This is a genomic window from Myxococcales bacterium, from assembly GCA_016717005.1.
In the GTDB taxonomy this organism is placed as follows: Bacteria; Myxococcota_A; Polyangia; order Haliangiales; family Haliangiaceae; genus UBA2376.
This window is the reverse complement of sequence record JADJUF010000020.1, coordinates 54,783-111,135: the sequence shown is the minus strand read 5'-3', so window position 1 is coordinate 111,135 and position 56,353 is coordinate 54,783. Positions and strand designations below refer to the sequence as shown.

Below are 56,353 nucleotides of genomic sequence, written 5' to 3'. Positions count from 1 at the left end.
CGCCGCGGGACCGGGGCGCGGTGGGGCCCGCGCGGTACTGGGCCGTGGCGGCCGCCCCCACCCACCAGGTGGGCATCATCTCGGCCATGACCGAGCACTTCTGCGACGACTGCAACCGGGTCCGGCTGACCGCCGACGGTGCGCTCCACGCGTGCCTGGGGCACGACGACGCGATCAGCCTCCGCGATCTGGTCCGCGGCGGCGGCAGCGACGACGACGTCCGCCGGGCCATCGCCTACGCCCTGGACGGCAAACGGGCGGGTCATGACTTCCAGCGCACAGGGGCTGGCGCCCCCGGGAAGCATATGATGGCCATCGGCGGTTAGAGCGATCGATGAGCGATTCCGCCCGCGTAAGTGTCCGAAATCTGCGCACGGACGCGGGTCCGCCGCGCGGCAACCCGCCACAGAGTCTCCGACGAGCCGCTGGCCCGTGGCATGCTACGAACCGCAGGGCAGATGCGCACCTCCGCGCGTCGTTCTCCAGGAGTGCACCATGAACAACACCACCGTGGCGAAGATCGTCCTGACCGCGGCCATCGGCCTCGGCGTCGTGGGCTTCTTCTTCCACTCGTCGTCCAGCCACACCAGCGCGTACAAGATGGCGGACGAGGTGGCGGCGGCCGCGGACCAGTGGGTCGGGCAGCAGATGAAGGTCCACGGCTGGGTCCAGGCCGGCACGATCGACGAGCAGGTGGTGGGCCAGGAGATGCACCGCACCTTCGTGCTCGAGCACAAGGGCCGCTCGGTGATCATCAAGCACACCGGCCCCAAGCCCGACACCTTCCGCGACAAGGCCGAGGTCGTCGCCGAGGGCAAGCTCATGGTCGAGGACGGCCACGCCGTGCTCTACGCGACCAACCTCATGGCCAAGTGCCCCTCGAAGTACGACGGTGCGCAGCGCGACAAGATGTTCCAGTGACGTCGGCGGGGCCGGCGCGCACTGCGCCGCCGCCTCGTCGGTGCGCGCGACCTCCCTCCGACGCGCTGCCGCGGATCCCGCGTGGTCCGAACCGGTGGCCTTGAAAGCGGTGCATGTGTGAACGCTGAACTCCCATCGTCGCCGATCGCCACGGTCGGCGCGGTCGCGCTCTACCTCTCATATGTGCTGGCCGCCGCGACCGCGGTGACCGGCATCGTCGGGAACGCCCGCAAGAACCCGCGCCTGGTCGCGGCCTCGGTCTGGGGGCTCTACGGCTTCTTCGCCACGATCGCCGTCACCTCGGCGCTGCTCGTCTACGCGTTCCTCACCCACGACTACACGCTCAAGTACGTCGCGGCCACCAGCGACACGTCGATGTCGACGGCCTACAAGATCACGGCGTTCTGGGGCGCCCTCGACGGGTCGCTCTTGTTCTGGGTGTTCGTGCTGGGTGCGTTCTCGACCATCGCGGTCGCGATGAACGCGCGCCGCCACCGCGACATGATCGGGTTCGTCGTCGGGACGATCATGGTGGTGCAGGTGTTCTTCATCACCCTGCTCATCTTCGACAAGGACCCGTTCACGACCTTCCTCACCGACGCGCCGAGCAACGGCCAGGGCCTCAACCCGCTGCTCCAGAACTACTGGATGGTGATCCACCCGCCGTCCCTCTACATCGGCTTCGTCGCCGCCACGATCCCGTTCGCGTTCGCGATCGCGGCGCTGGCCTCGGGCCGGCTCGATGACATGTGGCTGTCCTCGGTCCGCGTCTGGGCGCTCATCTGCTTCTTCTTCCTGTCGTTCGGCCTCATCCTCGGCGGGCGCTGGGCCTACGAGGAGCTGGGTTGGGGTGGGTACTGGGCCTGGGACCCGGTCGAGAACGCTGGCCTCATCCCGTGGTTCACGATGACCGCGTTCCTGCACACCGCGGTCATCCAGGAACAGCGCGGGATGATGAAGGCGTGGAACCTGGTGCTGGTCATCCTGACCTTCTTCTTCACGATCTTCGGCACGTTCATGACCCGCTCGGGCGTCGTCCAGTCGGTCCACGCCTTCGGCAAGGACAACGACCTGGCGCTGCAGTTCGTCATCTTCATGGTGTTCTTCCTGATCGTCGGCGTCGGGCTGGTGCTCTACCGCCTGCCGCGGCTGCGCTCGAGCGGCTCGTTCGAGTCGTTCGTGTCGCGCGAGATGGCGTTCCTCTTCAACAACTGGATCCTGCTGGCGTGCGCGGTGTTCGTGCTGTTCGCGACGATGCTCCCGACGATCACCGAGCACCTGTTCGGCGAGCGCAAGACCATCGCCTCGGCGTTCTTCAACCTGTGGATGACGCCGCTGGGCCTGCTGCTGTTGATCCTGGCCGGGGCCGCGCCGCTGCTGGCGTGGCGCAAGACCACCGGCGAGCGGATGCTGTGGCAGTTCCTGTGGCCGACCCTGGCCGCGGCGGTGACGATGGTGCTGCTCGGCGTGCTGGTGCCGGCGACCCGCGCGCTGACGCCGATGTTCGACGACGACCTGCGCCTGCCGGTGCCGCTGTTCACGTTCGGCCTGGTGGCGTTCACGTTCGGCAGCATCATCCAGGAGTACGTGCGCGGCATCATCGCCCGCACCCGCCAGACCGGCTCCGACCCGTTCACGTCGCTGGTCGGCCTGATCCTGGTCAAGCGCCGCAAGTACGGCGGCTACGTCATCCACCTGGCGATCGCGGTGCTGTTCGTCGGGTTCACCGGCAAGACCTGGGACACGATGGTCGACCGCACGATCGCCAAGCCGGCGGTCGAGCTCGCCACCGAGGGCCAGCCGGCGACCGCGGCCCAGTTCATGGTGCGCGGCTACACGTTCCAGTACGAGGCGCTCGAGCAGGTCGCCGACGACAACAAGATCGCGACCTTCGCCCACGTCACGCTGTCGCGCGGGGGCAAGAAGCTCGAGCTCATGCACCCGGCGCGCAACAGCTACCGCAAGGGCACCGAGCCGACGTCCGAGGTCGCGATCCACGAGCGCCTCAGCGAGGACGTCTACGTCGTGCTGACCGGCTTCGACACCGACTCCAAGCTCGCCAACTTCCGCATCTACATCAACCCGCTGGTCAACTGGGTCTGGATCGGGTTCGTGTTCCTGGCCTTCGGCACCTTCATCTGCCTCATCCCGCAGGGCCTCGTCGATCTGGTGGCGCGCCGACCGCGCTCGGCCGCCGGCCGGGCCGCCGACGTCGCCGGCGTGCTGGTGCTGCTGGCGGCGCTGATCGGCCCGACGATCGCGGTGGCCAGCGCGGACACCAGCCGTCCACGCGTCGCCCAGGCCGGCGCGCCCGCCGAGCACACCGACGCCGAGGTCAAGGCCCGCGGCCACGCCGACGACTCCGGCTGGGCCCACCGCTACCGCCCTGACACCCCCACCGCCAGCAAGCTGATGAAGCAGCTGGTGTGCATGTGCGGCGGCTGCCAGCGCGAGACGTTGTTCGATTGCAAGTGCGGGTTCGCGGCCACCGAGCGCAAGAAGGTGCTCGAGATGCTGGCGGCGTTCGATCTGACCAACGACGCCGGCCGCGCCAGCGCCGAGCGCGCGGTGCGCGACGCCTTCATCCAGGAGTACGGCGGCGAGGACGTGCTGGGGACGCCGCGCGGCAGCTCGACCTGGGCGGTGCCGTACGTCGTGATCGCCGGCGGCCTCGTGGTGCTGGGCCTGATCGGCGCCAACCTGGTGCGCCGCGGGCGGGCCGCGGCGGTGGCGCCCAGCGAGCCGAAGTTGGCCGACGAGGAGTACGCCGACAAGCTCGACGACGAGCTGCGAGATCACGATGCGTGAGGACCAGCGGCCCCCAGCCCCCAGCAGCCTGCCACGCGCGCGCGTGCGCGGCGGGCGCGACGGCGTGGCCTGGATGATCGCGGCGGCGATGGTGCCCCCGGGCTGGGCGCTGATCGGGCACGCCCACCGCTGGCACCTGACGCCGTCGGTGATCGTGCTGGGCCTGGCCTGGCTGGCGGTGGTCGGGGCCGGCCTCGCGCTGGTGCGCGCCGGCAACGCGGTGGTCGATACGATCGACGACGACTGGTTCGTCGCCGGCGGCTCGCGCGATGACCTCGAGCGGGAGAAAAAGAGTCTGGTGCGTGCCATCAAGGACATCGAGTTCGACCGTGACACCGGCAAGCTGACCGCGGCCGACGCGCAGGCGTTGATCGGCGGCTACCGCGCGCGCGCGATCGAGGTGATCAAGATGCTCGAGCTCGGCGGCGGCCTCGGCCCCCGCGAGCGCATCCTGGCCGAGCTGCAGGCGCGCGCGGTGATCGACCGCAAGACCGCCAAGGCGGCCAAGATCAAGGCCAAGGCCAAGGGTGGCAAGGCCGACAAGGTCGCGAAGGCTGAGCAGGCCGAGCACGCCGAGCACGCCGAGCAGGCCGCGAAGGCCAAGCCGGCCCCGGTCGAGGCCGCGCCCATCGAGGCCGAGCCCGCCGACGATCCCGACGATCCCGACGAGGCGCCCGACGCGCCTGCCGACGCGACCGATGAGGTCGCGGCCCGCGAGGCCCAGGTGCAGGCGCCGCGCGCGTCGAGCGGCGCGGCCGAGGAGGTGGCGTCGTGATGGCCCGGTGGTGCGCGCTCGCCCTCGCGGCGGTGGCCGCGCTGGCGGTGACGCCGGCGGCGCATGCGCAGCCGGCCGCGGCGATCGGCAAGCCGCTGCCCGACACCAGCCTGCGCGATGGCACCGTGGTCGTCCGCGTCATCGACGGCAACCGCGCGGCGGTCACCGGCGTCGAGGTCACGCTGATCCTGTCCGCGGCCAACGGCCAGGGCGAAGCGATCGAGCAGCGCGCCCGCACCGACGCCGAGGGCCGCGCCAGCTTCACCGACGTCGGCATGGGCGTGCTGGTCAAGGCCACCGCCCCCGGGCTCGACGGCGCGACCGTGTCGTCGAGCCAGTTCCCGATGCCGCAGACCAACGGCGTGCGGGTCATGCTGTCGACCGTGCCGCTCGCGGGCGGCGACGCGCCGATGATGGGCGGCGGCGCCGCCGGTGGTCCGCCGATGAGCCCGCGGGCCATGAGCGGCCAGCCGCGGCCGGAGCAGGCCGACACCCGCGACGGCATCACCGTGCGCGTCAGCTACGACGACTTCGGCGACGTGGCCGGCCTGGCCGGGATCCCGGTGATCGTGGTCGGCTATCGCCACGATCAGGTGATCAGCGGCAAGGTCGTCGCCACCGACGCGTCCGGGCGGGCCGAGATCAAGGGCCTCGACACCCGCGGGGCGACCAGCTACTTCGCGATGACGCAGCTGCCGCGCAACGGCGGCTTCGATCGCCTGGTCTCGATCCCGATCTTGCTCGACGGCGAGGCCGGGGTCCGGGTGATCCTGTCGGGCGAGAAGCGCGCGGCCACGACCCCGGCGGTCGACGATCTGGGGCGGCTCGACGAGCAGCCCAAGGTCGCCGTGGTCCCGGCCGGCGTGGTCCGGGTCCAGTTCGCGGGCGTGCCTGAGGCCAACGGCCAGGTCGAGCTGATCGACGCGGTGACCGGCGAGGTGATCACGACCGCGCCACAGCTCGCGCCGATGATCGCGCTCGACTCGGTCAAGGCGACCGCGGCCGTGCCGACCGCCGACGCCGCGCTGCCGGCCGGCAGCCTGGCCGTGACCGTCACCCACGAGGGCGCGCCGCAGGCCGGCCGCACCGTCACGGTCCGCACGGCGGCCGGCGCGGTGGTCTCGACCAACGCCACCGACCCGTTCGGCACCGCGGTGCTGACCAACGTGCCCGCGGGCGCGGTCGAGGTCGCGATCGCGCTCGACGACGACGCCGTGGCCCGGGCGACCGTGACGATGCCGGCCACGGCCAAGCCGGCGACCGGCGTGCGCACGACCGTGGACGTGGCCTGGGCCACGCGCGGCGAGGGCGGGGCCCGGTTCGCCGGGGTCGCCAGCGGCGCCGACCGCGCGTTCGCGGTGCGCACGCTGATGCGCAACCAGCCGTACGTGTCGGCGCCGTTCCAGCTGACGCCCGATCGCGGCGCCTCGATCACCGTGCTGGTGATGCCGCGCGTGATGTTCCAGTGGAGCCTGACCAGCTGGCTCGACGACGTGTACCTGGGCGTGCGCGGCACGTTCGGCATCCGCAACGCGTCGTGGGCGCCGTACCTGGCGGGCACCGACGCCGCGCCCGACGACCTCGTGCTGCCGTTGCCCGACGGGTTCACCGGCGCGGTCGTGCGCGACGACTACCAGGCGATGGTCGGCATCGATCCGGCCAAGGGCTTCGTGATCCGCCGGCCGATCCCGCCCGGCGGGTTCCAGTTCGTCGCCGGGTTCTCGCTCAAGGTCAACAAGGGCAACGTGCGCTGGTCGATGCCGCTGCCGCTCGGCACGTTCGAGAGCGGCATCGAGCTCAAGAAGGCCGGCAACGCCCGGGTGGTCCTGCCCAAGGGCGTGACCGGCATCCAGGTCGAGAACGTCGACGACCAGCGCGGGCAGTTCGCGGTGCTGTCGCCGATCACGATCCTGCCGGGCAAGACCATGCAGTTCGAGATCCGCGACCTGCCGCGCGAGGCGACCTGGCGCACCTACGGCCGGCGCGCGGTCGGGCTGGCGGTGCTGGCGCTCCTGGCGCTGGGCACGACCCTGGCGCTGTGGCGGCCGCGATCCGGGGCCGTCCCGACGGCGCGCTTCGACGCGCTGCTCGACGAGCTGGCCGCGCTCCAGGCCAGCGGCAAGGACCCGGCCCGCCAGGCCAAGCTCATGGCCGAGCTCGAGACCCTGTACCGCAAGCAGCCGCCGCGGTAGCGATGCTGTCGTCGATCGTCGTCGACAAGGTCGGCAAGCGGTTCGGGGATCACCGCGCCCTCGCCGGGGTCGAGCTGGAGCTGCGGGCCGGCTCGGTGTGCGCGTTGCTCGGGGCCAACGGCGCCGGCAAGACCACGCTGCTCGGCATCCTGTCGACGCTGGTCCGGGCCAGCGCCGGCACCGTCGCGTACCTCGACGGCGCCACGCCGCGCGCGGTCGACGACGCGCTCCGGGCCGACATCGGCCTCCTGGCCCACGCGTCGCTGTGCTACGGCGAGCTGACGGCGATCGAGAACCTCCGGTTCTTCGCGGCGCTGTACGGCGTCGTCGACGCCGACCGCCGGGCCGAGGTGCTGCTCGACGAGGTCGGCCTCGAGGCGTCGGCCCGGACCCGGGCGGTGCGGACCTACTCGCGCGGCATGGTCCAGCGCCTGGCCCTGGCGCGGGCGCTCCTGGCGCGGCCGTCGCTGCTCTTGCTCGACGAGCCGTTCACCGGCCTCGACCGCGACGGCGCGATGGCGCTGGGCACGCGGCTGGGCCAGGCCAAGGCCGAGGGCGCGATCGTCGTGTGCGTGACCCACGACCTCGAGGCCATCGCCGGGGTCACCGACCACGTCGCGATCCTGCGCCGCGGCAAGCTCGCCTTCGACGAGCGTGACCCGGACGGCTACTCGTACGCCGCGCTCCGGGACCACTACCACGGCCATGCCAGCTGACGAGCAGGCCCCCGCCGCGGGTTGCTCGGTCGACGCCGGGCGACGTACAACCACGTCCGTGAGCTTCTTCCGCCTGGTCGCCGCGGTCGCCGGCAAGGATCTGCGGGTCGAGCTGCGCAGCCGCGAGATCCTCTACACGATGGCGTTCTTCGCCGTGACCGTCGTGGTGGTGTTCTCGTTCGCGTTCGTGCGCGACCGCAAGGTCATCGCCGAGGCCGTGCCCGGGATCGTCTGGGGCGCGCTGGCGTTCGCGGCCACCCTCGGCCTGGGCCGCGCGTTCGATCGCGAGCGCGAGGGCGACACGATGCGGGCGCTGCTGCTGTCGCCGGCGCCGCGCCTGGCGATCTTCCTGGGCAAGGCGATCGCGATGGTCGTCGTGATCGGCCTGGTCGCGGTCGTGATCGCGCCGGTGTCGGTCGTGCTCTACGACCTCGACGTCAGCACCAGCGGCGGGTCGCTGGCGCTCTTGCTGGCGCTGGGCGTGATCGGCATGGCGGTCGTGGGCACGGTGTTCTCGGCCATGCTGCTGCGGGTCCGCTCGCGCGACGTGCTCCTGCCGGTGATCCTGTACCCGCTGCTCCTGCCGCTGTTCCTCGCGGCCACCCGCGGCACCGCCGCCCTGATCGCGCCGGAGCCGGTCCCCGGCGAGGCGTGGTTCTGGATCCAGTTCCTGGTCATCTACGACGCGCTGTTCATCGTGACGTCGCTGTGGACCTTCGAAGCCCTGGTGATCGAATGAAGCGAGCCATCGTCCCCGTCCTGGCCGTCGTGGTCGCCGCGCTCTTGGCGCTGGCGGTCCGCCAGGTGTTCTTCGTGGCGCCGATCGAGGCCACGCAGCTGTACTGGAACCAGAAGATCTTCTACTTCCACGTGCCGTGCGCGTTCATGCTGTTCGCGGCGGTGTACGTGTGCGGCGTGCCGGCGGCGATCTACCTGAAGACCCGCGACCCGCGTTACGACGACGTGGCCGCGGCCGCGGCCGAGCTGGCGGTGGTGTTCGGCGCGATCGTCCTGGGCACCGGGATGATCTGGGGCAAGGCGGCCTGGGGCGTGTGGTGGCAGTGGGAGATGCGCCTGACCACGTCGCTGCTCCTGTGGCTGATCATGGTCGGCTACGTGCTGGTGCGCCGGTTCGGCGGCGCCGGCGCCGAGCGCCTGTCGGCGGGGCTGGCGGTGTTCGCGATGGTCGACGTGCCGCTCGTGTACTTCTCGGTGAAGTTCTGGAACTTCCTCCACCCGCCGGCCAAGGTGGTCAGCACCCTCGACGGCTCGATGAAGCTGGCGTTCCGGCTGTCGGCGCTGTCGTTCATCGGCCTGTTCATCCTGGTGCTGGTGACCCGCGTGGCCCAGCTCCGCGCCACCCGCGCGCTCCGCGACGCCCGCGAGCGCGGCCTCGACGCCGGGATCCTCGAACCATGAGACCTGCCATGCTCCTCGCCCGTGTCCTCGTCGTGCTCGCCGCGTGCGGGCTGGCCCCGATGATCGCGTCCGCCCAGGACGTCCCGGACGCCGGCGCCGCCGCGCCGACCGCCGCGCCCCCAGCCGCCGGCGAGCCGGCGGCCCAGCCAGCGCCGCCGCCGGATCCGGCCGCGCCGCAGGTGCCGCCGACCGCGGACCAGCCGCCAGTGCCGCCGGTGGCCGCCGCGCCGATGTGTACGATCCCGCCGAAGGACAACCGCGAGGCCCGCGCCAAGTTCCGGCTGGCGTGCGCCACGGCGATCGAGGAGGACGCCGACTGGCAGGCCGACATCACCAACCGCTTCGAGCGCCGCGGCCACGAGCAGGCGGCCAAGAAGATCGTCACCAACGAGCGCCACGTGTTCCTGGCCTACGGCCTGATCTGGGTGCTGGTCGCGGGGCTGGTCGGCGTCATGTGGATGCGGCAGCAGAACCTGTCGGCGGAGATCGCGCGCCTGACCGCGCAGCTCAAGCGGATCGAGGCCGAGGACGCCGCCAAGGCCGCGGGCAAGGGTGGCAAGGGCGGCAAGGGGCCCGACGGCGGAGCGGCGTCGTGACCTTCGGCCACATCTTCTTCATCCCGATGGTCGCGCTGACCGGGATGCTGATCGGCTTCATCCTCGGCGCCCGGGCCGCGCGCAACGCCGCCGACGGTCAGGCCAAGCGCGACGCCGAGCGCGACGCCGCCCGGGCCGCGCGGGCCGCCCGTCGCGCCGAGTAGGGATCGCCCGAGGCGCGCGCGCCGACGCGGGTCACAGCGCCGCGGCCAGGCCCCGGGCCCAGCCGTCGAGATCGCTCAGCGTCGTGGTCGCGGTGGCGGGCGCGTCGGCGAGGTCGCGCACCGCCTGCTCGAGCGCGGCGCGGCCGCGGGCCAGCCGGCTGCGCACGGTGTGGGGCGACACGCCCGTGGCGACCGCGATGTCCTCGCCCGACAGGCCCTCCCAGTAGAACAGCTCGAGGGTGATCTGGAAGTCGAGCGGGATGGCGCGGAGCGCGCGCAGCAGCAGCACGTGCTCCTGGCGCTGGGCCAACGCGCTGGCCGGTGACGCGCCGCCGGCGACGGCCGACTGCGTGGTCGGATCGAACGGCGCGCGCGCGCGGCGGGCGATGTGATCGAGGAGCTTGTGGCGCGCGACGCCGAACAGGAAGCCGCGGAACGACTCGATCGGGCGGCCGTCGACGCTGCGCACGCACGCCAGGAACGTGTCCTGGACCAGATCGTCGATGTCGGTGTCGGTCTTGCTGCGGAAGAACCGCGTGATCGCCGCGACGTGGCGCTCGAACAGGGCGCTGCCGGCCCGGCGGTCGCCGGCCTGCCAGGCACGGAGCAGCGCGGCGTCACCGTCTTGCACGCGCCCAGCCTACCTCCAAGGGCGACCGGGTTGAATCGCGATCCGCACGGCCGCGGCGGGCGCGATCGCGGGGCCGCGGAGGCGAGCGCGCGCGCCTGGCGCGTCGCGCCCGGTGGTACGATGGCGCCAGTGTCCGAGGTCGACGTGCCGATCCACGACGCCGCGACCGAGCCCGGCTCCGACGGCGGTGGGCCGCCGGCCCTGGCCGCGGCGCGCCCGCCCGATGATCTCGAGGCGCGGCGGGTCCGGGCCGCGGCGCGGGCGGCGCTGTTCGGCGACGGCGAGCCGGTGCGGGTCGGGCGGTTCACGCTGCTCGAGCGGCTCGGGGCAGGCGCGATGGGCGTGGTCTACGCGGCCTGGGATCCGCAGCTCGATCGTAAGGTCGCGCTCAAGCTGGTGCACCCGCACGGCGGCGCTGGCGTCGACGGCCACGTCCGGCTCCTGGCCGAGGCCCGGGCCGCCGCCAAGCTCGCGCATCCGGCGGTGGTCGCGATCTACGACGCCGGGGCGCACGCCGACGACGTCTGGATCGCGATGGAGTTCGTGGCCGGGCGCAGCCTGCGGGCCTGGGCCGCGACCGAGCCGCGCTGGCAGGACGTCGTCGCGGTCGCGCGCCAGGTGGCGAGCGGGCTGGCCGCGGCGCACGCGGCCGGGCTCCTGCACCGCGACGTCAAGCCCGACAACATCCTGGTCGACGCGCGCGGCCCGGCCGTGCGCGCGTGGATCGCCGACTTCGGCCTGGCGATCTCGCAGGACGGTCCGACGACCGCCTCGGGCTCAGGCACGCCGGCGTACATGGCGCCGGAGCAGCACCGCGGCGAGCCGGCGACCGCGGCGACCGATCAGTTCGGTTTCGGCGTCGCGTTCCTCGAGGTGCTCGACGGCGACCACCCGTTCGCGGCCGAGCCGATCGCGGTCGCGGCGGCGGTCCAGCTGGGTGAGGTGCGGGCGCCGCGGCGGCGCGCCGCGCCGGCGTGGGTGCGCGACGTGCTCGTGCGCGCGGTGGCGCCGACGGCGGGCGCGCGCTGGCCGTCGCTCGAGGCGCTGGCGGCGGCGCTGGCCCGCGATCCGCGCGTCGCGCGCCGTCGGCTGGCCGCGGCCGCCGCGCTGGTCGTGGTCGGCGGCGTCGGCGGCGCGCTGGCGTTCGCGGCCCGGGCCGACGGGCCGCGCGACCCGTGCGCGGGCGCCGCGGCGGCGATCGAGCCGGTGTGGCCGCGCCAGCGCGCGACGGTCGCGACCGCGCTGGCCGCGATCGATCGGCCGTGGGCCGCCGGCACCAGCGCGGCCGCGGTCGCCGAGCTCGACGCGTTCGCCGGCGCGTGGCGGGGCCAGCGGCTCGACGTGTGCCGCGCGACCCGCGTCCGCCACCAGCAGTCCGACGAGCTGATGGATCTCCGGGCCGCGTGCCTCGAGCGGGTCCGGCAGCGCGGCGCGGCGCTGGTGGCGGCGCTGGCGACCGCTGACGTCGACGCGGCCGAGCGGGCGGTCCAGGCGATCGCGGCGCTGCCGGCGCCGACGACCTGCGCCGACGAGCTGGCGTTGCGTCGGGTGGTGCCGCTGCCCGAGGTGCCGGCCGCGGCCGCGGCTAGCGCCGCGTTGACCGGCCAGCTCGCCGACGCCCGCGCGGCGGTCGCGCTGGGGCGGCCGGTCCCGGCGCTGCCGGCGCTAGCCCAGGCGGTCGCGGCGTTCGGCTGGGCGCCGCTCATGGCCGAGGCGGCCCACGTCCTGGGCCAGGCCGCCGAGGCCCGCGGCGAGCACGCCGCGGCCGCCACGTACTACCAGCGCGCGCTCTACACCGCGATCGGCGCGCGCGCCGATCGCGCCGCCGCCGACGCGGCGCTGCGGCTGGTGTGGGTCGAGGGCTTCTGGCGCCGGTCGGCCGACGCCGCCGATCGCTGGGACGCGATCGCGACCGCGCTGGTCGAGGCCGCGGGCGACGCGACCCTGGCGGCGGTGCAGCTCGACCACCGCGGCGTGCGCATGGACCTGGCGCGCGACCTGGACGCGGCCGAGCGGCTGCACCGCGCGGCGCTGGCGCGGCTGCTCGCGGCGCTCGGCCCCGAGCACCCGTCGACGCTGAACCCGCGCATCAACCTGGCGGCGACGCTGATCGGCCTGGGCCGGCTCGACGAGGCCGCGGCCGAGCTGGCGCGGGCGCGCGCCGACGCGACCCGGATCCTCGGCGAGGACCACCCGCTGCTCGGCCCGATCGTCACCAACCAGGCCAACGTCGCGTGGCGGCAGCACCGCTACCCCGACGCGCGGGCCGACTTCGAGCGTGCGCTGGCGATCAAGGAGGCGACGCTGGGCCGCGACCACGTCGGCGTCGCGTCGACGCTCACCGGTCTGGCCGGGGTGATGGGCGACCAGGGCGACCTGGCGCCGGCGGTGCCGCTGCTCCGGCGCGCGATCGCGCTCTACGATCGCAGCCCGCGCGGCGACGGGGCCGATCCGCGCGTGGTCAACACGCTGATCAACCTGGCGATCACCGAGCTCGAGCTGGGCGTCGACGCCCGGCCTGACACCGCGCGCCTGCTCGCGGTCGCGACCGCGGTCGCGGGCCCGACCGGGGTCGAGGACCCGAGCGTGTTCTTACCGCGGGTGCTGGCGGGCTGGGCCGAGCTGGCGGCCGGTGACGCGCCGACCGCGGTCCGGCTGCTGACGCCGCTGCTCACCACCGCCGGGTTCGCCGAGGCGTCGCCCAGCGAGCGGCTCGATCTGCTGCACACGCTGGCCCGGGCCATCCACGCCAGCGGCGGCGCGCCGGCGCGGCTCCGCGCGATCCTGGCCCAGGCCGCGCCGCTGGTGACCGACGACGACATCGCGCCGCGCCGGCGCGCGCAGATCGAGCGCGAGCGGGCGGCGCTGGCGGCGCCGCGCTGATCACGGGTCGGCGTAGTCGGCGTTCGTCGGCGGTCGCCGATCGCACTCGCACAGGGCCGGGCGCGCGGTCGAGGTGCCCGGGCTGACGTCGCGCAGGAGGCCAGTGGCGCGCATCAGCGTGACGACCTGCTGATCGCCGGACTGGTTGTCGGGCTGGTCGCCCTCCCACGGCAGGTAGCTGGCCGGGCCGCCGGTGACCTGGCGCCACACCCACGGCATCGGCGGGTCGCGCATGATGCCGACCCAGATGTCGGTGCCCGCCAGGCTGGTGATCAGCGTGTTGATCGCGATCCGCTCGGCGTCGTTGTCGAGCACGACCAGGTGGGTCAGGCCGTCGGAGTCGTCCTCGCAGTCGGCCTCGGCCACGCGCCACGTCTGCTGGGTGCCGACGTAGCGGTAGCCGTTGATGTAGGTGGCGGGGCAGGGCGGCGGGGCGTCGATGGCCACCGCGTCGACGGCCACCGCGTCGACGGCCACCGCGTCGACGGCCGCGGCGTCGACGGCGACGGTGCCGTCCTCGGGGGCCGCGTCGTCCCCGCTCGTGCCGTCGCCCGCGTCGGGCCCGCCGGCCGCCGTGAACGAGCACGCGGCGACCAGCGTCAGCAGTCCAGTCAGGCGAAGCACGGGCCCACGATACCAGGCCCCCGCGGGGTTGGGGCGCGTCAAGGGGCCAGCGCGGCGCCCAGCTCGGCCGCGGTCGGGCGCGCCGCCGGATCCTTGGCCAGCGCGGCCGCCACCACCGCCGCCAGCGCGGTGTCATCGAGGGCCGGCGCGGCGGTCTCCACCACCGCGGCCATCGACAGGTAGCTGGCGCCGCGGTGGAACAGCCGCGCCCCGGTGGCGAGCTCCCAGGCGATCACGCCGAGCGCGAACACGTCGACGGCGGTGGTCCACGCCTGCCCGCGCACCTGCTCGGGCGCCATGTACGCCGCGGTGCCGCGCACCGGCCCGGCGACGCCGATCGCCCGGGCCACGCCGAGGTCGCACAGCACCGGGCCGTCGGGGCCGACGATCAGGTTGGCCGGCACGACGTCGCCGTGGACCCAGCCCTGGGCGTGGACGAACGCCACCGCGGCGGCGGCGCCCGCGACGATCGCGGCGACCTGCGCCGGCGCGTGCGCGATCCCGAGCTGGGCCCGCAGATCGATCCCGTCGACGCGCTCGAGCACGAGGTGCGGGCGGTCGCCGTCGAGGTCGTGGCCGCGGCCGCGGACCACGCGGGGGTGCGGCGGAAGGGCGCAGGTGAGCGTCGCCTCGGCCCGAAACAGCGCCTGCACCGCCGGGTCCCGGGCGGCGTGGGCGTGCAACCGCTTGATCGCAGCCTCGGCGGCACCGGCCCGACCGACCCGGACCTCGGCCAGCTCGCCGGCGGCGATGACCTCGCCGAGGATCCAGGGGCCAGCGCGCTCGTCCATCCCGACGTCGATGCTAGCATCGCGGCGTGCCGTACGACCTGTCGTTCACCGAAGAGCAAGAAGCCCTCATCTCGACCGCGCGTGACTTCACCAAGAAGGAGATCACACCGGTCGCGGCCCACTACGACGAGCACGACGAGTTCCCGCGGGCGATCCTGCGGAAGGCGTTCGAGACCGGGCTCATGAACATCGAGGTGCCCGAGGCCTACGGTGGGCTGGGCGGGTCGTGCCTCGATCATTGCTTGATCCAGGAGGAGGTCGCGTACGGCTGCCTCGGGTTCAACACCTCGCTCGCGGCCAACATGCTCGGCGCGATGCCGGTGCTGGTGGCCGGCACCGACGAGCAGCAGCGCGAGTGGCTGCCGCGCCTCACCGAGGGCGGCGAGTTCGCGGCCTACTGCTGCTCGGAGCCGGACGCCGGCTCCGACGTGGCCGGGCTGTCGACCCGGGTCAAGAAGGACGGCGGCGACTACGTGATCACCGGCCAGAAGCGCTGGATCACCAACGCCGGGGTCGCCGGCTGGTACACGGTGCTCGCGACGTTCGATCGCGGGCTCAAGCACAAGGGCATCGCGGCGTTCGTCGTCGACGCCAAGAGCCCGGGCGTGAAGGTCGGCCGCAAGGAGAACAAGATGGGCCAGCGGGCCTCGGACACGTGCGACGTCCTGTTCGAGGACGTGCGCGTGCCGGCCCGCGCGCTGCTCGGGACCGAGGACGGCGGCTTCAAGGTCGCGATGAAGACCTTCGATCGGTCGCGGCCGTGGATCGCCGCCGGCGCCGCCGGCGTCATCCGGCGCGCGCTCGACGAGAGCCGGGCCTACGCGCTCGAGCGCAAGACCTTCGGCGTGCCGATCGCCCAGCACCAGGCCATCCAGTTCATCCTGGCCGAGATGGCGATCGCCTACGAGACCACCAAGCTGCTCACCCACAAGGCGGCGTGGCTGGTCGATCAGGGCGACCTGTCGTCGATCGTCTCGAGCTACGCCAAGGCCTACGGCGCCGACGCCGCGATGCGGGTCACGACCGACGCGGTCCAGGTGTTCGGCGGCTACGGCTACACCAAGGAGTACCCGGTCGAGAAGCTGATGCGCGACGCCAAGCTGCTGCAGATCTACGAGGGCACGTCCCAGATCCAGCGGATGGTGATCGCGAAGAACCTGCTGGGGCGGGGATGATCGAGGCGCCGTCGGCGATCGGCTCGATCGAGCGTGACGGCGTCGGCTGGGTGCGGGGCACGCTGATCGGCGACGCGCCGATCGCCGCGCCGCTGTCGGGGCGGCCGTGCTGGTACTACAAGATCGTCGTCGAGATGCCCGAGGACGGGGTCGGCTGGACCCGGCTGGCCTACGAGGCCCGCGGCCAGTCGTTCGAGATCGACGACGGCACCGGCATCGCGCTGATCGATCCCGAGGGCGCGCAGGTCGAGGTCGACTACGACCGGCGGTTCGAGGTGGCGCCGGGCGCGCGCGTGGTCCAGGCCGTGGCCGAGCTGGTGCGCCGGTTCCGGCTCCCCGAGGGCCTCGTGGTCCTGCGCGAGGGCGTGCTGGCGGTCGGCGAGGTGGTCGCGGTCCACGGCCGGCTGGTGCCAGAGCGCGATCCCGATCCCACCCGCGGCGGCACGCGCGTGCGCGTGACCGGGGCCGGCCGCGAGCGCGTGTTCGTCAGCGAGCTGCCGATCCACGGCTGGGCTACCTCCGCGTGACGGTGGCCGGCCGCGCGCGCGTGCTCGTCAGCGAGCTGCCGATCCACGGCTGGGCTACCTCCGCGTGACGGTGACGGTCCCGGCCGGGCGCGGCGCGTCGAGGTAGGCGCGGGCGCCGGCGTCGTCGGCGAGGTAGGCGCGGAAGAACGCGGTGGCGTAGGCGGCGGTGATGGCGCGGCCGGTAGCGGCGTCGAGGTACGTGAACGGCTGGCCGTCGGTCTGGCGGGTGCCGGCCTGGCAGCCCGGCGCGAAGCCGGGGATGACGCCGACCAGATCCGAGACCGACCAGTGCCCGGCGTCGGCGATCTCGGCGCGCCACGCGCCGGCGGTGGCCTGGTCGTAGTTGCTCCGGATGAGGTTGTTGCCGAGCTCGGTGATCGAGTTGTCCTCGACCGCGAGCACGAATCCCAGCGGCCGGCCCAGGTCGGCGACGTGGACGCCGGGCAGGAGCGGGTTCTCCATCGGCGCCGCCAGCGCCAGCGCCGCGTCGATGCGCGGCTCGGCCTGGGTCACCATGCCGGCGGTGACCGCGCCGAAGCTGTGGCCCATCACGCCGATCGTCTCGGGATCGATGACCGCGGTGAGCGCGGCCGGGAACGGCGGCGTGCCGGCGAGCGCGGCGTCGATCGCGAGCCGGACGTCGGCGACGCGGGTCGCGAGCGTGGTGGTGTCGAGCGGCAGCCCGTCGCCGGCCTGCTGGTTCCAGAGCGTGTTGCCGACGTGATCGACCGCGACGACGACGAAGCCGTGGCTGGCCAGGCGCTCGGCCACGGTCGCGGTCGAGAACCGCGTGCACTCGTGGCAGTGCGAGATCGCGATCAGCGGGAAGCGGCCGGGCGCGGGCGCGGCGCCGCGCGCGGCGTGGGCGGTGCGGCTCGGGCACGCGGGATCGGCCGCGGCCAGGAGGTCGGCGTAGGTCGTGCGGTTGGGCTCGAGCTCGAGCTCGGCGATCGGGAAGCCGGTCGCCGCGGCGGCGGCGGCGCCGGCCTCGGCCGGGAACCACACCTGGGTCGGCAGGTCGCGGGCGCGGGCGCCGTCGGTGAGCGTGACGTCGACGGTGCCGACCGGGTACGGCCCCGCGGCCTCGACCGACAGATCGGGCGCCGGCGGGGTCGCGCCGTCGTCGCCGCAGGCGGCGAGCACGAGCACGAGCGACGCGGCGAGGCACAGGCGAGCGCGCATCCGCGGGGCGGCGAACCGCGGCCTCGACCGCGCCGGGCGCCGGGGCCGCGGCCAGCCGGCCACAATAGTCCGCGGACGCCGGGCGAGCGGCGGCGAGCGCGTGCGATGATGTCTAGATGTCCGAGGTGCCGAAGCCGGGCGACCTGATCGGTCGGCGCTACCGGCTGATCGAGGTGGCCGGGCGCGGCGGCATGGCCGACGTGTGGCGGGCGGAGCTCGAGGGCGCGCTGGGCTTTCGCCGCGTGGTCGCGGTCAAGCACATGCACCCGGCGCTGGCGCAGCAGCCGGCCTACGTGCAGATGTTCGTCGAGGAGGCGCGCCTGGGCGCGGCGCTCGAGTCGCCCAACCTGGCCGAGGTCCGCGACTTCCTCACCGAGCGCGGCCACTACTTCATGGTGCTCGAGTGGGTCGAGGGCGTCGACCTCGGCACCTGGACCCGCTGGCACTTCGAGCGCGGCGAGGGTCCGCGCTGGGAGCTGGTCGCGGCGGTCGGCGTCGGCATCCTGCGCGGGCTCGCGGCCGGGCACGAGCGGCTCGAGAACGGCGTCGTGACGCCGGTCGTGCACCGCGACGTCAGCCCGCACAACATCCTGCTGACGACCCGCGGCATGGTGAAGGTGATCGACTTCGGCCTGGCGCTCGCGGCCGATCGCCGGCTCGAGGCCACCGAGCCCGGCGTGGTCAAGGGCAAGATGTCGTACCTGTCGCCGGAGATCGTCAGCGGCGGTCGCCCGATCCCGCCGTCGGACCAGTTCGCGGCCGGCTCGGTGATGTGGGAGGCGCTGGTCGGGCGCAAGCTGTTCGACGGCGCCAACGACTACGAGACCTACACCCGCCTGCGCGAGTGCCAGGTCCAGCCGCTCAAGCCGCTGCGGCCCGACGTGCCGAGTGACTTCGCGGCGCTGATCACCCGCGCCCTGTCGGCGCGGCCCGAGCAGCGCTACCCGAGCACGCGCGAGTTCGCGCGCCAGATCGGCACCTCGCTCAAGAAGGTGCAGCTGCGCCGCGACCTGCACTCGATGCTGGCCAAGACCGTGGTCGAGGCCCGGGCGTCGATGGGGCTCGGCACGCGCACCGGCGACCTGTCGGCGCTGACGCCGATCGCCGAGCTGCGGCCCGAGGATCAGCCCGCGGCGTTCGGCGACCGCCTCCGCGGCCTGCGCCACAAGCTGCCCGGGCTGTTCGGGCGCAAGAAGTAGCGGCCCGCGCGCGCGCGACCCTGCCCGCAGGTCAGCGCTACTCCGCCGCCCAGGTGTCGACGGTCCCGTCGGCCTTGAACACGAAGGAGATCTTGGTGGCGTGGTCCTCGGGATCGGTGGCGACGCAGGTGATCTTGAGGTCGGCCGGGATCTTGTGGATGCCGGGCGGGCCGCAGTCGACCGACTTGGGCTTGACGCCGACCTGCTGGGTCAGCGCGTCGTCGAGGTAGGCCGCGGCCTTCTCGGCGAAGTAGGTCGGCTCGACGACCTTGATCGAGTACTCGAAGTTCTTGCCCGACTTGCTCGTGACCGTGCCCTGCACGGTCAGCTCCTCGCCGGTGCTGACCTGGGTCTTGCACTCGAACGTGGTGTCGACCTCGACCTTGATCGACTTCGGGCAGGTGGCCTTGGTGACCTCGACGCCCATCGACTTGGCCCACTCGACGATCTTCTTCTCGACCTGGCCGCCGGAGGCCTTGCCGGTGCAGCCCAGCGCGCCCAGCGCGGTCATCGACAGGAGGGAGATCGCGGCGAGGTAGGGCGTGCGCTTCATGGGCCGAGTATATCCCGCGCCCGCGCCCGCGCCCGCGCCCGCGGTCACGCACCGTCGAGGCGCAGCTCGAGCAGGTCCGAGGCCCGCTCGGGGTCGTCGGCGTCGACCGAGGCCAGCCAGCGGTCGTCGACGCGGACCAGCCCCTCGAGCTTGGCGCGCAGCGGCTGGCCGTCGAGGTCGAGCACCGGCGCCCACCAGGCCGCGGTCGCGCCGACGCTCCCGATCACGCTGCCGGCGACGGCGCCGTCGTCGTAGGCCGTGGTGGTGGCCTCGGCGGTGGCCGCGAACGCCAGCGCGTCGTCCCAGGCCTCGAGCTCGGTCAGCCGCAGGGGCACGCCGTCGATGGCGCCGAGCTCGAGCGCGGTCCACGCGATCGCCGGCACCGCCGCCGCGTCCGGCGCGGTCAGGAGCGCGCGCACGTCCGCGAGCGCCAGCCACGCGATCGCGTCGCGGGTCGCCGCGCCGCCGGTGGTGTCGCCGCCGCGGTTGCCGAGCGCGAGCCGGCCGCCGTGGCAGGTGGCGCCCTCGAGGTTGAGCACGCCGGGCCCGAGCGCCGGCTGGTGCAGGGCCGCGTACAGGCGTGGCAGCGGCACCAGGCGCGGGCCGCGGTCGTCGACCACCGCGGCCTGGCGCCGGACCGCCAGGCCGCTGTCGGAGCCGAGCGCGATCAGCGCGCCGTCGAGCTCGAAGCACGCCTCGAGGTCGAGCTTGTCGGCCTTGTTGCCGCGGCCGCGATCGAACTGCCGGCGGCCGTCGGCCGCGGCCGGCAGCGCGATCGGATCGCACAGGCCGGTCGCGAGGTCGATGGTGGCCACGAAGCTGGCGTCGTCGGACACCACCGCCACCGCGCCGCGCCAGCGGGTGAGGGCGCTGGCGGCTCGGACGTGGGCCGGGCGGTCGTGGGTCAGATCACGTCCGCCGCGGTAGCGCAGCTCGAGCCGGCGCACCACGCGCCACGACCGTCCCGGGGCAGGCGCGGCGTGCAGCATCACGCGAACTATAGGCGACGGAGCTGCTACCTTCGAGCGATGGCGGACGCAACGCGCAGCCTCGTCGGCCTCGTCGGTCTCGGCCTGGGGTTGACCTTCTCTGCCTCGGCCGCTGCGGCCCAGCCCCTCGACTACGTCGTGGTCGATCCGCCGCGGACCCGGGCCAGCGGCGGCGCCAAGGTGATCTACCTGAACCCGTGCGCGGCCGGGTGCACGGTCACCGCCGGCGACGACAGCGCCGCGGGCGACCGGTCGTCGATCCTCGGGCGCAACGGCGCGCCGTCGACCGTGACCCTCGAGCCGTTCGCGTGGGATCAGGCGACCTGGGACGGGATGGTCGCGTGCGTGCGCGCCCGCTACGAGCCGTGGGCGGTCACGGTCGTGACCGACGAGCCGAGCAGCGGGCGCTACCTCGAGGTCATGGCGGCCGGGCTGCCCAGCGCGCTCGCGCTCGGGCCCAACACGCTGGGCGTGGCGCCGCTGACCAACGATTGCTCGCCGCTGCCGTCGGCGATCGCGTTCGCGTTCGCCAACGCCCACGCGGCGCGACCCGAGCAGGTCGAGGAGCTGTGCACGACCGTCATCCACGAGGCCGGCCACCTGTACGGCCTCGACCACGAGTTCGCGTGCAAGGACCCGATGACCTACCTCGGCGGCTGCGGCGCCAAGGTGTTCGTCAACCGCTCGCTGGCCTGCGGCGAGCTGACCGGCGAGCGGCCGTGCCAGTGCGGCGCGACCCAGAACTCGTTCATCCACCTGACCGACGCGATCGGTCCGGGGCAGGCGCCGGCCGCGCCCGAGGTCCGCATCGACTATCCGCCCGAGGGCGCGGTCGTCGACGCGCGGTTCTCGGTGTTCGTGGCGCCGGTGAGCCCGCGGCCGCTGACCGAGGTGGCGCTGTGGATCAACGGCCGCGCCTGGGTGCGCGCGCCGGGCTCGGCGACCGAGGACCTGTACCAGCTCGCGACCCCGGCCGAGGTGCCCGACGGCACCCTCGAGCTCGAGGTCCGCACCCGCGACGACCTCGGCAACGTCGGCGTGGCCGCGCGCACGGTCACCAAGGGCGCGGCGTGCGTCGACGCCTCGACCTGCTTGCCGGGCCAGACCTGCGCGGGCGGCGGCTGTCGGTCGCCCGCGGGCACGGTCGCGATCGGCGGCGCGTGCACGATCGACGAGGACTGCGTCGGCAAGCTGTGCGCCGTCGCCGACGGCGTCGGCGCCTGCACCGAGCCGTGCTACCCCCTCGACGGGGCCTGCGGCGCCGGCCTGAGCTGCCGGATCGTCGACGACGAGAGCTTCGGGTGCCTGCCGACCGTCGACGAGGGTGGCTGCTGCTCGACCGGCGGCCGGCCTGACGGCGCGGGCCTGATCGTGCTGGGCGCGCTGGCCCTGCGCTGGCGGCGGCGGCGTCCGGGCTGAGGTCAGGCGCGCGGTGCGGCCAGCGCGGGCGCCGGGCCCGCCGTCGAGGCCGCGCCCAGCGCCCGCGCGCCCATGAGGTCCCCGCTCGAGGTCAGCGCGCGTCGCTCACGCGGTCACGGGACGCCGTCGATGCAGCACCCGTTCGAGCAGAACTGACCCGATGCGCACGCCATCGTGGGGCTGCACGTGGCCTGGCCGGCCGGGCACATGTTCGAGCCCATGCAGCTGGTTGGCAGATCGCTCGGGTCCTGCCCCGGGCACAGGATGCACATCTCGGGATCGCACGGCGTGCCGCAGTCGGTGCGCTGGACGCAGCTCGGGCACGCGACCGGATCGTCGAGGTGCTGGGCGTCGCAGTTGGGCGCGACCGCCGGGTTGGTGAGGATGTCGCGGCACACGTCGGTCGTGGGATCGCAGATCGTGCAGCAGCCGAAGCAGTCGCAGCCGGGCGGCGCCAGCGGGGCGCACAGCCCGATGCAGGCCTGGGTCTGGGGCGTGGTGCACTCGGCCGGGTCGTACTGGTTGGCGCCGAACGGGCAGCTGGCGCGATCGGGCGCGCCCAGCAGGCAGCACACGTGGATGTCGCAGCCGTCGTTGCCCGAGCCGCTGTTGCCGTCGAAGAAGCAGTCCTGGTGGACGGTGTCGATGTTGTCGCCGGGGATGCCGGTCGCGAAGCTGCGCTCGTCGTCGTCGAGCGCGCCGGTGCACTCGATGTCCTGACCGTCGATGCGGCCGTCGCCGTCGTCGTCGATGCAGTTGTTGCACTCGGGCCCGCCGACGATACAGCCAGCGGGTCCACCGCCGTCGCCGGTGGTGCCGCCGTCACCGTTGGTGCCGCCGTCGCCGTCCGCGCCGCCGTCGCCCGTGCCGATGGGCGCGTCGATGTCACCGTTGGTGTTGCCGCCCTTGTCGCTGCAGGCCGCGACGGCGACCACGAGCGCGAGCGCGAGGATCCGGATCGAGGGCATGGTCACTCCGTGCTTGGGGTGGCGAGGCGCTCGAGGAGCGCGCGGGCGTCGAGCGCGTTGCGCCCGCCGGGGAAGCTGCGCAGGTAGCGCGCGGACAGCGTCCGCGCGCGCGCGGCGTCGCCGCGATCGAACGCGAGGCGGGCGGCGGCGTAGAGCGCCGGGGCGGCCCACGACGACGCCCCGTCGGCGAGGTCGAGGTACGCCGCGAGGGCGCGGGCGGGGGCGCTGGCCTCGAGCGCCGCGGCGGCCGCGAACGCGGCCTTGGGATCGGTCGCGGTCGGCCCGGTCGGCGCGTGGCGCGGCGATGCCGTCACGCCGGGCGGGCGCGGCGCGATGACGGGCGGGGCGTCGTGCGTCGGCGCGGTCGTCGGCGCGTCGGTCGCGGGCGCGTCGGCCGCCGCGGGGGCGGGCGCGACGGGGGCGGGCGCCGTCGCCACCATCGTCGGGACATCGGATCGCACCGCCAGCTCGCCGGTCCGCACCAGGCCGTGATCCCAGAGCTGGCCGGCGACGAGTCGATCGCGGTGGCCGGCGGCGACCACCTCGACCACGCCGTGGGTGACCTCGACCTGGGCCGAGTCGCCGTCGCGCACCACGGTGAAGCCGGTGCCGACGACGGTGATGCGCACGGCGCCGGCGCGGACGATGAATGGCGGGCGGCCGTCGCGGTGGGCGACCTCGAACCGGGCGCGGCCGCGCTCGAGCAGCAGGTCGACCCCGCGGCGATCGTCGCCGCCCAGGAACAACGTCGACTGGGGCGCGAGCTCGATGTCGGCGTCGCCGAACGACAGCTCGGTCGCGGCGCCCGCGGTCGCGATCCGCGACGGCGTCGCGATCGCGGACCCCTCGCGCGCGCCGGCGGTGAGCGGCGCGTGGCTGCCGCGCGGCCACACCAGCGCGATGGCCGCGGCCGCGGCGATCGCGCCGGCGGCGATCATCGGCCAGCGCCAGCGCGCGAGGCGCGGCGGTGCGTCGGCCACGGTCCGCGGCGGCGGCGCGTCGAGCGCCTGCCACAGCTGGCGCTCGAGGCGCGCCCACGTCAGGTCGGGCAGCGGCTCGACCGGGGGCACCAGGGTGTCGCGCTCGTCGCTCATCCCGCCTCCTCGGCCGCGCCGTCGACCAGCTCGGTCATGTATTCGCGCAGCAACGGGTCGGCCGCGGCGCGCTTGTCGAGGGCCTTGCGGGCCCGCCACACCTGGGTCTTCACCGCGGTCACCGAGGCGCCGGTCAGCTCGGCGACCTCGGCCAGCGGGCGCCCGTCGATCACCGCGAGGGCGAACGCGATGCGCTGGACCGGATCGACGCGATCGAGCACGCGGTACAGGCGCGCCAGGGCCAGCCGGGCGCGCATCACGCGATCGGCCGACGGCGCGTCGCTCTCGAGCTCGAGGTCGGCGGTCGGGATGGCCTTGCGGCGGCGCAGGTGGCTCAGCGCCACGTGGCTGGCGACCGAGCAGCACCAGGTGAGCAGGCTCGAGCGGCCGGCGTAGTTGCCGACCGAGCGGAACATCGCCAGGAACGCGTCCTGGAGCAGATCTTCCACGTCCTGGTTGGAGCCGAGCACGCGGAACAGCGTCCGATGGACCGCGGTCCGGGTCCGCAGGAACAGCTCGCGCTGCGCGCCACGATCCCCCGCCGCGCACCTGGCGGCCAGGTCGGCGTCGGACTCGCGGCTAACGGCGGCCATCACGAACCGTTAGTGGGGCCATCCACCGTCAGGGTCGCACGGATCGTCAAGGAATCTGCGCGCTGACGCCCAGCCCCAGCCAGGGCTCGAGGTGGGCGGGCACGTCCAGCCGGAGCTGACCGCGCAGCGCCTGGTCGTACGGCACCCAGGTGACCCCGACCGCGACCGTCGCTGACCAGCGCCCACGCGCGACGCCGGCCTCGAGGACGCCGTCGAGCCCGAGGCCGTAGCCGACCTTCTCGACCGCGCGGCCGCTGGCGATCTGGACAGCGCTCGCGCGGGTCCGGAGGCCCCCGACGCCGAGCTGGGGGCGGAGCCAGGCCTGACGCGGCAACGCGAAGCGGTGACCGCCCCGGAGCGACAGTAGGCTCTGTGACCACATCGCGCCCGAGGCGCCCGTGTCGACCTCGCCGCCGAGGTCCGCCACGAGCAGGGCGTCGATCGCCGCGCCCGTCACGCCGGCGCCGACCACGACCCGCGCGCCGAGGCCAAAGCTGCCGAGGTTGCCGCGCACGCCGAGGCCGGCCACGGCGAGCGCGCGCCAGCGTCGCGGCGGCCCCGGGACCGGTCGCGGTGGGCCGGGCGGTGGGCCGGGCGGCGTCGCATCCGGCGGCGGGGTCGGCGTCGTCGGGTCGATCGTCGGCGCCGGGCCGAGGCGCATCCAGGTCTTGATCGTCAGCGCGATCGACGCGGCCTCGACGTCGTCGATCGGCGCCGCGATCGCGCGCGCCTGGGTCGCCCCGTCGCGATCGTAGAGCTCGAGCGTGCCGCCGCGGATGGTCGCGACGAAGCCAGCGCCGTGGCTGCGGGCCAGGTCCGCGGCCGACCCCGATGGCGTCGGGACCACGACGACGCGCACCTGCCACGGGTCGAGGCCCGTGGTCACGGCGTCGATCAAGGTCGCGGGCGGCGCGACCAGCACCAGCGTCGGCGGCGGCTGGGCGCGGGCCGGCCCGCTGGCGCCCAGCGCCAGCAGCGCCACCGCGACCGCGACCATCACTCGGGGCACGGGTCCACCACCAGCAGGCTGTCGCGCGAGTACGACACCGACCGGACGACGTCGACGTGCTCGAGCACCGCGCGGTCGATCGCGCTGGTGCGGGCGCCGAAGGGGTACGCGAACGCGCGCACCGGAAACCCGTCCGCGCGCAGCGCCTCGATCGACGGCACGACCTCGTCGGCGAGGTAGGCCGCGAGGCCGCGGTCGTCGACGACCGCGGGGCCGCGCAGGTGGTCGACGCCGTGGGCCTCGATGTCGTGGCCGCGCCGCGCCAGCTCGGCCAGGCCGGCGCGCTCGGCGGCGGTCATCAGGTGGTAGCGCGTGACGAAGAACGTGACGCGCAGGCCGTGGCGGTCGAGCACGTCGGCCGCGGCCAGCCACTCGTCGACGTGGTCGTCGTCGAAGCTGAGCGCGAGGCCGGCGGTCGCGGGCGGCTGATCGGCCAGCTCGCGGTAGGTGACGCCGGCGAGCCCGCGCGCGCGCGCGCCGGCGGCGATCGCGTCGATGCGCGCGAGGTCCGACAGCACCCCCGGGCGGTGGCCGTAGAGCTGGACCACGACGTGATCGTCGCGGGCGCGATCGAGCGCGCCGTCGATCGAGCTGGCGTCCTCGCGCGCCGACCGATCGATCGACGCCGCGCACAGCACGCGCGCGCCGGGGCCCTGGTAGTAGATCTCGTCGACGTCGCGAAGCGGGGTCTGGCAGGCGGCGGCGAGCGTCAGGACCGCGTAGGCTATCGCCCGTCCGTGCTGTCCCCGCGCTCGCTCCCGCCCGCGCTCGTGCTCGTCGCCCTCGGCGCTGCCTCGGCCGCCGCCTCGCCCGGCGCCAGCGTCGGCGCCACCCGGCCGGCCCCGGGCCACGTCACCGTGACCCTGGTCGATCAGCGCAGCCTGATGCGCGGCGTCGTCGGCGAGCCCGTGACGCTCGCGCTCGACGGCGTGGTCGGGCTGACCCCGGACCTCGCGATCGGGGTCAGCCACAGCGCGGCGGCGCAGGGGCTGATGCGCGGCGGCGGAGGACTGTGCAGGGACAGCGCGGCGCACGTGTGCGACGCACTATACGCGGGCGGCTACGTCGATGTGCGCTGGCGGGTCCCGGGCACCGCGGCCGTGACCGGGCTCACCCGCCTGGGCCTCGACGGGGTGTCGCCGTGGAAGCCGGTGGCGCGGCTGGGCGTGATCGCGCGCGGACAGCGCGGGCGCGCGTGGTGGGCGGCCCAGCCGGAGGTCGCCGTGGGCCTCGCCAACCGCGGCAACGGCAACCGCGACGCGCTGCTGGTGCCGGCGTGGGCCGGCCTCACCCTCAGGTCGGTCGAGGTCTGGCTCGAGACCGGCCTGCGCGGTGAGATCGACGGGTTCTCCGAGGCGTTCGAGATCCGGCTCGGCCTCGGCGGCGCCTACCGCTGGCGGGCGCTGACGGTCGGCGCGACCGTCGGGTTCCCGCAGCTGCTCGGGCCGCAGAACACGGCGAACATCCGCGTCGGGTCGCTGTGGCTGTCGTGGTCGCGGTGAGCCGGCGGCTCAGCGCTGCTGCTCGCGGGTCGACAGGAGCCGGATGTCCGGCCAGTCGACCTTGACCCGGTTGAGCTGCCAGTCGTTGCGCGCCAGGAACACCGTCGCGCCGCTGTGATCCTCGGCGGTGTTGTCGCGGTTGCCGTCGGCGAACTTCTTGATCATGCGCGGGTCGTCGGCCTCGACCCAGCGGGCCCGCTCGAACGACGTGCCCTCGAAGATGACCGGCAGGTCGTACTCGGTCCGGATCCGGTCGGCGAGCACGTCGAACTGCAGGCCGCCGACCACGCCGACGATCCAGTCCGAGCCGATCACCATCTTGAACGCCTGGGCCGCGCCCTCCTCGGCCAGCTGCTCGAGCGCGCGGCCGAGGTGCTTGGCCTTCATCGGATCGACCGGCCGGACCCGGCGCAGCAGCTCGGGCGCGAAGCTGGGGATGCCGGTGAAGCGCAGCACCTCGCCCTCGGTCAGCGCGTCGCCGATCCGCAGGCCGCCGTAGTTGGGCACGCCGATGATGTCGCCGGCCCAGGCCTCCTCGGCGAGCTCGCGGGCGTTGGCCTGGAACAGCATCGCGTTGCCGACCGACAGCGTCTTGTCGGTGCGCGGGTTGATGAGCTTCATGCCGCGGGAGAAGTGGCCCGAGGCCAGCCGCACGAACGCGATGCGGTCGCGGTGCTTGGGATCCATGTTCGCCTGGATCTTGAAGACGAAGCCGGTGACCTTGGGCTCGCCCGGGTCGATCGGGCGCTCGATCGACGGCTGGATCCGCGGCGGCGGCGCCAGCTCGGCGATGCCGTCGAGCAGCTCGCGCACGCCGAAGTTGTTGACGGCCGAGCCGAAGAACACCGGCGTCATGTGGCCCTCGCGGTACGACGCGAGGTCGAGCGGCTTGCACAGCCCCCGCACCATCTCGACGTCGGCCCGCAGCTTGGCGACGGCGTGCGCGGGCAGCAGCTGGTCGAGCTTGGGGTCGCCGAGGCCCTCGCAGACGATCGCCTCCTGGATGTACTCGCCCTTGCTGCGCTCCATCAGGTGCAGCTGATCGCCGCGCAGGTCGTAGCAGCCGCGGAAGCCCTGGCCCATGCCGATCGGCCAGGTCGCCGGGGTCACGTCGAGCGCGAGCGTCTGCTCGATCTCGTCGAGCAGCTCGAACGGGTCGCGGCCCTCGCGGTCGAGCTTGTTGATGAACGTCACGATCGGCACGTCGCGCATGCGACACACCTCGAACAGCTTGCGGGTCTGGGACTCGATGCCCTTGGCGGCGTCGATCACCATCACCGCCGAGTCGACCGCGGTCAGCGTCCGGTAGGTGTCCTCGGAGAAGTCCTGGTGGCCGGGCGTGTCGAGCAGGTTGAAGGTCCGGTCGGCGTAGTCGAAGGTCATCACCGACGTCGTCACCGAGATGCCGCGCTCGCGCTCGACCTTCATCCAGTCGGAGGTGGCCCGCCGGCGATCGCCGCGGGCCTTGACCGCGCCGGCCAGCTGGATCGCGCCGCCGAACAGCAGCAGCTTCTCGGTCAGCGTGGTCTTGCCGGCGTCGGGGTGGGCGATGATCGCGAACGTGCGTCGGCGGGCGACCTCGGGCGGCAGGGCGGACATGGCGGCGCAATCTACGCGCCCTGGCCGCCCGGCGCCAATGGTGTAGCCTCGTCAGGTGGACGATCGCGAACCCCTGACCATCGCCCAAGCCGAGGCCCTCCTCGACGGCCTGCCCCTGGTCGCCGCCATGGGTGGCCAGATGAACGACATCAAGGCCGTGCGGGAGCGGTGCCTGGCCGCCGGGATCCCCGTGCTGATGGGCTGCCCCGGCGGCGGCGGCGGTGGTTGAGGGACCAAGACGCACCTCCTGGTCGAGGAGGACGATGTCCCGGCGATCGCGACGCTCCTGGCCGATGACTGGCACTCCAGCCTGGCCCGGAGGGCCTGGTCCCGGCCGCCGCCGACGCCAGCGCCTGCCCGGCGTGCGGCTCGGCCGGCGAGTTGACCACCAGCGGCGAGTGCCCCGACTGCGGCCTCGTGCTCGGGTAGCCCGCCGCACCGAGGTCGCGCGCGCGGCGCCGTCGGCGATGAGGCCTGCCCGGCGCTGACCGGGTGGGATACCATCGCGCCAATGCGGTCCTTCCTCGGTGCGCTCGCGCTCGTGTGCTCGGCGGCGGTGTCAGGGTGCGGCGGCTGCGACACGCCCGGCCGCGGCGGGCCCGACGGCAGCGACGGCGCCGGGCTGTGCGGCGGCGTGGCCTGCGCCGCCGATCAGGTGTGTCGCTACGACACCTGCGTCGCCCCGCCGAGCGCCTGCGTCGACGGCCGCTGCCCCGGCGATCTCCACTGCGACACCACCGCGGGCGAGTGCCTGCCGTGGGGCGTCGGGCCCGGCGGCGCCTTCGACAGCGCGTGCGTGCGCGAGGTGGTCCCGGGGGTGTTCTTCCCGGGCGCGCAGTGCGAGTGGCTGGGGCCGCCGGCCGGCGACGCGTTCCCCGATCACAAGAACGTGCTGGGCTCGCCGATGGTGGCCGACCTCGGCATCGGCAGCGGCGAGTTCACGAGCCCGTCGATCGTGTTCATCTCGTACAACTTCACCGACGGTGGCGCCGAGTCGTGCCAGGGCACCAACCCGGCCTACTTCGGCGTGCTGCGCATCATCGACGGCGCCACCTGCGCTCAGCTCGCGACCCTGCCCGACCCGATCATCGCCGCGCAGTCGGTGGCGATCGCCGACCTCGGCGGCCGCGACGCGCGGCCCGAGATCGTCGCGGCGCGCCAGGACGGTGGCCTGATCGCGTTCACCCGCATGATCGACGGCTCCTGGGGCGTGCTGTGGTCGTCGGCCGACAACTACGGCGACGCGTTCTGCAACTGGACCGGGCTGGCGATCCACGATCTCGATGACGACGGCGTGCCCGAGATCCTGTACCAGGGCGCGGTCTACTCGAACGCGGGCGTCCTGCTCAACACGCCGATCCCGCCGACCAGCCTCGAGCCGCGCTCGACCGGCTACATCCCGGTCGTGGCCGACGTCGACAACGACGGCGCGCCCGAGCTGGTCAGCGGCGCGACGATCTACGACTGGGATCGCGCGACCACCGAGTGGGTGCCGGCCCAGGCCATCGGCGGGGTCAACGGCCGGGTCGCGGTGGCCGACCTCGGCACGTTCGGCCCGGATCCCGGCGCCGACGATCGCGGCGCCCTCGACGGCGCCGCCGAGATCGTCGTCGTCAACGTGGGCCTGGTCCACGCCTACACCCTCGGCGGCCGCGAGCTCTTCACCGGCGCGCTGCAGGGCGCGCCGGCCGGCAACGGCGGCCCGCCGACCTTGGCCGACTTCGACGGCGACGGCCGGGTCGAGATCGCGTCGGCCGGCGGCGCCGCGTACACGGTGTTCGATCCCGACTGCGTCGCCGGCGCGCCCGCGACCGTCTGCGCCAGCGGCCGCGCCGACGGCATCCTGTGGACCCAGCCGTCGCAGGACCTGTCGTCGAACGTGACCGGCTCGTCGGTGTTCGACTTCGAGGGCGACGGCCGCGCCGAGGTGGTCTACGCCGACGAGTGCTTCACCCGGGTCTACGACGGCACCACCGGGCAGGTGGTCTACTCGCGGTTCCGGCGCTCGTGCACCTGGTACGAGAACCCGACGGTCGCCGACGTCGACGCCGACTTCAACGCCGAGATCGTCGTCAACAGCAACGCCAACTGCACCCAGATCGTGTGCCCGGCGCTCGACCCGATCTTCGACGGCGTCCAGTGCCTCGACGGCTCGGACTGCCCGACCGGCACGACCTGCGGCCGCGACCAGCCCGGCGACGCGCTCGGCAAGTGCCGGTGCGCGCTCGACGCCGACTGCGGCGGCGACGGCTTCGTGTGCCGCGACCCGATCGCCGGACCGTCGGCGATCGGCATGGTGTGCCGGGCCGAGAACCCGGGCGTCAACACCGCCTACGGCGTGCGCGTCATCGCCGACCGCGTCGACCGCTGGGTCAGCACCCGGCCGATCTGGAACCAGCACGCGTACAGCGTCACCAACGTCGACGACAACGGCGTCGTGCCGCGGACCTCGCAGTGGCTGCGCAACTGGCGCCAGCCCGGGCTCAACAACTTCCGCCAGAACAGCCAGGGCACCGGCCTGCCGCCGGGCGCGTCGCCCGACCTCACCGTCCACGGCGCCGCGGTCACGTGCGTCCCCGGCGGCGCCCGCGTCACCGCCAACGTCTGCAACCGCGGCACCGAGCCCGTGGCCCGCGGCCTGACCGTGTCGGTCTACGGCGGCGATCCGCCGGGCGCGCTCGGCTGCCAGGTCCAGACCACCGGCACGCTGGTGCCGGGCGCGTGCGTGGACGTCAGCTGCGACTGGCCAGCGGCCGGCAGCGTCGGCACGATCATCGTCGACGATCGCGGCATGCAGGTGGGCTCGAACCTCGAGTGTCGCGAGGACAACAACGCGCTGGTCGTGACCGGCATCGACTGCCCGGTCGGGCCGTGACGCCGGGGCCGGTCAGCGGCGCGGGCGCAGGCTGAGCGACTCGAGCAAGAGGCCGTGGGCGCGGCCGGCCTCGGTCGCGCGCCGCTCGGCCGGCGAGTCGGCGACGGTCGCGACGATCGGCGGCGCCGGCACGCGCGCGGCGTAGTCGCGCCAGATCCGCGGATCGGCGCGGCAGTCGAACGCGCGGCACGGCGCCGGGCGCTGGTCGTAGCAGCTGCACGCGTGGTCGCGCTGGTGCACGCACCGGCCGGTGTCGTCCTGGCGGATCAGGTACGGCTGGCCGTGGTCCCAGCGGACGACCCCCTCGTCGAGATCCTGGCTCGAGAGCGCGAACGACAGCGTGCAGCACCGGGCCTCGCAGATCGGCAAGAGCTCGAGGCACGGCGGGCCGCCGTCGTCGGCGACGATCGCGTACTTGTCGTGGGCGTCGCCGAGGTGGACCCGGCCGGGGCCGTTGGCGTCGGCGGTGGCGATCGCCCGGACCAGCTCGGCCGCGCGCGCGTCGACCGCGGCCTCGAGCGCGGTCGGATCTGGCGCGCCCGCCGCCACCTGCTCGCCCAGCGCGACCACCCGCGCCGCGAGCGCGTGCAGATCGGACCGCAGCTCCTCGACCGCCAGCAGCGTCGCCCGGGCGGTGCGGATCAGCTCGGCCGCGGTCGCGGGCTCGTCGTCGCGCACGTCGCGCACGCGCCTAGAAGTCGAAGCCCGTGGCGACGGTGAACGTCTGCTGCGCCGCCGACTGATCGGGCGAGTCGCAGTTGGTCGTCGTCGCCGCGAGCGTGCACTCGACGTCGGTCGGCCGATCGTCGACCGAGGTGCCGGCCATCGCGTAGCTGCCCTCGAACGTGATCGCGAAGACGTAGTAGCGGAGCTTGGCGCCGAAGAAGATCCGGTGGCGCAGGATGTCGTCCTGATCCTTGAAGACGAAGTCGAGGTCGCGATCGCCCATGTTGGCCGGGTCGAGGCCGTCGACGTTGGGCGTCGGATCGATCACCTCGGACCGCGGCACGATGATCAGCGCGTTGTAGCCGAAGTACGGGTTGGCGTTCCAGGTGCCGCCGACGCCGAACTGCTTGCCGATCGACGCGTCGAGCGAGATGATCGTGAGATCGAGGTCCTTCTGGCCCATCAGGCGCGAGATGCCGCCGCGCACCGCCAGCGACGGGATCGGCAGGTCGTGGTAGCCCTCGTGCAGCGCCACCTTGGCGTAGCCCTGCGCGGTCCACAGCCGCGAGTTCATCAGGTGGACCGCGCCGGCGCCGAACTCGAGCGAGGGCACCGGGAACCACATGCCCTTGCGCACGAACAGGCCCAGGTTCTGGAGCTGGCGCTCGCCGTGGGCGCCGGTGCCGACGCCGGTCGGATCGGGCGAGGCCTGGAGCGTCCGCCAGTAGCTGGCGCTGCTCGAGATCGAGGTCCACGACAGGTCGGCCGAGAACTGGAAGCCGCCGAAGCCGAGCGTGTCGGCCGGGGTCGACAGCCGCGGCGCCAGCGCCACGCCCAGCTCGCTGACCAGCGATCGGAACTCGAGGTTCTGGCCGACCGAGCGCATGCCCGTGCCGCCGTCGCTGACCAGGTTGGCCAGGCGACCGAGCACGAGGTCGTTGTCCCCGGCGGCGGCGGCGCCGGGCGCGACCACCAGGGCCGACAGCATCACGATGACGTTACGCCGCATTACCGGGAGCGTAGGGCGCGGCGGTCCGTCTCGTCAACTCGCGACCGCCGCTGTAGGGTGGCGGCGTGACCAGCTACACCAGCCTGCTCGTGGTCTCCGGCGCGGTCGCCCGCGTCACCCTGAACCGCCCCGACAAGCGCAACCCGATCGGCCCCGCCACCTGCGGCGAGCTGGTCCACGCGCTGACCGCGCTGCGCGACGACCCCGCGGTGCGCGCGATCGTGCTGACCGGCGCCGGCTCGGCGTTCTCGGCCGGCGGCGATCTGGCCGCGATGGGCGGGGGCGGCGCCGACGGCGTGCCGCCGGCGTCGCTGGTCGACCTGTTCACGACCATGCACGCGCTGGGCAAGCCGATCATCGCGATGGTCAACGGCCACGCCCTCGCTGGCGGGCTCGGCCTGATGGTGGCGTGCGACCTGGCGATCGCCGCCGACACCGCGACCTTCGGCACCACCGAGATCCAGGTCGGGCTGTGGCCCATGATGATCACCGCCGAGCTGGTCCGCAACGTCGGCCGCAAGCGCACGCTCGAGATGATGCTGACCGGGCTGCGCCTCGACGCGGCCGAGGCCCTGGCGATCGGCCTGATCAACCGGGTGGTGCCCGCGGCTGAGCTCGAGGCCGAGACCGCCAAGCTGGCCGACGATCTCGCCAGCAAGAGCCCCGCGGCGATCGGCCTGGGGCTGCGCGCGTTCTACCGCTCGGCCGATCTCGATCACGAGCCGGCGCTGCGGTACCTGGAGGGCGAGCTGGCGCGGGTGCTGGCGCTCGAGGACGCGCGCGAGGGCATCGCGGCGTTCCTCGGCAAGCGCGCGCCGGTGTGGAAGGGCCGCTGACCGATCACGCGGCCCGGGCCCGCAGCCACGCCAGCAGCGCGCGGTCCTCGGGCTCGGCCGCGGCGATCGCGATCTCGACCGGCGCCCACGCCGGATCGGGCGCGCCCGCGGTGGCGAGCTCGATCGCGGTCAGGAGCGTCCGGGTCCAGCCGTTGGCCGCGGCCTCGGCCCGATCGATCGCGGCGATCAGGTCGGCCGCGGTGGCGCGGTCGCCGAGGCCGACCTCGAGCGCGGCCAGGATCAGCGACGCCACCACCGGCGGGTGCTTGCCGAACCGCCGCCGCGCCACCGCGTAGGCCCGGCGCGCCGCGTCGCGGGCGCCGTCGGCGTCGCCGAGCTGCACGCGCACGTTGGCGAGGTTGCACCAGCCGCGGAACTCGGCGTCGCCGTAGCCGTGGCACTCGGCGAGCTCGATCGCGGCGGCGCAGTCGGCGGCGGCCTGGGCCGGCGCGCCCAGCGCGATGCCGTAGTTGATGCGGTTGAACAGGCCGACGGTCTCGTGGAAGACGTCGCCGCGAGCGCGGGTCATCGCCAGGGCCTCGTCGACCAGGGCCAGCCCGCCGGCGGCGTCGCCGCGGCGGCGCCGGGTCGCGCCGAGCATGAAGCGCGCGCCGACCGCGACCGGGTAGTCGTCGACCTGGTCGGCCAGCGCCAGCGCGCGCACCAGCAGCGGCTCGGCCAGCTCGGGCCGCTCCTGGCGCATCCGCACCACCCCCAGCCAGCTCGCCAGCCGGGCGGCGGTGGCGTCGGGCACGCCGGCCTCGGCCAGCGCCGCGGCCGCCTCGACGGCGGCGGCCGACTCGGCCATCCAGTCGGCGAAGTCGCACACCGCCGCGTCGGCCACCAGCGCCTCGATCTCGAGCACGCGCGCGCCGGCCCCGCGGGCGGCGGCGCGGACCTCGGCCAGATCGGCGCGAGCGCCCTCGAACCGCGACAGCGGGCCGCGGACCCGGGCCCGCTCGAGCCGGGCCTCGGCGGCGGCCAGCGGCGCGACCGGATCGAGCAGCGCGATCGCGTGGGTCGCGAGGCGCTCGGCCTCGACGTAGGCGACCCGCGCGGCGGCGTGCCGGGCGAGGGTCAGGAACGCGCGCCCGGCGATCGCCGGCTCGGCGCAGCCGGGGCCGTGGTGCGCGAGGCGCTCGAGCCGCTCGATCGCGGCGCCGGGCTCGGCGTCGTCCGCGGCGTGCCAGTGGTCGAAGGCGGCGCGGTGGATCTGGCGACGGTCGTCGTCGACGAGCTGCGCGCACGCGGCCTCGGCCAGGCCCGGGCTCGCGGCCGCCAGGGTCGGCCCGCGGCGCTGGAGCCAGCCGTGCCGCTCGAGCCAGGACAGGCCCGACCCGGGGTCGATCGCGATCGCGCCCCGCGGCAAGCGCGCGGCGATGGCCTCGACCTCGGCGGCGTCGAAGCGCGGCCCGAGCAGCGCGGCCAGGCAGTAGAGCTCGGCCAGCCCGGCCGGCAGCGTCGCCAGCGCGCGCGCGGCGCGCCAGGCCTGGTCGGGCTCGAGCGCGACCAGGTCGATCTCGTCGGCGGCGACGTACCACTCGTCGCTGTCGGGGTGCGGGCGCACCAGGCCGCCGTGGTGGAGCTCGCGCGCGATCGCGACCAGCGCGCCGGGGTTGCCGTGGGCGCGGGCGGCCAGGCGCTCGATCAGCGGCGCCGGCACGCGCACCGCCGGCAGCAGCAGCCGGCGCACGAGCCGGTGCGCGAGCTCGCGCGGCAGCGGCGGCAGCTGGTAGGTCAGGCCCTCGACGCCGTCGCCCCAGCCAGGGCGCGCGCGCGTCAGCCCGGGATCGGTCGCGACGACGATCGCGACCCGGCCGCGCGGCCACGCGGCGGCGGTGAGCAGCGCGTCGAGGACCTCGTCCTCGATCCAGTGGCCGTCGTCGACCAGCGCCACGATCCCCTCGTCGCCGGCCGCGCGCAGCCCGGGCAGGACGGCGTCGGCGTCGAGCGCCCGTGCGAGCTGTGCGCCGACGTGACCGCGGGCCGCCAGGGTCGGCGCGCCGCCGACCCGGACCGTGCGCCAGCGCCGCGCCCGCGCGATCGTCGCGAGCTCGTCGAGCAGCCGGGTCTTGCCGAGGCCAGGGTCGCCGACGATCGTGATCAAGCGTGGGCGCGCGTCGGTCTGGCCCGCGTCGATGGCCGCGACCACGTCGGCGATCAGGCCGTCGCGCGCCAGCAGGTCGGGCACCGTCTGGGCGGCCGAGCCGGCCTGGGCGCCGCGCTCGATCACGCGCCGGAAGCCGGGGTGGGTCGCGCAGTCCTCGCACGCGAGGCCCGGCGCGTTGACGTCGGCGGTGAGCACCAGGCCGGTCCACGGCGCCCGCGGGATCCACCCGTCGGCGCGGTCGACCGCGTCGCCGAACAGCCGCACGCCGGCGCCGCGCTGGCGCGCGTCGACGGTCCCGGTGTGGATCGCGATCGGCACCTGCTCGCGACCCAGCTCGCGCGCGACCGCGAGCGCCGCGGCCAGCGGCGCCTCGTGGTCGAGCCAGGTGAACGCCGCCAGCGTGCCCGCCGGGCGCTCGCGCACCAGGCGGCCGCGGTGCGCGCCGACGATCCGCGCGGTGGCCAGGCGATCGCGCGACGCGATCCACACCAGCGCCGCTGGTCCCCGGTCGCGCCGCGGCGCGGGCACCGCCGCCGGCGTGGCCGCGACCGAGGTCGACAGCCGCGCCATCGTCGCGCGGATCGTGGCGACGTCGGGCCGGCGCGCGGGCGCCTTGGCCAGGCACGCGGCGATCAGCTCGTCGAGCTCGGGCGCCACCGCCGCGAGCTCGCCGGCCCGTGGCGGCCGGCACAGCTGGTGGCCGTACTCGACGGTGGGCCGATCGCCGACGAACGGCGGGCGCCGCGTGACCAGCTCGAAGCCGATCACGCCCAGCGCGTAGGCGTCGGTGGCGGGCGTGAGCGCGTCGCCGCCGAGCTGCTCGGGCGCGAGGTAGTGCAGCGTGCCGCCGCCGGCGGCGCCCGGCGGCCGCTGGCCGTGGAGCGTGGCCAGGCCGAAGTCGAGGATCCGGACGCCGGCGTCGGTGACGATCACGTTCTCGGGCTTGAGGTCGCCGTGGACCACGCCGCGGGCGTGGAGCCGCGCGACGGCCTCGGCGAGCTGCGCGAGGATCGCGAGCGGGTCGGGCAGCGGCGCGGTCATCAGCGCCGCCAGGGTCGGGCCGCGGAGGCGCTCGAGGTCGAGGTAGGGCCAGCCGTCGACCGCGCCGCGGCCGAGCAGCCGCGGCGCCACGTCGCCGGCGAGCTCGTCGAGCACCGCGGCCTCGTGGGCGAAGCGGTGCCGGAGATCGACGTCGCGCCAGCGGCCCCACTTGATCACGCGCGCGTCGCTGACCGCGAACACCTGCGCCGAGCCACCGACGGCCAGCGCCGGTCCGGGCGCGACGTCGGGCAAGGTCGCCGGCGGCGCGGTCGGCAGCGGCTCGCCGCCGGGCAGCTCGATCGCGCCGTGGTCCTCACAGCCCAGCGAGGCCGCGACACGTCGCCAGCAGCGGGGGCACCTCATGAGCGTGGTCCTGACACCAGGGTCGCGCGTCTGGTCGTCACCGTCGAGGGCCGCGGGTCACGGCGACGGCGCCGGGCTCGGCGACGGGGTCGGGGTCGGCGACGGGGTCGGGGTCGGCGCGGGGCTCGGCGACGGGGTCGGCGACGGGGTCGGCGACGGGGTCGGGGTCGGCATCGGGGTCGGCGACGGCGACGGGGTCGGCGACGGCGTCGGCATCGGGGTCGGCGACGGCGACGGGGTCGGCGACGGCGTCGGCACCAGGTAGCAGTCGCTCGGACAGGTCGAGGCCTCGCCGATCCCGCACACGCCGTCGCCGCACACCGGGTGTTCGTAGGCGTTCTCCATGACGCCGTCGAACGACGCGAAGGTCACGTCGTCGGGCCCCGGCTCGGCGGCGACGTACATGCCCGCGCCGATCAGCCGGTTCGCCGCGTCCGACCACGACACGATCGCGCCGCTGGCCGCGCCCAGGCGCTGCTGCGCGATCGCCGCCTCGGCCTGATCGGCGAAGGTGCCGGCCAGCGCGTTCTCGGAGCTCGCGCGATAGGCGTTGCGGCGGCGGGGCTCGTCGCCACCACCGATGAACACGTCGGCGCCCGCGGTCCGATCGCCGAGCGCGCCCGCGAAGCTCGGCCCGAGGATGACGTCGTAGCGATCGCGCACGGCCGCGTGTCCGAGGCGCTCGACGCGCGTGCCGGCGAGCGCAGGCACGCCCGGGCCGTAGCAGAGCTCCGACAGCGCGCCGGTCGAGGTGCGCACGCCGACGTGGAGGCGGACCCGCTCGCCGAGCCGGGTCATGAGCGCGTAGACCGGGTGCGAGGCGACGTCCCCGGGCATCGTGACCCGGGTCCCGGCGCCGAGCGCGAGCGTGACGTAGGCGCCGAGCAGCGCGCTGTCGACCGGCTCACCGCCGGCGCACGTCACCAGCACGTCGTCGGGGCCGTCGAAGACCGCCGGGACCTGCGAGCTCAGCTGGTACTTGGTCTGCAGGCCGACGACCTGGCCGGTCGGCTGGCCGGGCGGGGCGTAGTAGCTCGCCGACGCCATGAACCGGCCCGCGCGGATCGACAGCCCCTGCCCGGCGCTGGTGGGGAAGCCCACCGCCGCGGCGACCTGCACGACCTGCTCGGCGCGGACGGTGCAATCGCTGCCGCGGCGCACGCGCATCCGCAGCTGGTGCCACACCAGATCGGGGCGCTCGGGATGGGCGATGTAGCCGAGGCCGGTGAACTCGAACCGCGCCAGCTCGGGCGCGCCGGCGCTGGTCTCGAGCCAGCCGGCGAGCGCGACGGCCTCGCCGGGCTGGATCAGGTGCGGGCCGCCCCGTCGACGATCTCGAGATCCGCGCCGATGATCCGGCCGCCGTCGGCGATGTTGCCGACCGGGGCGCCGGTCGCGCCGCCGGGGCCGGCGCCGCACGCCGACGCGCTGGCGTCGAGGCGGATCGCGAAGTCCGACAGGCCCGACACCGCGTTGCGCCAGACCCCGGACGGCGCGTAGCTCGCGCTGTGGCCGTCGCGGTCGGCGTAGTGGTTCCACCACGGCCCGTTGCGGTCCCAGATGCCCGCGGCCGCGCCGGTCTCGACGTCACCCTCGTCGAGCGCGCAGCCGGCGGCGGCGGTGCACGAGACGAACCAAAGCAGCGTGTGCTTGAAGGACCCCATGCCGTCGGTTCAGCACGAACCGTACCGCTCGAACGCGGGCCCAACTCCTCGGATCTCTGTGCGCGCGCGCCCGGCGCCTGCAGGGGCGGGCCCGCAGCTGCGGGCGGCAGCCTGCACCTGCGGCGCCACCGCCCCGCGATCGCACGCCGGCGCCGTCGCGGGCGTGCGTGATACGGTGATCGCGCATGGCCGAGGACGATCCCGGGGTGACCAGGCGGCTGGGCGGGGACGCCGACCCCGCGGCCGGCCTGGCTGCGGGCGATGTCGTCGGGGGCTGGCGGGTGGTGCAGGCGATCGCCAGCGGCGGCTTCGGCACCGTCTACCAGGCCGCGCACGTCCGCTCCGGGGCTACCGGCGCGCTCAAGGTCCTGCACCCGCACCTGGTGACCTCGCCCGAGATCGCCGGGCGGATGGTGCGCGAGGCCGAGATCATCGCCGGGCTCCACCACCCCAACGTGGTCGGGCTGCTCGAGGCCGGTCTGACCGAGGTCGGCGCGCCGTTCCTGGTGATGGAGTTCGTGCGCGGCGTCGACCTCGACACCACGATCCGCGGGCGCGGCCGGTACACCCCGGCCGAGGCGCTGGCCGTGCTCGAGCCGCTGTGCGCCGCGGTCGCCGCCGCCCACGCCCAGGGCGTGATCCACCGCGACCTCAAGGCCGGCAACGTGCTGGTGTGCCGCGACGGCGCCGGCGATCGGGTCGTGCTGGTCGACTTCGGGATCGCCAAGCTGCTCGAGGGCGCCGGCGCCGAGCTGACCGCGTCGCGCCAGGCGCTGGGCACGCCGGCGTCGATGGCGCCCGAGCAGATCCGGGGCGAGGTCATCGACGCCCGCACCGACGTCTACGCGCTCGGCGCGCTCGCGTACCACCTGCTGACCGGCCGGATGGTGTTCGCCGACGCGTCGGTGACGATGTCGCAGTACCTGCACCTGCACGCGGCCCGGCCGCGACCGTCGGAGGTGGCGCCGCTGCCGGCGGCGGTCGACGACGTGATCGTCCGGGCGATGGCGGTCGAGCCGACCCGGCGCTTCGCCGATCCGCTGGCGCTGTTCGCGGCGCTGCGCGCGGCGGTCATGGTCGAGGTCGAGGTCGCGACCCGGGCGATCGTCGGCGCCGCGGTGCTGGTCCGCGCCGATCACGACGCCGCCACGATCGACGACGCGCTCCTCGACGACCTCGACGCGGTGTTCCCGCTGGTCGAGCCGATCGCGGTCGTCGCGGGCTTCACGCTCCTGCGCGAGCTCGGCGACGCCTGGCTGTTCGTGGGCGAGCACCTCGACGCCGCGGCCGCCGCCGCCACGGTCGCGCAGCTCGAGCGCGCGCTGGCGACCCGCCCGACCCGGCACCCCCAGGTCGCGATCGAGCTGCGGACCCGCGTCGGCGAGGCGCTGGTGCGCGGCGCCGAGCTGATCGGCGGCGCGCTGGCCGACCCCGGTGGCTGGTAGCCGCGCCCGCGTCGCGCGCGCCGGCCAGATCTGCTACCCACGGGTGTGCTCGCCTGGACCGCCCACCCCGCGCGCCGCCGGCCCGATCACGTCGCGCTGCTGGCGGCGGTCGTGCTGCTGTCGGCGTGGGCGGTGCTGGTGACGCTCGAGGCGCCGTGGCTGGCGGCGCTGGCGGCGGCGCTGCTGGTGATCGCGGTCGCCCCGTTCTGGCTGCCGACCACGTACCGCCTCGACGACGCCGGCATCGAGGAGCGGCGCTGGCCGCGGCGCCGCTACCGGACCTGGGCCGAGCTGCGCCGGCTCGACGTCGGCGCCCGGGCGCTCCTGCTGTCGCCGTTCGCGCGCGCGACCTGGCTCGATCGCTACCGCGGGATGATCGTCATGTTCGACGGCGGCGATCGCGACGCGATCGTCGCCGCGGCCCGGGCGCGCCTGCCGGCGGTGGCCGGTGACTGATCTCGACGCGCTCGAGGCCAGCCTGGCCGACGACGATCGCGCGATGCTCGACGAGCTGGCCGACGCGATCGCCCGGCGGCGGCTGACCTCGGCCGCGATCTTCATGCTCGAGTCGATGGCGCCGCTCGGGTTCCTCGGCAGCCAGCTCATGATCGGCCTGCGGCCGCTGGTGGCGCTGGTCTGGACCTCGCCGGTGCGCTGGGATCAGGTCCAGCGCGTGCTCGAGCGCCGCGGCGCGATCGAGCTGCTGCTGCGCCGGCTCGAGGCCCGCGCCTGAGCGGCCGCCCGTGATACACCCGGCGGAGATGTCCGCGCCCGCGTCGGCCTCGCCCGCGATCGATCCTGACGCGATCCGCTCGGTGATCGCCACCGACTGCGGCTCGACCACGACCAAGGCGATCCTGATCGAGCGCAACGCCGCCGGCGAGTACCGCCTGACCTGCCGCGGCGAGGCCCCGACCACGGTCGAGGCCCCGGTCGAGGACGTGACCCGGGGCGTGGTCAACGCCGTGCGCGAGATCCAGGAGCTGCGCGGGCGCCAGTTCCTGAGCGACGGCAGCGCCGCCCACCCCCACGGCCCCGACGGGCCGATGATCCTGCGCCCCGAAAAGGACGGCGTCGGCACCGACCTGTACATCTCGACCTCGTCGGCCGGCGGCGGCCTGCAGATGATGGTCGCGGGCGTGGTCAAGAACATGACCGCCGAGAGCGCCACCCGCGCCGCGCTCGGCGCCGGCGCGATCGTCATGGACGCGATCGCCGTCAACGATCGCCGGCTGCCGCACGAGAAGATCGAGCGCATCCGCCAGCTCCGGCCCGACATGATCCTCCTGGCCGGCGGCACCGACGGCGGCACCCGCAAGCACGTCGTCGCGATCGCCGAGCTCTTGCGCGCGGCCCAGCCGCGGCCGCGCCTGGGCGCCAGCTTCGACCTGCCGGTGATCTACGCCGGCAACATCGCGGTCCGGGCCGACGTCGAGCGCATCCTCGGCGGCCAGGTCGCGCTGCAGTTCGTCGACAACCTGCGGCCGACGCTCGAGACCGAGCACCTCGCGCCGGCCCGCGACGCGATCCACGACGTGTTCATGGAGCACGTCATGGCCCAGGCGCCGGGCTACGCCAAGCTGATGAGCTGGTCGGACGCGCCGATCATGCCGACCCCGGGCGCGATGGGGCTGATCATCGCCGCGCTGGCCGCCCGCGATCGCGTCAACGTGGTCGGCGTCGACATCGGCGGCGCCACCACCGACGTGTTCAGCGTCTTCGACGGCACGTTCAACCGCACGGTCTCGGCCAACCTCGGCATGTCGTACTCGGTCAGCAACGTCCTGGCCGAGGCCGGCCTGGCCAGCATCCAGCGCTGGGTCCCGTTCGACCTCGATCCGGCCGAGCTGCGCGATCGCATCGGCGGCAAGATGATCCGCCCGACCACGATCCCCGAGACCCTCGACGAGCTCAAGATCGAGCAGGCGATCGCGCGCGAGGCGCTGCGGCTGTCGTTCATCCAGCACAAGCAGTTCGCGGTCAAGCTCCACGGCGCTCAGCAGGCCCGGTCGATCGCCGACGCGTTCGATCAGCACCACAGCGACTCGCTGGTCGACCTGATGCGGCTCGATCTGCTGGTCGGCTCGGGCGGCGTGCTCAGCCACGCGCCGCGCCGGGCCCAGTCGATGCTGATGATGATCGACGCGTTCCAGGTCGAGGGCGTCACCGAGATCGCGGTCGACTCGATCTTCATGATGCCGCACCTGGGCGTGCTCTCGACGATCCACCCGGCGGCGGCGACCGAGGTGTTCGAGAAGGACTGCCTGGTGCGGCTCGGCACCTGCGTCGCGCCGGTCGGCACCGTCAAGGCGGGGCCGCTGGTCACGGTCGAGCTGCGCATGCCCGACGGGGCGCGCGTGCACGAGGAGCTGGTCGCCGGCGCGCTCACGCGGGTGGCGCTCGCCGACGGCCAGCACGCCGAGCTGGCGCTGACCCCGGCCCGCGGCGTCGACGTCGGCGCCGGTCCCGGCGTCAAGGTCGAGCGGCGGGTGCGCGGCGGCCACGTCGGGCTGGTGTTCGACGCGCGCGGCGCCGGCCGATGACGATCTCCGACGACCGCGCCGCGCGGGTCGCCGCCAGCGCCGATTGGTCGAGCGCCCTGGCGCTGTACCCCGACTGAATCACGTATCCTCACGCGATCCATGGGCGACGCCTACACCCCCGGCCTGACCGTCACGCGCCGCACGACCGTGCGCAAGACGCGGCGGCTGCCGATGCCGGGGACGGTGCTGCGCGCGGTCGGTGACCAGGTGCGCTCGACCGACGTGGTCGCGCGCACCGAGCTGCCCGGCAAGGTCCACCTGGTCAACCTCGCGACCGCCCTCGGCGCGCTGCCCGACGAGCTCGACGACAAGCTGGTGGTGCGGCCGGGCGGCGCGGTCACCAAGGGCGCGCCGCTCGCGACCACGCGCAGCTTCTTCGGCCTGTTCCGCACGACCGTGCCGTCGCCGATCACCGGCACGCTCGAGTCGGTGTCGGCCGTGACCGGGCAGGCGGTGCTGCGCGAGCCGCCGGTGCCGGTCGAGGTCCGGGCCTACGTCGACGGCGTGGTCGTCGAGGTCGTCGCCAGCGAGGGCGTCGTGGTCGAGACCGTCGCGGCGCTGGTGCAGGGCATCTTCGGCCTCGCCGGCGAGGTCCACGCGCCGCTGGTGATGGTCGCGACCGCGCCCGAGCAGCCGCTCGAGGCCGACGATCTGACCAGCGCCCACGCCGGCAAGATCGTGATCGGCGGCGCCCGGGTGTCGCTCGCGGCGATGCGGAAGGCGATGGACCTCGGCGTCGCGGCGATCGTCAGCGGTGGCTTCGCCTACCAGGACGTGCGCGAGCTGCTCGGCTACGACGTCGGCGTCGCGGTCACCGGCACCGAGCACCTCGCGACGACGCTGGTCGTGACCGAGGGCTTCGGCGACATCGCGATGGCCAAGGCCACGTTCGCGCTCCTGCGCGGCTTCGACGGCCGCACCGCGTCGGTGTGCGGCGCCACCCAGATCCGCGCCGGCGTCATCCGGCCCGAGGTCGTCGTGCCGCTCGGCGACGACGCCGCGACCACCGACGAGGTGGCGCCGCCGGCCGGCCTCTCGGTCGGCGCGCCGGTGCGCTGCATCCGCGCGCCGTACTTCGGCAAGCTGGGGACGATCTCGGCGCTGCCGAGCGCGCTGCACACGCTGCCGTCGGAGACCCGCGTGCGCGTGGTCGAGGTGGCGCTCGCCGACGGCACCACCGCGCTGGTCCCGCGCGCCAACGTCGAGGTGATCGAGCGATGAGCCGCGCGCGGACGCTCGCCGCCTGTGCGCTCGTGACGCTGGCCGCGCTGGCCGCGCCGGCCGCGCCGGCCGCGGCGCAGCCGATGACGCCGCTGCCGCCCGGCGTCGGGCCCAGCCGCGATCCCGCGCCGGTGCCGATCGCGCCGCTGCCGGGCCCGCGCCCGCCCCGCGAGCCCGCGGCGGCGCCGGCGCCGCCGGTGCCCGGCGTGCTCGGGCTCGAGGTGCGCGCGCCGAAGAACGACGACGGGCGCCACCTGGTCGTGACGTTCGCCCGCGCCGCCGACGTCGCCGACGACGTGGTGACGCTGATCTTCCGGCGGCCCCACGGCACGCCCGGCGCGGCCGCGGCGTACCCGGAGCTCCTCGCGCCCGCCGACGCTGGCCCCCGCACCTGGGCCGAGGCCTTCGCCGGGCCCAACCCGCCCGAGGTCGGCAAGCTCGCGCTGGGCGACGCGGTCGGCCCCTGGACCGTCGCGACCGTGCTCGAGGGCGGGGAGACCGACTTCACCGACGAGGTCGCGCCCGGCGGCAGCTACGAGTACGTCGTGGTCGAGGCCCGGCGCGGCCCCGGCAAGGTCATCGTCGCGACCTCGCCGGCCGCGGTGCTGGGGCCGCGCAACCCCGAGGCCGCGTGGTTCAACACCGGCCGCGCCGGCATCCTCGCGGTCGTCCTGCTGATCGCCGCGCTGATCGGCTGGTACGTCCGGGCCGCGCGCGACAAGAAGGAGCTGTACATCCGTCGGCTGCCCGGCGTCGACGCCATCGAGGACGCGATCGGCCGCTCGACCGAGATGGGCCGGCCGGTCCTGTACGTGACCGGCCTCGAGGACATCCAGAACATCCAGACCATCGCGTCGCTGCTCATCCTCGGCCATGTCGCCGAGAAGACCGCCGAGTACGACACCGACCTCACGGTCGCCAACTACTACCCGCTGACGATGATCGTCGCCGAGGAGGTCGTCCGCCAGGGCTACGCCAACGCCGGCCGCATCGACGCCCACCGGCCCGAGCGGTGCCTGTTCATCACCGCCGAGCAGTTCGCGTTCGCCGCCGGCGTCAGCGGCATCATCCTGCGCGATCGCCCGGCGACGAACATCTACTTCGGCGCGTTCTACGGCGAGTCGTTGCTCCTGGCCGAGACCGGGTTCCTGACCGGCGCGGTCCAGATCGCCGGCACCGCCGAGCTGACCCAGCTGCCGTTCTTCATCACCGCCTGCGACTACACGCTCATCGGCGAGGAGCTGTACGCGGCCTCGGCCTACCTGACCAAGGAGCCGACGCTGCTGGCCAACCTCAAGGCCGGCGACGCCTTCAAGATGCTCGCGATGCTGTTCATCGTCGTCGGGGTCATCCTGGCGACCGCCGGGGTGTTCGACCTCGGGCCCAAGGTGTTCCCGTGAAGAAGACCCTGCCGATCGTGCTGGGCACGCTGTTCGGCGCCTACGCCCTGGCCGAGTTCTACATCCCGCACCACCTGGTCGGGTCGCTGTCGGGCGAGTTCCGGTCGTGGGCGGCGATCCTCGCCGCGGTCGCCTTCATCATCGGCGGCATCAACATCATCCAGGTCACCTGGCCCAAGATCCGGCGGCGCGAGGCCGACTGGCAGTTCAAGGTGGTGCTCCTGGCCTCGGCCGCGGTCATGCTGCTGGTCGGCCTGCCGTGGCACAAGCTCGGCGCCAGCGCCAAGGCGCCGACCATCGCGCGCGGGCCGACCACGCCCAGCGCCGACGAGGCCGCGCCCGCGACGGTGACGGTCACCGTGCCGGCCGACGCCATGTACCAGGTCGGCGCCACCATCGGCGCCGGCACCGGGCGGCCGGTGGCGATCGAGGTGCCGCCGGGCGAGGTCGCGATCAAGCTGTACCGGCGGGTCGCCGGGTACCGCGCGCTCGAGGCGACGGTCACGCTCGCCGCCGGTGACAGCGTCAGCGTGGGCGGCGATCCGCCGATGCTGTGGGGCCGCGACGGGCGCGTGTTCGTGTGGATCTACGATCACGTCTTCGGCCCGGCCAACGCGACCATGTTTGCGCTCCTGGCGTTCTTCGTCGCGTCCGCGGCGTTCCGCGCGTTCCGGGCCCGCAACACCGAGGCGGCGCTGCTGCTGGCCGCGGCGATCTTCATGATGCTGGGCCGGGCGCCGCTGGGCGGGGCGATCTCCGACGTGTTCCCCGACCTCGCGCAGTGGCTGCTCGACGTGCCGTCCAACGGCGGCCGCCGCGCGATCATGATGGGGGCGGCGATCGGCGCGATCGCCACCGGCCTGCGCGTCATCCTCGGTCTCGAGCGCTCGCACCTGGGGAACGACTGATGGCCGTCGCCCGCGAACACTGGAGCGAGCGTCTGCAGCGCTTCGATCGTCGCTGGATCTTCCTGGTGATGGCGATCGCGGTGGTGGTGCCGCTGTTCTTCCCGCTGGGGCTGCCGGCCAAGCCGGACCCGATGACCAAGGCCGCGTTCAACGCGGTCGAGGCGCTGCCGACCTGCGAGCTGGATCCGGCGACCGACCAGCCGCGCCCGGGGTCGCCGCGGTGCGCCCGGGTGTTCGTGTCGCTCGATCTCGATCCGGCCTCGACCCCCGAGATCGAGCCGTTCTACCGGGCGGTGGCGCTGCACCTCAAGCGCAAGCACGCGCGCCTGGTGTTCGCGACCACCTGGTACCAGGCGCCGCCGCTGGTCGAGCGCTACCTGCGCGAGACCGTCGACGCGGCGATCGCGCCGCCCGGCACCGACGGCTACGCCGGGGCGCCCGACGCCCCGTACCGGAAGAACGTCGACTACGTGAACCTGGGGTTCCGCGACGGCCGGGGCGCCATCATCCAGCAGTTCGGCACCGACCTGCGCGACGCGTTCGACGGCCACGCCGACGACGGCACGCCGCTCGATCGCATCCCGATGATGCAGGGGCTCAACAAGCTCAAGGACTTCGATCTGATCGTGCTGGTGAGCGCCGGTTCGCCCGGCGCCAAGGAGTACGTGCAGTTCGTCGGCACGCGCGAGAAGCTGCCGATGATCGCGGCCTGCACCGCGGTGTCGACCACCGACCTGGCGCCGTACTTCCAGACCGGCCAGCTGATCGGCCTGGTCGGCGGCATGGCCGGCTCGGCCGGGTACGAGAACCTGGTCGGCAAGCCCGGGGCCGGCACCGCCGGCGCCGACGTGCTCAACATCGCCAACCTGGTCGTGATCGCCGCGATCCTGTTCGGCAACGTCGTGTTCTTCGCCGGGCGCTGGCACCGGCGCCGCGGAGGCCGCCGATGACCGCGCTGCCGCTGGTCGACATCGTCGGCTACTGGATCGGGATCTTCATCACGTTCGCGTGCCTGTCGTTCCTGTACAAGGACAACCCGTTCTACAAGCTGGCCGAGCACCTCTTCATCGGCGTGTCGGTCGGGTACCTGATCGTCCTGCAGTACGGCGACAACGTCGAGCCCAAGGTGGTCGACGCGCTGTTCCGCGGCGGCGCCCATGGCGTGTGGTGGGTGCTGCGCGCGCTGGCGCTGGTGCTGGTGGTGTTGATGTTCGTCAAGGTGCTGTCGCCCCGGTGGGGCTGGCTGGGGCGCTACCCGCTGGCGTTCGTCGTCGCGTTCTACGCCGGCCTCCAGGTCAACGCGGTCGCGCAGTCCGAGCTGGCCGAGCAGATCAAGTTCTCGGCGGGCTCGATCGACGCGCCCAAGGTCGATCTCAACTCCGCCGACGACGAGGCCCTGACCGCGCTGCCGGGCAGCTCGCCGCTGGTGGCGAAGAAGCTCCTCGACGAGCGCGCGCAGCGGCCGTTCGCGAGCCTCGACGACGCCGCCACCCGGCCGAGCCTGACGCCGCTCGAGCGCGCCGACCTGGCCGCGGCCCGCGGCTCGATGATCGGCCTCGACGCCAAGGCCGCGGTCGAGCCCGGGCACCACGACGGGTTCGGGATCGTGTCGAACCTGCTGCTCCTGGCCGGGCTCTTGTCGTCCTTGGTCTACTTCTACTTCTCGGTCGCCCACCGCGGGCCGATCGGGGCGATCTCGCGGTTCGGCGTCTGGGTGTTGATGATCGGCTTCGGCGCCAGCTTCGGCCTGACCGTGCAGGGCCGGATCTCGCTGGCGATCGGCCGCGCCTACGACGTGCTGGGGCGCACGGTCGCGCCCGAGGACGCCGACCGCATCCACGGCCCGGTGGTCGCGCTCGTGTGCATCGCGCTCATCGGCGGCGGCATCGCGGTCTGGGAGGTGCGTGAGCGCCGCCGGGATCGTGACCGCGACCCTGGCGCCAGCGGCGGAAGCTGATAGGTTCCCCGCGTGTACGAGCTCCAGATCGGGTGGCGCTACCTGTACGCCGGCCACCGTGAGCCGGGGCTGGTCATCGGGCTCGTGCTGTCGCTGCTCCTGGCCGCGCTCGGGCTGGGCCTGGTGCTGGCGCTGGGCAGCGGCCACGCCATCGGCGTCGTGCTGCTGCTGATCGGCCTGGTCTCGGCCGCGGTGTTCGGGCTGCTGTCGCTCCTGTCGGTGTCGAGCGCGGTCGCCGTGCTGGGCGTGGTGCTCGGGGTCGCGGCGTTGACCGTCGTGCTGTCGGTGACCACCGGCTTCCAGGATCAGTTCCGCGACAAGGTCCTGGGCGTCAACGCCCACGTGATCATCATGAAGAGCTCCACCGACTTCGCGGAGTACCGCGACGTCATGGACATCGCGAAGTCGATCGATCCCGACGTCGTCGCGGTGCAGCCGTTCAACTTCCTCGAGCTGCTCGCCACCACCGGCCACGGCCGGATCTCGGGCGTCGCGGTCAAGGGCGTCGATCCCGAGCTGGTCACCTCGGTGCTCGACCTCGAGAAGCACATGATCGCGGGCGACCTGGCGACGCTCAAGGTCAAGTCGAGCGCCACGGTCCTGCCCAACATCATCGTCGGCAAGGAGCTGGCCCGGAAGCTCCGGATCGGCGTCGGCGACGACGTCACGATCGTCGTGCCGCTGTCGAACGTCGACTTCGAGACCTGGCGGACCAAGGCCGCGGCGCCCAAGACCCGCCGGTTCCGGGTGTCGGGCATCTTCTACAGCGGCTTCGAGGAGTACGACCGCCGGCTCATGTACACCAGCCTGGCCGAGACCCAGGTGCTGACCGACAGGGGCGACCGGGTCATGGGCGTCGAGCTCAAGGTCAAGGACGTCGATCGGGCCTCGCAGATCGCGGCCAAGCTGCGCAAGCGCTTGGGCGAGCCGCCGTTCCAGGTCCAGGACTGGTACGAGCTCAACCACAACCTGTTCAAGGCGCTGACCACGCAGAAGCTGGTGCTGCTGATCGTGCTGACGCTGATCATCGCGGTCGCGACCGTCAACCTGGTCTCGGCGCTGACGATGATGGTGACCGATCGCGTGCGCGAGATCGCGATCCTCAAGTCGATGGGCGCGCAGTCCAAGGGCATCGGCGTCGCGTTCGTGGTGGTCGGGGGTGCCATCGGCGTCCTGGGCACGGTCGTCGGCATCGGCCTCGGGGTCGCCACGTGCGTGGTCGTGCGCGGCTACGGCTACCGGCTCGATCCCAAGGTCTACCTGATCGATCGCCTGCCCATCAGCATGCGCCCGTCGGAGATCCTGCTGGTCGCCGGCATCACGATGGCGCTGTGCCTGATCGCCACGCTCATCCCCACCATCAAGGCCGCGAACCTGCGGCCGGTGGTCGGGCTGCGCGAGGACTGAGCACGGGCTGCGCGCGGGCTGCTGACGGGCTGCGCGCGGGCTGCTGACGGCCTGCGCGCGGGCTGCTGACGGCCTGCGCGGGCTGATGACGGCCTGCGCGGGCTGATGACGGCCTGCGCGGGCTGATGACGGCCTGCGCGGGCTGATGACGGCCTGCGCGGGCTGATGACGGCCTGACCCCGGTCGCGGCATCCGGTATGGTGCCGCCCATGGTCCTTGGCCTGCCTCGATGGGTGTCGCCCGCGGTCTGGGCGCTGATCGGCGTGACGCTGACGGTGTCGCTGGTGGCGGCGCTGGGCGACGGCGACGGCGCGTGGTTCGGACACCTGGCGCTGGTGCCGAGCCGGGTGTGGCAGGGCGAGGTGTGGCGGCTCGTGACCTGGCCGTTCGCCGCGCCGGGCCCGTACGGGCTGGTGTTCGCGTGCGTCACGCTCTACTGGTTCGGTGGCGCGCTCGCGGGGGCGTGGGGCGACGCGCGGTTCGTGCGGTTCGTCGGCGCGATCCTCGGGCTGGCCGGGGTCGGCACGACGATCCTGGCGCTGGTCGTCCCGGGCGCCGGCGACGTCGCGCACCTGGGCGGCTGGGCGCTCGCCGACGCGCTGGTGGTGGCGTGGGCGCTGCAGTTCCCCGAGCGCCCGCTCCGGTTCTACGGCGTCCTGTCCGTCGGCGGCGCGCTCCTGGCCTACGGCACTGTGGCGCTGACGGTGCTGGCCGCGGCCTACTTCGGGCTGCGCTGGGTGCTGCCCGAGTTGATCGCCGGCGGCGCCACGCTCGCGTACATGACCGGGGCCCGACCCGCGTCATGACGCGGCTCGTGATCCGGTTCCGGCGCTGGCGCTCGCCGCTGCGGGTCGTCCGCGGCGGCCGCGACGACCGCTGGGGCAACTGAGCGGGTCCGTCGTTCGCCTCGTCGGCGCCTGCGGCCCGCGGCGGCGCGTCACCGCGCGACGACGCTCCAGACGATCTGCGGACCCTGCCGGGCGCCGAAACTGATCTGGGTCTCGGCGGCGTCGAAGGTCGGCTTCCAGACTCGATCGAAGCCCTCGCTGCGCTTGTCGCCGACGAAGGCGTACACCTTGCCGTCCTGCCTGGCGGTGTAGGCGAGCTGGCGGTCGCCGACCACGATGAACTCGATCTCTTCGTACGGCCCGTTGATCGTGTCGCCGGCCACCAGGAACCGCTTGCCGTCCTGGATGGCCTTGTAGGCGGCGAGGGTGCCGTCGCGGCTCAGGACCGGGATCACGACCTCGTCGAAGGCGGGCCCGGGCTTGCCGCCCACGACCATGCGCTGCTTGTCGCCGTCCGCGACCGCGTACGCGACGACCTTGCCGTCGGCGCTCACGACTGGGTCGCCGACGATGGGCTGCTCGGTGATCGTGTCGCCGACGATCACCGACCGCGCCTTCCCGGTCCGGACCGCGGCCGCCACGACGTTGGCGTCGGCGCTGATGGTCGGATCGCCGACCCGATCGAAGGGCCCCCGCACCTCGCCATTGACGACCAGGAACTCCTTGCCCCCCTTCTCGCCGGTGTACGCGACGAGCGTGCCGTCGGCGCTCACCACCGGCGCGCCGACCTTCTCGAAGATCGGGCCCGGCTTGTCACCCACGACCACGCGCTCCTTGCCGCCCGTCGGGGACGCCCGGTACGCGACGACCCGTGCGTTCGCGCTCATGACCAGCGACCAGACCAGGAAGTACGGCGCGCCGGGCTTGCCGTCGATGACCGCGAACGCCTTGTCGTCCCGCTCGGCCTCGAACGCCACGAAGCTGCCGTCGTCGCTCAGGACGAGCTCGCCGACGCTGTCGTAGACCTCGCTCGGCTTCGCGCCGACGACGACGAACCCGCCACGGCCGTCCTTGGCGGCGTAGGCGCCGAGCGTGCCGTCCGCGCTCACCCATTCGAAGTTCACGTACGTCAGGGGGGCGCTGCGCTGCTCGCCGAGGACGAAGAAGTGATCGTCACCCTTCCTGGCCTGGTACGCGACGACGCCGGCGTTCGCGCTGAGCCGCGGGATGATGCTGACCTCGTCGTACGGCGGGCTGAGCTTGTCCCCGACCCCGATGAACGCCGCCCCACCTCGCTTCGCGGTGTACGCGACGACGCTCCCGTCGCGATTGAAGTACGCGGACCCGAGCACGAGATCGGCGGGGAGCGTGGCCAGGACGCGATCGATCGCGGCCGGGGCCGGTTGCGCCGGCGTCCCGGCCGCGGCGGGCCCGGCCGCCGGCGCTCCCGACGGGGGCGGCGGCTCCTTCTTGGAGCCGCAGCTGCCCACGGCCAGCGCGGACAACGCTACTGCAACGACCCTGCGCATGTGGTTTCTACTTTGTGGGGGTTTGAGCTCAAACCGCCGACGGCGGCTGACGCTCCTCCGAGGCTACGTCGCCCCCCGGCCGAGGTTCAATGCTGCCCGCCGCCGTTCCGCGGCGCCGCCTCGCTCACGGCGCCGTGGCGAGCGCCGCGCCGCCCGCGCTGACGTCGACCAGCTCCTCGTCGATGTCGCGCGGTCGCAGGCGACGGCAGGTGCCGTGGCGCGTCGCGCGGCGCGTCGATGTTCCTGTCGGTGGTGGCCGGCTCCACCGCGCGGGGCTGGCCGCGATCCGCGGCCAGCCCGGCCGCCGGCGTCGCCCGCTGCGCTACTCGGCGACGGCGCTGGCGCTGGTGATCGCGAGGGTCAGGTCGGTGAGCGCGGCGAGGTCGGTGACGACGATCGCGGTGCCGTCGATGTGCGTCGCCAGGTCGGCGCGGACGCGGCCGTCGAGGTCGGTGGTGATCGCGACGGTGAACGGCGTGCGCGGGGCCTTGCGCATGCCCAGCGGCAGGACCGCGCCGTCGTCGCTGACCAGCGACCAGTCGAGGATCAGGTCGGCCTTGCCGAAGCCGACGATCGCGTCGAGCGGGCCGTCGACGGGGATGGGCACCGACAGCTGGGTGCCGAGCGTCAGCCGCAGGTCGGTGAAGCGCACCGGCGCCGGACCGAGCATGCCGGCGGGGACGGTGACGTCGGCCAGCGGCAGCGTCAGGTCCTCGACCAGCAGGTAGTGGTCGGCGGTCGTGCGGAGCACGACCTCGCCGCCGACGATCGTCGGCGTCAGCGCCAGCGCCTGGCCGCGCGCGATCGCGGTGACCGCGAGATCGCCGTCGGCCGCGACGTCGAGGCGCGCGCGCGCGGCCAGGCGGTCGGCCAGCGGCGCGTCGCTACCGGTGGGGGCGAAGCCGCACGCGGCGGTCGCCAGGGTTGCCGCGAGGGTGGAGACGAGGCGGAGGTCCATGCGGTCTGAGTAGTCACCGCGCACCGGGTCGCAAGGCCGCGGCTCGACGTGAACCCGTATCCTATTGACTTCGGGTCAATAAAAACTGAAAATAGTTTCATGAATTCGAGTCGCCGGAATCGGCCTCGGTAGCGGCGCGTACAGGCGGCGGCGCGGGTATGGTGCCGCGCGTGATCGCGTCGCTGTTCGGCCAGCCCCTGTCCGCGCCCGTCCGGACGCGGGTCGGCACGCTGCGGACCGCGACCCTGGCCGAGACCTGGCGTCGGTTCGCGCCGCTGGCGCCGCGGGTCGGGCTCACCCGCCTGGCCGAGCTGACCGGGCTCGACGCGCTCGGCGTGCCGGTGTTCGCGGCGATCCGGCCGATGGGCAAGTCGCTGTCGTCGTCGCAGGGCAAGGGCGTGACCGCGCTCGCGGCCAAGGTGTCGGCGTTGATGGAGAGCCTCGAGACCTGGCACGCCGAGGAGCGTCGGCCCGATCGCGTCGCCAGCGCGCGGACGCTGGGGCCGCGCACGATCGCGCTGGCCCAGGCGCTGCCGCGTCACCCGCGCCGGTTCGCGCTCGACGTCGCGCGGCCCTGGGTCCGGGGCGTGGCGCTGCCGAGCGGCCGCGCGGTCTGGGTGCCGTGGGAGTCGGTGACGCTCGACTGCGTGCCGGCCGCGACCGCGCCGCCGCTGTTCGACGTGTCGTCCAACGGCCTGGCCTCGGGCAACACCCTGGTCGAGGCGATCGTCCACGGCCTGTGCGAGGTGATCGAGCGCGACGCCGAGGCCACCTGGCGCCTGACCGGCCACGATCGCCGGGTCGTGCTCGACACCGTCGCCGATCGCACGGTCCAGCGGCTGATCGCGCAGGTGACCGCGGCCGGCGCGCGGCTGTGGTTGTGGGACCTGACCAGCGACGTCGACGTGCCGGTGTTCGGCTGCGGCCTGATGCACGACCCGCGCGAGCCGAGCTGGCGCGCGGTCGGCTTCTACCAGGGCTTCGGCTGTCACCTCGATCCGGCGATCGCGATGGCCCGGGCGATCACCGAGGCGGCCCAGACCCGGATGACGTACATCTCGGGCGCGCGCGACGACTTCTTTCCGCACGACTACCAGCGCGCCAGCGATCGGCGCGTGCTGGCGCGGGTGTGGCGCCGGTACGCGGCGCCGCCCGACGAGTCGATCGACGCCGGCGCGTACCCGCGGCCGCACGTGCGCGAGCTCGGCGACGCGCTGGCCCAGGTGCTCGCGGCGCTGGCCGCGGCCGGCACGCCCGAGGCGGTCGTGGTCGATCTCCGCCAGCCCGGGCTCGACGTGCCGGTGGTCAAGGTGCTGGTGCCGGGCCGGGCCACGCGGCTCGAGGGGCTGGGCTGATGCGGCCGGCGCGCGCCGACGGCGCGACGATCGTCTTCGTCGGACCCAGCCTGCCGGCGGCCGAGGTGCGGGCGCTGGCGCCCGACGCCGAGCTGCGTCCGCCGGTGGCCGCGCTCGACGTGGTCCGGCTGCTGCGGCGCCGGCGCCCGGCGCGGCTGGTGATCATCGACGGCTACTTCGAGCGCATGGCCGCGGTCTGGCACAAGGAGCTCTTGCTGGCGCTCGAGCACGGCGTCGAGGTGTGGGGCGCCGCCAGCATGGGCGCGCTGCGCGCGGCCGAGCTCGATCGGTTCGGCATGCGCGGGGTCGGCTCGATCTACCGCGACTACCGGCGCGGCCGGCTGATCGGCGACGCCGAGGTCGCGGTCGCGCACCTGCCGGCCGAGGGCGGCTACCTGGCGCTGTCGGTGCCGCTCGTGAACGTCCGCGCGGTCGTGGCGCGGGCCCGCGTCGCCGGCGTGCTCGACGCGCGCGCCGCGACGATGGTCGTGCGCGCGGCCGCGGCGATCGCGTACTGGGATCGCACCTGGGCCGCGGTCGACGCGGCCGTGCCGGCACCGGCGCGCGCGCGGTTCACGGCGTGGCGCGTCGCGCACCCGTTCGACCGCAAGGCCGACGACGCGCGCGCGCTCCTGCGCACGCTGGCGGACACGCCGCCGGTGTCCGCGCCCGGCGCGCCGGTGCCCCGCACGTGGGCGTTCGCGCAGCTGCTGGCGCTGGCGACGCGGCGCGCGCGCTGACGGCGTCGCCGGGGCGATCGTCCCGGCGGCGGGCCGGCCGCGCTGATCGCCGCGATCCGGACAGCCATGTCGCGGTGGCCCGAGGCGCCCGACATCGGCGTCATGGACCTGTGGCGAGCGTGCGTCAGCGCCGCGCGGTCGCGCCGTCGAATCGCGGTCGTGCGCTGGTGCGCCCGGGCACGGACGTTGCTCAGATGGCGCCCGTGCTCACCGCCGCGCGATCGATCTGGATCCTGTCGCTCTTGGTCGCCGGGTGCGTGGCGCCGCCGCTCGGCGTCGGCGCCGGGCCGCAGTCTCCCCGGCGGTCCAGCCACGGCGTGCTCGAGGGCCGCGCGGCGCTCGGCGCCGGGCCCGATCGCCAGGCGTTCCAGGCCGAGGGCTCGGCGATGTTCCGGTTCGCGCGCAACTTCGGGCTCGAGGCCGGCGCGGTCTACGCCCAGGTCGCGCACAAGGCGGCCGGCCAGGAGGTGTCGGTCAAGGGCGGGTTCCCGTACGTGCGCCCGCGCCTCATCGTCGGCGACGTGTCGCTGGCGGTGGCGTTGTCGGGCGGCGGCATGGGCGGCGGCGGCGGCGGGTTCTTCGGCGGGATCGCCGACGTGCAGCTCGGCTACGCGCCGGCCGGGTGGGGCGTCTACGCTGGCGCGTACCGCCACGGGTTCGACCTGACGTCGGAGGATCCGATCGAGACCTCGTCGCGCCAGTACCGGCTCGGCGGCCAGTACGTGTACCCGATGGGGGCCGCGCGCCTGGGCGTGGCGCTCGAGGCCTACCACCAGGACGAGTCGCTGCGCAACGGCGGGGCCACGATCGACGCGCGGTCGTTCGGCGGGACGCTCAAGCTGTCGATGACGTCGACGGAGTTCCGGTGACCGCGGGCGGGCTCGCGGCGCTGGCGACGGTGGTCGCGGCCGCGTGCGTGATCCCGCCGACCCAGTCGACGCTGGGCGCGGTCGGCACCGCCGACGGCGTCGGCACCCGCGCGTCGATCGGCGCGCACGCCAGCGCGCTCGACGATCGATCGGCCGCGACGGTCGACCTCGGGGCCGGCTGGGTCGTCGAGGACGTCGCCGCCCGCGGCGCGGCTCACGGCACCTACGTCGCGCTGGCGCGGCGGCTCGATCGCGCGATCTGGATCGGCGGCCGCGGCGAGCTGTTCTGGGGCGTCACCGCCGGCCAGCCGCGGCGCGCGCTGGTGGCGCGGGCGGCGCT

52 protein-coding genes and 1 pseudogene (2 of these 53 only partly in view) are annotated in these 56,353 nt (G+C 74.3%); 34 read left to right on the top strand and 19 right to left on the bottom strand.

The features are described from left to right. The 10 genes from moaA to IPL61_18480 all read left to right on the top strand — a co-directional run. On the top strand, positions 1-326 hold the end of the coding sequence (gene moaA / locus IPL61_18525; protein MBK9033238.1) for a GTP 3',8-cyclase MoaA. Its footprint begins 952 nt before the window's first position; only the last 326 of its 1,278 coding nucleotides appear in the window; its start codon lies off the left edge, out of view; its stop codon occupies positions 324-326. Positions 327-495: 169 nt separating this feature from the next. Further along, positions 496-921: a cytochrome c maturation protein CcmE gene (locus IPL61_18520; protein MBK9033237.1), complete on the top strand. Its 426-nt coding sequence runs from the start codon at positions 496-498 to the stop codon at positions 919-921. Positions 922-1,038: 117 nt separating this feature from the next. Further along, on the top strand, positions 1,039-3,729 hold the full coding sequence (gene ccsA, locus IPL61_18515) for a cytochrome c biogenesis protein CcsA (protein ID MBK9033236.1): 2,691 nt from the start codon (positions 1,039-1,041) through the stop codon (positions 3,727-3,729). After that, the gene (locus IPL61_18510) at positions 3,722-4,504 is read left to right on the top strand and encodes a hypothetical protein (GenBank protein MBK9033235.1); all 783 of its coding nucleotides are present in this window, start codon (positions 3,722-3,724) and stop codon (positions 4,502-4,504) included. The genes ccsA (IPL61_18515) and IPL61_18510 overlap by 8 nt, the downstream gene beginning before the upstream one ends. Then, entirely contained in the window at positions 4,504-6,696 is a 2,193-nt protein-coding gene (locus IPL61_18505) for a carboxypeptidase regulatory-like domain-containing protein (GenBank protein ID MBK9033234.1), read from the top strand. Before IPL61_18510 ends, IPL61_18505 begins: the two co-directional genes overlap by 1 nt. 2 nt (positions 6,697-6,698) lie before the next feature. Continuing rightward, positions 6,699-7,412, top strand: a complete 714-nt coding sequence (locus IPL61_18500) for an ABC transporter ATP-binding protein (protein ID MBK9033233.1) — start codon at positions 6,699-6,701, stop codon at positions 7,410-7,412. A gap of 58 nt (positions 7,413-7,470) precedes the next feature. After that, complete coding sequence (locus IPL61_18495; protein MBK9033232.1) at positions 7,471-8,151, top strand: heme exporter protein CcmB; 681 nt, start codon at positions 7,471-7,473, stop codon at positions 8,149-8,151. Continuing rightward, on the top strand, positions 8,148-8,831 hold the full coding sequence (ccsA, locus tag IPL61_18490) for a cytochrome c biogenesis protein CcsA (GenBank protein MBK9033231.1): 684 nt from the start codon (positions 8,148-8,150) through the stop codon (positions 8,829-8,831). Before IPL61_18495 ends, ccsA (IPL61_18490) begins: the two co-directional genes overlap by 4 nt. 8 nt (positions 8,832-8,839) lie before the next feature. Next, positions 8,840-9,427 (top strand): hypothetical protein, encoded by a 588-nt coding sequence (locus IPL61_18485; GenBank protein ID MBK9033230.1) that lies wholly within the window; start codon positions 8,840-8,842, stop codon positions 9,425-9,427. Then, positions 9,424-9,591 carry a hypothetical protein gene (locus IPL61_18480; protein MBK9033229.1) on the top strand — a complete coding sequence of 56 codons (168 nt, stop codon included), beginning with the start codon at positions 9,424-9,426 and terminating at the stop codon, positions 9,589-9,591. The genes IPL61_18485 and IPL61_18480 overlap by 4 nt, the downstream gene beginning before the upstream one ends. A gap of 31 nt (positions 9,592-9,622) precedes the next feature. Here the strand turns inward: IPL61_18480 and IPL61_18475 are convergent, their stop codons facing one another. Continuing rightward, the gene (locus IPL61_18475; protein ID MBK9033228.1) at positions 9,623-10,222 is read right to left on the bottom strand and encodes an RNA polymerase sigma factor; all 600 of its coding nucleotides are present in this window, start codon (positions 10,220-10,222) and stop codon (positions 9,623-9,625) included. 129 nt (positions 10,223-10,351) lie between these two features. Here IPL61_18475 and IPL61_18470 point away from each other — a divergent pair, with 129 nt between their 5' ends. Continuing rightward, on the top strand, positions 10,352-13,105 hold the full coding sequence (locus IPL61_18470; protein MBK9033227.1) for a tetratricopeptide repeat protein: 2,754 nt from the start codon (positions 10,352-10,354) through the stop codon (positions 13,103-13,105). Here the strand turns inward: IPL61_18470 and IPL61_18465 are convergent, their stop codons facing one another. Both IPL61_18465 and IPL61_18460 read right to left on the bottom strand, forming a co-directional pair. Beyond that, positions 13,106-13,729, bottom strand: coding sequence for a C-type lectin domain-containing protein (locus tag IPL61_18465; protein ID MBK9033226.1), 624 nt, complete (start codon positions 13,727-13,729; stop codon positions 13,106-13,108). 38 nt (positions 13,730-13,767) lie between these two features. Then, complete coding sequence (locus IPL61_18460) at positions 13,768-14,520, bottom strand: protein kinase (GenBank protein ID MBK9033225.1); 753 nt, start codon at positions 14,518-14,520, stop codon at positions 13,768-13,770. A gap of 26 nt (positions 14,521-14,546) precedes the next feature. Between IPL61_18460 and IPL61_18455 the strand changes: the two genes are divergently transcribed. Both IPL61_18455 and IPL61_18450 read left to right on the top strand, forming a co-directional pair. Then, a complete protein-coding gene (locus IPL61_18455) occupies positions 14,547-15,695 on the top strand; it encodes an acyl-CoA dehydrogenase family protein (protein ID MBK9033224.1) in 1,149 nt (382 codons plus the stop codon). Continuing rightward, on the top strand, positions 15,692-16,222 hold the full coding sequence (locus IPL61_18450) for a hypothetical protein (protein ID MBK9033223.1): 531 nt from the start codon (positions 15,692-15,694) through the stop codon (positions 16,220-16,222). Before IPL61_18455 ends, IPL61_18450 begins: the two co-directional genes overlap by 4 nt. 54 nt (positions 16,223-16,276) lie before the next feature. Here IPL61_18450 and IPL61_18445 read toward each other — a convergent pair whose 3' ends face one another. Continuing rightward, complete coding sequence (locus IPL61_18445) at positions 16,277-17,404, bottom strand: alpha/beta hydrolase (protein MBK9033222.1); 1,128 nt, start codon at positions 17,402-17,404, stop codon at positions 16,277-16,279. Between the two features lie 116 nt (positions 17,405-17,520). On the opposite strand from IPL61_18445, the gene IPL61_18440 reads away from it, so the two are divergent. Continuing rightward, positions 17,521-18,603, top strand: coding sequence for a serine/threonine protein kinase (locus tag IPL61_18440; GenBank protein ID MBK9033221.1), 1,083 nt, complete (start codon positions 17,521-17,523; stop codon positions 18,601-18,603). 37 nt (positions 18,604-18,640) lie between these two features. Here the strand turns inward: IPL61_18440 and IPL61_18435 are convergent, their stop codons facing one another. After that, positions 18,641-19,156 carry a DUF4333 domain-containing protein gene (locus IPL61_18435; GenBank protein ID MBK9033220.1) on the bottom strand — a complete coding sequence of 172 codons (516 nt, stop codon included), beginning with the start codon at positions 19,154-19,156 and terminating at the stop codon, positions 18,641-18,643. A gap of 44 nt (positions 19,157-19,200) precedes the next feature. Beyond that, the gene (locus IPL61_18430; protein ID MBK9033219.1) at positions 19,201-20,145 is read right to left on the bottom strand and encodes a hypothetical protein; all 945 of its coding nucleotides are present in this window, start codon (positions 20,143-20,145) and stop codon (positions 19,201-19,203) included. 39 nt (positions 20,146-20,184) lie between these two features. Here IPL61_18430 and IPL61_18425 point away from each other — a divergent pair, with 39 nt between their 5' ends. Beyond that, a complete protein-coding gene (locus tag IPL61_18425; GenBank protein ID MBK9033218.1) occupies positions 20,185-21,564 on the top strand; it encodes a hypothetical protein in 1,380 nt (459 codons plus the stop codon). Positions 21,565-21,677: 113 nt separating this feature from the next. On the opposite strand, the gene IPL61_18420 is transcribed toward IPL61_18425, so the two are convergent. Genes IPL61_18420 through IPL61_18400 form a run of 5 tightly spaced genes read right to left on the bottom strand, consistent with a single transcriptional unit; the run spans position 21,678 to position 25,866 of the window. After that, positions 21,678-22,532 (bottom strand): hypothetical protein, encoded by an 855-nt coding sequence (locus IPL61_18420; protein ID MBK9033217.1) that lies wholly within the window; start codon positions 22,530-22,532, stop codon positions 21,678-21,680. A 2-nt stretch (positions 22,533-22,534) separates the two neighbouring features. Continuing rightward, on the bottom strand, positions 22,535-23,626 hold the full coding sequence (locus IPL61_18415; GenBank protein MBK9033216.1) for a FecR domain-containing protein: 1,092 nt from the start codon (positions 23,624-23,626) through the stop codon (positions 22,535-22,537). Beyond that, positions 23,623-24,219 (bottom strand): RNA polymerase sigma factor, encoded by a 597-nt coding sequence (locus tag IPL61_18410; GenBank protein ID MBK9033215.1) that lies wholly within the window; start codon positions 24,217-24,219, stop codon positions 23,623-23,625. Before IPL61_18410 ends, IPL61_18415 begins: the two co-directional genes overlap by 4 nt. A gap of 46 nt (positions 24,220-24,265) precedes the next feature. Beyond that, positions 24,266-25,228, bottom strand: a complete 963-nt coding sequence (locus tag IPL61_18405) for a hypothetical protein (GenBank protein MBK9033214.1) — start codon at positions 25,226-25,228, stop codon at positions 24,266-24,268. Continuing rightward, the gene (locus IPL61_18400) at positions 25,216-25,866 is read right to left on the bottom strand and encodes a polysaccharide deacetylase family protein (protein ID MBK9033213.1); all 651 of its coding nucleotides are present in this window, start codon (positions 25,864-25,866) and stop codon (positions 25,216-25,218) included. The genes IPL61_18405 and IPL61_18400 overlap by 13 nt, the downstream gene beginning before the upstream one ends. Positions 25,867-25,965: 99 nt before the next feature. On the opposite strand from IPL61_18400, the gene IPL61_18395 reads away from it, so the two are divergent. Next, positions 25,966-26,730 carry a hypothetical protein gene (locus IPL61_18395; GenBank protein ID MBK9033212.1) on the top strand — a complete coding sequence of 255 codons (765 nt, stop codon included), beginning with the start codon at positions 25,966-25,968 and terminating at the stop codon, positions 26,728-26,730. 9 nt (positions 26,731-26,739) lie between these two features. Here IPL61_18395 and IPL61_18390 read toward each other — a convergent pair whose 3' ends face one another. After that, positions 26,740-28,329, bottom strand: a complete 1,590-nt coding sequence (locus IPL61_18390; GenBank protein ID MBK9033211.1) for a peptide chain release factor 3 — start codon at positions 28,327-28,329, stop codon at positions 26,740-26,742. A gap of 55 nt (positions 28,330-28,384) precedes the next feature. On the opposite strand from IPL61_18390, the gene IPL61_18385 reads away from it, so the two are divergent. Then, positions 28,385-28,558: a hypothetical protein gene (locus IPL61_18385; GenBank protein ID MBK9033210.1), complete on the top strand. Its 174-nt coding sequence runs from the start codon at positions 28,385-28,387 to the stop codon at positions 28,556-28,558. A gap of 282 nt (positions 28,559-28,840) precedes the next feature. After that, positions 28,841-31,204, top strand: a complete 2,364-nt coding sequence (locus IPL61_18380; protein MBK9033209.1) for a VCBS repeat-containing protein — start codon at positions 28,841-28,843, stop codon at positions 31,202-31,204. 12 nt (positions 31,205-31,216) lie between these two features. Here the strand turns inward: IPL61_18380 and IPL61_18375 are convergent, their stop codons facing one another. Further along, on the bottom strand, positions 31,217-31,891 hold the full coding sequence (locus tag IPL61_18375; GenBank protein ID MBK9033208.1) for a hypothetical protein: 675 nt from the start codon (positions 31,889-31,891) through the stop codon (positions 31,217-31,219). A gap of 4 nt (positions 31,892-31,895) precedes the next feature. Further along, on the bottom strand, positions 31,896-32,879 hold the full coding sequence (locus IPL61_18370; GenBank protein MBK9033207.1) for a hypothetical protein: 984 nt from the start codon (positions 32,877-32,879) through the stop codon (positions 31,896-31,898). Between the two features lie 65 nt (positions 32,880-32,944). Between IPL61_18370 and IPL61_18365 the strand changes: the two genes are divergently transcribed. Then, positions 32,945-33,715 (top strand): enoyl-CoA hydratase/isomerase family protein, encoded by a 771-nt coding sequence (locus IPL61_18365; protein ID MBK9033206.1) that lies wholly within the window; start codon positions 32,945-32,947, stop codon positions 33,713-33,715. Between the two features lie 4 nt (positions 33,716-33,719). On the opposite strand, the gene IPL61_18360 is transcribed toward IPL61_18365, so the two are convergent. The 3 genes from IPL61_18360 to IPL61_18350 all read right to left on the bottom strand — a co-directional run bounded on the left by IPL61_18360 (position 33,720) and on the right by IPL61_18350 (position 38,893). Further along, positions 33,720-37,229 carry a protein kinase gene (locus tag IPL61_18360; protein ID MBK9033205.1) on the bottom strand — a complete coding sequence of 1,170 codons (3,510 nt, stop codon included), beginning with the start codon at positions 37,227-37,229 and terminating at the stop codon, positions 33,720-33,722. A gap of 57 nt (positions 37,230-37,286) precedes the next feature. Next, positions 37,287-38,396 carry a hypothetical protein gene (locus IPL61_18355; GenBank protein MBK9033204.1) on the bottom strand — a complete coding sequence of 370 codons (1,110 nt, stop codon included), beginning with the start codon at positions 38,394-38,396 and terminating at the stop codon, positions 37,287-37,289. 140 nt (positions 38,397-38,536) lie between these two features. Then, positions 38,537-38,893: a hypothetical protein gene (locus IPL61_18350; protein ID MBK9033203.1), complete on the bottom strand. Its 357-nt coding sequence runs from the start codon at positions 38,891-38,893 to the stop codon at positions 38,537-38,539. 185 nt (positions 38,894-39,078) lie between these two features. Between IPL61_18350 and IPL61_18345 the strand changes: the two genes are divergently transcribed. The 11 genes and pseudogenes from IPL61_18345 to IPL61_18295 all read left to right on the top strand — a co-directional run bounded on the left by IPL61_18345 (position 39,079) and on the right by IPL61_18295 (position 50,580). Further along, positions 39,079-40,338, top strand: coding sequence for a serine/threonine protein kinase (locus IPL61_18345; GenBank protein ID MBK9033202.1), 1,260 nt, complete (start codon positions 39,079-39,081; stop codon positions 40,336-40,338). A gap of 45 nt (positions 40,339-40,383) precedes the next feature. Then, positions 40,384-40,794, top strand: coding sequence for a hypothetical protein (locus IPL61_18340; GenBank protein ID MBK9033201.1), 411 nt, complete (start codon positions 40,384-40,386; stop codon positions 40,792-40,794). Further along, positions 40,787-41,071: a hypothetical protein gene (locus IPL61_18335; protein MBK9033200.1), complete on the top strand. Its 285-nt coding sequence runs from the start codon at positions 40,787-40,789 to the stop codon at positions 41,069-41,071. The genes IPL61_18340 and IPL61_18335 overlap by 8 nt, the downstream gene beginning before the upstream one ends. Before the next feature lie 28 nt (positions 41,072-41,099). Continuing rightward, positions 41,100-42,958: pseudogene (locus tag IPL61_18330) on the top strand (glutamate mutase L). A gap of 22 nt (positions 42,959-42,980) precedes the next feature. Next, positions 42,981-44,102: a hypothetical protein gene (locus IPL61_18325; protein MBK9033199.1), complete on the top strand. Its 1,122-nt coding sequence runs from the start codon at positions 42,981-42,983 to the stop codon at positions 44,100-44,102. Next, positions 44,099-45,502, top strand: coding sequence for a hypothetical protein (locus IPL61_18320; GenBank protein MBK9033198.1), 1,404 nt, complete (start codon positions 44,099-44,101; stop codon positions 45,500-45,502). Before IPL61_18325 ends, IPL61_18320 begins: the two co-directional genes overlap by 4 nt. Further along, entirely contained in the window at positions 45,499-46,410 is a 912-nt protein-coding gene (locus IPL61_18315) for a hypothetical protein (GenBank protein ID MBK9033197.1), read from the top strand. The genes IPL61_18320 and IPL61_18315 overlap by 4 nt, the downstream gene beginning before the upstream one ends. Continuing rightward, positions 46,410-47,360 carry a hypothetical protein gene (locus tag IPL61_18310; protein ID MBK9033196.1) on the top strand — a complete coding sequence of 317 codons (951 nt, stop codon included), beginning with the start codon at positions 46,410-46,412 and terminating at the stop codon, positions 47,358-47,360. The genes IPL61_18315 and IPL61_18310 overlap by 1 nt, the downstream gene beginning before the upstream one ends. After that, positions 47,357-48,367, top strand: a complete 1,011-nt coding sequence (locus IPL61_18305) for a hypothetical protein (protein MBK9033195.1) — start codon at positions 47,357-47,359, stop codon at positions 48,365-48,367. Before IPL61_18310 ends, IPL61_18305 begins: the two co-directional genes overlap by 4 nt. A 12-nt stretch (positions 48,368-48,379) precedes the next feature. Then, entirely contained in the window at positions 48,380-49,774 is a 1,395-nt protein-coding gene (locus IPL61_18300; protein ID MBK9033194.1) for an ABC transporter permease, read from the top strand. Positions 49,775-49,983: 209 nt separating this feature from the next. After that, the gene (locus IPL61_18295; GenBank protein MBK9033193.1) at positions 49,984-50,580 is read left to right on the top strand and encodes a rhomboid family intramembrane serine protease; all 597 of its coding nucleotides are present in this window, start codon (positions 49,984-49,986) and stop codon (positions 50,578-50,580) included. A gap of 131 nt (positions 50,581-50,711) precedes the next feature. Here IPL61_18295 and IPL61_18290 read toward each other — a convergent pair whose 3' ends face one another. Together IPL61_18290 and IPL61_18285 are read right to left on the bottom strand one after the other, a co-directional pair. Then, positions 50,712-52,091, bottom strand: coding sequence for a hypothetical protein (locus tag IPL61_18290; GenBank protein MBK9033192.1), 1,380 nt, complete (start codon positions 52,089-52,091; stop codon positions 50,712-50,714). Positions 52,092-52,413: 322 nt separating this feature from the next. Next, positions 52,414-53,049 carry a hypothetical protein gene (locus IPL61_18285; protein MBK9033191.1) on the bottom strand — a complete coding sequence of 212 codons (636 nt, stop codon included), beginning with the start codon at positions 53,047-53,049 and terminating at the stop codon, positions 52,414-52,416. A gap of 170 nt (positions 53,050-53,219) precedes the next feature. On the opposite strand from IPL61_18285, the gene IPL61_18280 reads away from it, so the two are divergent. From IPL61_18280 to IPL61_18265, 4 genes are all read left to right on the top strand, one after another. After that, positions 53,220-54,404, top strand: coding sequence for a YcaO-like family protein (locus IPL61_18280; GenBank protein MBK9033190.1), 1,185 nt, complete (start codon positions 53,220-53,222; stop codon positions 54,402-54,404). Further along, positions 54,404-55,144 carry a TfuA domain-containing protein gene (locus tag IPL61_18275; protein MBK9033189.1) on the top strand — a complete coding sequence of 247 codons (741 nt, stop codon included), beginning with the start codon at positions 54,404-54,406 and terminating at the stop codon, positions 55,142-55,144. The genes IPL61_18280 and IPL61_18275 overlap by 1 nt, the downstream gene beginning before the upstream one ends. Positions 55,145-55,338: 194 nt before the next feature. After that, on the top strand, positions 55,339-56,013 hold the full coding sequence (locus IPL61_18270; GenBank protein ID MBK9033188.1) for a hypothetical protein: 675 nt from the start codon (positions 55,339-55,341) through the stop codon (positions 56,011-56,013). Further along, positions 56,010-56,353 carry the 5' portion of a hypothetical protein gene (locus tag IPL61_18265; GenBank protein MBK9033187.1) on the top strand. 190 nt of this gene lie beyond the right edge of the window, so only the first 344 of its 534 coding nucleotides appear in the window; its start codon is at positions 56,010-56,012; the stop codon falls past the right edge of the window. The genes IPL61_18270 and IPL61_18265 overlap by 4 nt, the downstream gene beginning before the upstream one ends.

What these genes read in the sequence shown, in the direction of transcription:
- IPL61_18520 (MBK9033237.1), top strand. Translation starts at nt 496, where the DNA reads ATGAACAACACCACCGTGGCGAAGATCGTCCTGACCGCGGCCATCGGC.
- IPL61_18510 (MBK9033235.1), top strand. Translation starts at nt 3,722, where the DNA reads ATGCGTGAGGACCAGCGGCCCCCAGCCCCCAGCAGCCTGCCACGCGCG.
- IPL61_18505 (MBK9033234.1), top strand. Translation starts at nt 4,504, where the DNA reads ATGGCCCGGTGGTGCGCGCTCGCCCTCGCGGCGGTGGCCGCGCTGGCG.
- IPL61_18500 (MBK9033233.1), top strand. Translation starts at nt 6,699, where the DNA reads ATGCTGTCGTCGATCGTCGTCGACAAGGTCGGCAAGCGGTTCGGGGAT.
- ccsA (MBK9033231.1), top strand. Translation starts at nt 8,148, where the DNA reads ATGAAGCGAGCCATCGTCCCCGTCCTGGCCGTCGTGGTCGCCGCGCTC.
- IPL61_18485 (MBK9033230.1), top strand. Translation starts at nt 8,840, where the DNA reads ATGCTCCTCGCCCGTGTCCTCGTCGTGCTCGCCGCGTGCGGGCTGGCC.
- IPL61_18460 (MBK9033225.1), bottom strand. Translation starts at nt 14,520, where the DNA reads ATGGACGAGCGCGCTGGCCCCTGGATCCTCGGCGAGGTCATCGCCGCC.
- IPL61_18450 (MBK9033223.1), top strand. Translation starts at nt 15,692, where the DNA reads ATGATCGAGGCGCCGTCGGCGATCGGCTCGATCGAGCGTGACGGCGTC.
- IPL61_18445 (MBK9033222.1), bottom strand. Translation starts at nt 17,404, where the DNA reads ATGCGCGCTCGCCTGTGCCTCGCCGCGTCGCTCGTGCTCGTGCTCGCC.
- IPL61_18440 (MBK9033221.1), top strand. Translation starts at nt 17,521, where the DNA reads ATGTCCGAGGTGCCGAAGCCGGGCGACCTGATCGGTCGGCGCTACCGG.
- IPL61_18435 (MBK9033220.1), bottom strand. Translation starts at nt 19,156, where the DNA reads ATGAAGCGCACGCCCTACCTCGCCGCGATCTCCCTCCTGTCGATGACC.
- IPL61_18430 (MBK9033219.1), bottom strand. Translation starts at nt 20,145, where the DNA reads ATGCTGCACGCCGCGCCTGCCCCGGGACGGTCGTGGCGCGTGGTGCGC.
- IPL61_18425 (MBK9033218.1), top strand. Translation starts at nt 20,185, where the DNA reads ATGGCGGACGCAACGCGCAGCCTCGTCGGCCTCGTCGGTCTCGGCCTG.
- IPL61_18420 (MBK9033217.1), bottom strand. Translation starts at nt 22,532, where the DNA reads ATGCCCTCGATCCGGATCCTCGCGCTCGCGCTCGTGGTCGCCGTCGCG.
- IPL61_18415 (MBK9033216.1), bottom strand. Translation starts at nt 23,626, where the DNA reads ATGAGCGACGAGCGCGACACCCTGGTGCCCCCGGTCGAGCCGCTGCCC.
- IPL61_18410 (MBK9033215.1), bottom strand. Translation starts at nt 24,219, where the DNA reads ATGGCCGCCGTTAGCCGCGAGTCCGACGCCGACCTGGCCGCCAGGTGC.
- IPL61_18390 (MBK9033211.1), bottom strand. Translation starts at nt 28,329, where the DNA reads ATGTCCGCCCTGCCGCCCGAGGTCGCCCGCCGACGCACGTTCGCGATC.
- IPL61_18380 (MBK9033209.1), top strand. Translation starts at nt 28,841, where the DNA reads ATGCGGTCCTTCCTCGGTGCGCTCGCGCTCGTGTGCTCGGCGGCGGTG.
- IPL61_18370 (MBK9033207.1), bottom strand. Translation starts at nt 32,879, where the DNA reads ATGCGGCGTAACGTCATCGTGATGCTGTCGGCCCTGGTGGTCGCGCCC.
- IPL61_18360 (MBK9033205.1), bottom strand. Translation starts at nt 37,229, where the DNA reads ATGAGGTGCCCCCGCTGCTGGCGACGTGTCGCGGCCTCGCTGGGCTGT.
- IPL61_18355 (MBK9033204.1), bottom strand. Translation starts at nt 38,396, where the DNA reads ATGCGCGTGCGCCGCGGCAGCGATTGCACCGTCCGCGCCGAGCAGGTC.
- IPL61_18350 (MBK9033203.1), bottom strand. Translation starts at nt 38,893, where the DNA reads ATGGGGTCCTTCAAGCACACGCTGCTTTGGTTCGTCTCGTGCACCGCC.
- IPL61_18345 (MBK9033202.1), top strand. Translation starts at nt 39,079, where the DNA reads ATGGCCGAGGACGATCCCGGGGTGACCAGGCGGCTGGGCGGGGACGCC.
- IPL61_18325 (MBK9033199.1), top strand. Translation starts at nt 42,981, where the DNA reads ATGGGCGACGCCTACACCCCCGGCCTGACCGTCACGCGCCGCACGACC.
- IPL61_18320 (MBK9033198.1), top strand. Translation starts at nt 44,099, where the DNA reads ATGAGCCGCGCGCGGACGCTCGCCGCCTGTGCGCTCGTGACGCTGGCC.
- IPL61_18310 (MBK9033196.1), top strand. Translation starts at nt 46,410, where the DNA reads ATGGCCGTCGCCCGCGAACACTGGAGCGAGCGTCTGCAGCGCTTCGAT.
- IPL61_18305 (MBK9033195.1), top strand. Translation starts at nt 47,357, where the DNA reads ATGACCGCGCTGCCGCTGGTCGACATCGTCGGCTACTGGATCGGGATC.
- IPL61_18295 (MBK9033193.1), top strand. Translation starts at nt 49,984, where the DNA reads ATGGTCCTTGGCCTGCCTCGATGGGTGTCGCCCGCGGTCTGGGCGCTG.
- IPL61_18290 (MBK9033192.1), bottom strand. Translation starts at nt 52,091, where the DNA reads ATGCGCAGGGTCGTTGCAGTAGCGTTGTCCGCGCTGGCCGTGGGCAGC.
- IPL61_18285 (MBK9033191.1), bottom strand. Translation starts at nt 53,049, where the DNA reads ATGGACCTCCGCCTCGTCTCCACCCTCGCGGCAACCCTGGCGACCGCC.
- IPL61_18275 (MBK9033189.1), top strand. Translation starts at nt 54,404, where the DNA reads ATGCGGCCGGCGCGCGCCGACGGCGCGACGATCGTCTTCGTCGGACCC.
- IPL61_18270 (MBK9033188.1), top strand. Translation starts at nt 55,339, where the DNA reads ATGGCGCCCGTGCTCACCGCCGCGCGATCGATCTGGATCCTGTCGCTC.